Raw genomic sequence first — 57143 nt, 5'->3', positions numbered from 1 at the left:
TCTCCGCCCCCGCCGTCCAGGCCGGGGTGACCTGCGGCGCCGGCATCACCGGCGGCTCCACCCAGATCACCGGCGGCTTCTCCGCCGACGAGGCCCGCGACCTCGCCGCCCTCGTCGAGGGCGGCGCCCTGCCCGTCCCCGTCACCACCGTCGAGCAGAGCACCGTCGGCCCGACCCTCGGCGCCGAGGCCATCCGCGCCAGCGCCCTGGCCGCCGTCATCGGCCTCGCCTGCACCGGCCTCTTCGTCATCGCCGTCTACCGGCTCCTCGGCCTCCTCGCCACGATCGCCCTGCTCCTCTACGGACTGATCTCGTACGCGGCCGTCGTCGCGCTCGGCGCCACCCTCACCCTCCCCGGCCTCGCCGGCTTCGTCCTCGCCGTCGGCATCGCCGTCGACGCCAACGTCCTCGTCTTCGAGCGGGCCAGGGAGGAGTACGCGGCCCTCGCCCGCACCACCGCCGTCCGCGACCCCCGCCGCCCCCTCGCGACCGCCTTCGGCCGGGCGTGGAGCGCCGTCGCCGACTCCAACGTCACCACCCTCCTCGCCGCCGGCCTCCTCTTCGCCTTCGCCACCGGCCCGGTGAAGGGCTTCGGGGTGACCCTCGCCCTCGGCGTCCTCGCCTCGATGGTCACCGCCATGGTCATCACCCGGCTGCTCGCCGACGCGGCCCTCGCCCTGCCCGCCGTACGCCGCAGGCCCGCGCTCACCGGCATGGCTGGCCTCGGCCGCCTCCGCACCCGGCTGAACCGCCGGGCGCCCCGGCTGATGGCCCGCCGGCGCCGCTGGTTTGCCGGCAGCGCCGTCCTGCTCCTCGCCGCCCTCGCCGGGATCGGCGTGCGGGGCGTCGAGTTCGGCGTCGAGTTCACCGGCGGCCGGGACGTCCGGTACGCCGCCACCCGACCGGTCGACGCCGACGCGGCCCGCGCCGCCGTCGCCGAGGCCGGCTTCCCCGACGCCGTCGTCCAGACCACCGGGGACGACGGCCGGGACGTCACCGTCCGGGTCGGGGAGACCGGCGACGCCGCCCACGACCGGATCACCGAGGCGCTCACGACGGCGGCCGGCCCCGTCACGGTCGAGCGCGACGACCTGATCGGCCCCAGCCTGGGCGGCGAGCTGCGCACCCACGCGCTCATCGCGCTCGGCCTCGCCGTCGCCGCCCAGCTCGTCTACCTGTCCGTCCGCTTCCGCTGGACGTACGCGACGGCGGCCGTCGCCGCGATGGTCCAGGACGTCCTGCTCGTCGTCGGCCTCTTCGCCTGGCTCGGCAAGCCGGTCGACAGCGTCTTCCTGGCCGCCCTGCTGACCGTCGTCGGCTACTCGGTCAACGACTCCGTGGTCGTCCTCGACCGGCTGCGCGAACTGCGCCGCAAGGGCGGCCGGATCCCGCTCGCGGACCTCGCCGACCGGGCCGTCGCCCAGACCCTGCCCCGCACCGTCAACACCGGCATGGGCGCCCTGTTCGTCCTCGTCGCCCTGGCCGTCCTCGGCGGCGACACCCTCGCGGACTTCTCCGTAGCCCTCCTCGCCGGCGTCGTCCTCGGCATGGCCTCGACGGTCTTCACCGCCCTCCCGCTGGCGGTCTCCCTGGAGTCGGGCAACCCGCCCCCGGCCCGCCCGGCGGCCCGCCCCGCCCCCGACCGCACGGGAGCGGTCGTCTGACCGGCCCGGCCGGGCGTCACCCCAGGCGCCCGGCCGCCCGCCGGTCCACCGTCGCCAGGGCCGTGTTCCCCGCGGCCACGACGGCGAACACCACCCCCGCCGTGCCGTGCCCGAGGTCCGCGAGCGCGAGCGCCGCGGCCCCGAAGACGAGCGCCTTCACCGCGAGGACCCCCGGCAGGGGCACCCGTATCCGGGCCTTCGGCGCGGCGAACAGCCCCCACAGCACCGCCGCCGCGCCGGGCACCGCCACCGCCAGGAGCAGCCGGAGCGGGGTGGGCTCCACGGCGCCCCACCCCCACCAAGCGAGGAGCCCGAGGGCCACCACCTCCAGCACGAAGGCCAGGAGTTCGTTGATCACGCGCGGCGTGCCCTTCATGGACGGTCCCTCCCTCGGGGGCCCGGCCGTGCGGCCGGGCCGAGAACGGGATCGTAGTGGGCCGAAGGGGCGGTTCGGGTGACCCCGGAAGCCCTGGGTCGTTGCACGCGTAAAACGATCACAAGGCGAAGACACGGAGGTGGTTCCCGTGAGCGTGCAACAGGCCACGGCGGTGAGGACCCTGGTGCTCGGCGACCCGGAGGACGTGCGCGAGGCGGCCGCGGCGCTCGCCGCTGGACGGGCCGTCGCCCACGGCTTCGGCAACGTCTACGCGCTGACCTGCCGTCCCGAACGGGACGCCGTCGAGGACGTGAACCGGCTGAAGGGCCGCCCCGCCGGACAGCCGGCGGACCTCACCACCGTCCCGGAGCGGATCCCGTCCGCCTTCGACTGGACCCGGCTCCCCGACGACGTCCCCCGGCAGCAGATCAGGTCCCTGGCCGAGGAACTCCTCGGACTCGGGCCGATCGGACTGCGCGGCCCCGCCGCCGACCGCGTCCCCGGCGCGCTCACCGCCGACGACGACGGCGTCCGCACCGTCCGGGTCGTCGCACCCGGCACCCGCTGCCCCTCGCACGCCTTCCTCGGCGCGGCCCTCGCCCTCACCGGCGGCGACTTCCTCGCCGTCACCTCGGCCAACCGCTCGCACCACGCCACGGGCCGCGCCCACGAACCCGCGCACTGGCGGGCCGCCGGCCTCGCCGGGGAGTTCGGCGCCGACCCCGGCGTCCGGATCCTCGCCCACGCCGACGAGGAGGCCGCCCGGCGGCGCCACCCCTTCCACCGGGCGACCTCCGTCAGCGTCCTGTCCTTCCACCGCACCGCCGGCCGGACCCGCTCCGGCCTGCCCGCGCTCGTCCTCGAACGGCACGGCTCGCTCTCCGCCGACCACATCCGGGCCGTCGCCGCCAACCACGGCTTCGGCCTCGCCCTCGCCCCGCACGCCACGCGCCCCCTGCCCCCGAGGCCCTACGCCGCCGGGTCCCCCAGGGCGACCTCCGCCCACACGGTCTTCCCGTCCGTCTCGTAGCGCACCCCCCACGCGTCCGCCAGCGTCGCGCAGATGTGCAGACCGCGCCCGCCCTCGTCGCCCGCCCTCGCGTGCCGCAGGTGCGGGGCGGTGGGCGCCCCGTCCCGGACCTCCACGGTGAGCGTCGACTCGCCGCGCAGCAGCCGCAGGGCGACGGGCGGGGCGCCGTGGCGGACCGCGTTGGTGACGAGTTCGCTCACGATCAGCTCGACGGTGAGCGGGTCCACGCCGAGCCCCCACTCCCGCACCCGCTCCTCGGCCGCGTGCCGGACCGGCCCCACCGCCGACAGCTCGCCCGGCACCTCCCACTCGGCGACGTCGCCGGCCGGCAGCCGCAGGGTCCTGGCCACCAGCAGGACGCGCTCGGGCGCGAGGATCCCCGCCAGGTCGTCCGCCATGGCGTGCGGGCCCCGGCCGGGCGAGGCGAGCGCCGCCGCCACCCGCGCCAGCGGCGGGCCCCCGCCGTCGCGCGGGGACGAGGCCAGGCCCAGGACGGTGCCCTCCGGCAGCACGTGGGAGGAGCAGGCGAACGGCGGCCCGTCCCCGCCCAGCAGCGGCCCCTCCTCCACCAGGTCCGCGTCGAGCGACCCGTCCGGCCGGACGGCGACGCACAGCGAGGTGCCCGCGCGGGCCAGGTCCAGCCGCCCGGTCACCGGATCGTGCAGGGCGATGGTGCAGCTCGCCGAGGGCTCGTCGACGCCGTGCCCGCCCGTCTACTCCCGGGCGAGGCGCTGGGTCACGCCGTGCAGCCGGGCGAGGAGCTCGTGCGGGGCGAGGTCGAGCGTCGCCAGGCTGTACACGGCGGTCCGCAGCCGGCCCATCGTCGCCACCGAGCTCAGCCCCGGCCGCTCCACCTGCCCCACCACCAGCGCCACCCGCGCCCCGGACAGCGGGATGACGTCGAACCAGGAGCCCGCGCCCGTCCCGCCCGGCCGGTGCCGCTGGGCGACCTCGACCGCGTGCCGGCTCTCGCCCTCGGGGCGCAGCGGCCAGGACTGGAGGGCCGTCATCACGACGTGCTCGCGGGTGAAGCGGAGCGCGTTCTCCAGGCAGGTCGCCGTGTGCGCCGTCACCCCGTCGGCCGGCGCGAGGTCGTCCTCGGTGTACGGGTCGGCCCAGGGCGGACGGCGGAAGGCCACGGCCCCCAGCAGCTGGCCCCGGACGGCCAGCGGCGCCACCAGCCGCACGTCCCCGTCCACGGACACCAGCTCCGGCCCCTCGGGCAGCCGCGCGCCGAACAGCCCCGGCAGCAGCACCTCCCCGGGCTCCGGCAGCGGCCCGTCCGCGCGGGCGTCCCCCGAACCGCCCACGGCGGCGCACCGCAGCAGCGGCGCCTCGCCCTTCCGGCGCAGCTCCGGCGGCTTGCCCCGCAGCACGGCGTCGGTCAGCGCGACGACGACCGACCCCGCGAAGCCGGGCACCGTCACCTCGACCAGCTCCCGGGCGGTCCGCTCCACGTCCAGCGTCCGCCCGATCCGTTCCCGGGCCTCGTACAGCAGCCCGAGCCGCTGCCGGGTCCTGACCCGCTCGGTGACGTCCATGACGGTGGCGACCAGCCCGATCGACGGCCCCTCCCGTCCGCCGGGCCCCGGGGCGCGCAGCGGGTACACGGAGACCGAGTAGACGTGCGGGCGGCCCGGGTCGCCCGGCGGCCGGCCCGGCACCAGGACCTCCCGCAGCGGCGTGCCGCCGTCCATGACCTCGCGGAGCACGCTCTCCTTCACCTCGATGCCGAAGACCCGGTACGCCTCCGCCGCCGGCCGCCCGACGACGTCCTCCACGGCGACGCCCCGCGCCGCGAGCACCGCGCCGGTGACCCGGACCAGCCGCAGGTCCCGGTCGAGGACGTGCAGGCCGACCTCGGCCTGCCGGAACACGGCGTCGAGGACGGCGCCGTCGAGCAGCGCCTCCGCCACGCCGCGCACGGCTCCCGTCCCCTCGGCGGCGGACGGGGGCGGAACGTCCTCGAACATGTGCACCTGCCAGCGGTCGACACCCGGTCCCGCCCCAGTCTGGCCGCTCGGGGCGGCCCGCGCCCGTCACGACACCGGCGGCGCGGCGGCCCTCCGGTCAGCGGCCCCGGGGGAGGAGGAGCAGCCCGGTGCCCAGGGAGCGTTCGCCGGTGGCGTCGGAGGGGTGGCTGACGACCCCCTCCGAGGTGGCGAGGACGCTGGAGCCGCCGCCGTCGAGGTTGAGGGCCTCCCGGGCGCCCAGGGAGACCATCAGCCGGGCGGCGCCGTCGATGCCCAGGCCCTCGCTGACGCCGGGGCGGCGGCCGTCGGCGACGACCAGGAGCAGCCCGCCCCGGTCGTCGACGCCGATCATGGACCGGGGGTTGGCGCGGACCGTCCAGTCGTAGGTGAAGGTCTGGTCGGGGCCGTCGCGGACCACGCCGTCGGCGACGGCGTTCACCGCCACCCGGCCGTCGCGCACCAGGGCCGGCCCGACCTGGAGGATCGTGGTGCCGGGGCGGAGCGGCACCGGACGGCCCCGGCCGTCCCACACCCGTTCGTCGAAGGCCAGGACCCCGCCGGTCCTGGCCGTCCGCAGCAGCCAGGCGGCGGCGTCGCCGGTGGCCTGGAGCGTGGAGCCGCCGGGCGGGACGGCCGCGCCGCGCGCGGCGCGGACCTCCGTGACCACGCCCCGGGCGTCGAGGACGGCCTCCGCGCCGGGACCGGCCGGGGGAGCGCCCCACTCGGGCGTGAACCGGACCAGCTCGGAGGGGTCGGTGCACCGCAGGTCGTGCTGGGGGCGCTCGGTGGGCAGGTCGCCGCCGACGCCGCCGCAGTTCCAGATCGTGCCGGGGAGCCGGTTGACGCCGTCGACCTCCGCCGTCTCGCCGCCCGCCGTGACGGTCACGCGGGCCGTGAAGGTGTCGACGGAGAGGGAGCGCCCGCCGCGCTCCAGGAGGATCCCGGCCCGCCCCCGGGTGGCGGAGCCGAGGAGCCGGCCGTCCTTCACGTACAGGCCGCCGGGGGCGTCGTCGTAGAACCACTGGGCGTTGATCCCGGCGAGGGCGCCGGCCGCGCCGATCAGCGCGGTCAGCCGCTCGGTGCCGTGGAGCGCCGGGCCGTGGTCCGCCACGAGGCGGCCCCCGAAGGCGTCGGGGTCGACCCGCAGGACGTGGACCCGCTGCGGGGCGTCCTCGTCCGTGCCGTCCTGGGCCGTGTAGCGGGTGCGGACGGTGAAGCCGGCCGCCCGCAGCCGGCCGGCGAGCTCCGCGGCCCCGGCCTCGTCCGCGTACCGCCCGGTCCGCACCGTCCAGCCGAGCACCCCCGGCGGCCGGTCCGCGTAGGCCGGGGCGGTGACCTCCTCGACGCGCGGCTCGAAGCCCCCGGCGCGCAGGGCCTCGGCGACCCGCAGCGCGGTCCCCCGCGGCCCGAGGGCCGTCGGCGCCCCGGCGAGCGGCCCGTCGGCCCGCTCCGGCAGGTTGACCTGGACGGTCCAGACGTCGTCGGCGTCCCGCTGCCCGTACGTGAGGGAGGTGAGCGTCACGCCGGGCGCGGGGGTGCGGGTGACCCGGGTGACGCGGGCGGTGTCGGGCGCGGCCGGCCGGGCCTGCGCGAGGGGCGCGGACGCGGCCGACAGCACCGCCGCGGCCGCCAGGAGGGAGAGGGACCTGTGCTGCCTGGGGGACCTGCGCTGCATGGGGGACCTTCCGTCGGCGGAAAGCACGGACGACGACAGTGGACGTACCGTAGGTGACCGTGCGGTTGCGGAGAGTTTGACGCCGGGGGCGGAGCGGCGGAAGGATCGCCCGGCCGTGCCGGTCCCCCCACCGCTATCCTTCGCGGGTGGAGATCCCCTCATATGACGAGATCCGGGCGCTGCACCGGAAACACGCCCCCAGCGACGCCGCCTTCGACCTCGTGTTCACCCACTGCGAGATCGTCGCGGCCGTCGCCGACCAGCTGATCTCCCGCTCCGGCGGCCGGGGCGTCGACGCCGGCCTGGTCCGCGCCGGCTGCCTGCTCCACGACATCGGCGTCTACCGGCTGTACGACGCCACCGGACGCCTCGACGGCGCCTCCTACGTCACCCACGGCGTCCTCGGCCACGAACTCCTCGCCTCCGAGGGCCTGCCCGAGGCCCTCTGCCGCTTCTGCTCCTGCCACACCGGCGTCGGCCTCACCAAGGAGGACGTCCTCACCCAGGGCCTGCCCGTCCCGCCCGCCGACTACGTGCCCGTCACGCCGGAGGAGCGGATGGTCATGTACGCCGACAAGTTCCACAGCAAGAGCACCCCGCCGCGCTTCGTCTCCCCGGACAGCTTCGAGGTGCGCATCGCCCGCTTCGGCCAGGAGAAGGCCACCACCTTCCGGGCCCTGCGCCGCCTGTACGGCGATCCCGAACTCGACGCCCTGGCCGCCGCGTACGGCCACGCCGTGACCTGACCGCCCCGGGCGGGGGCCCCGCCGGCCCCGCCTCAGCCGGTGACCGCGACGATCGTGGCCACCGTCACGGCGGCCATCGCCGCCTGCATGTTCCGGATCGCCTCCCGGATCCCCTCGGCCGCCCACCGGCCCTCCGCGATCTCCCCCATCCGGGCGGCGACCTCCTTCACCGGCTCCCCGGGGAACGCCGACCGGTGCAGCTTCGCGCCGTGCACCAGCGCGATCAGCCCGGCCGTGCGCTCGTCCGGCTCGCCGCCGTCCAGGACCACGGCCCGCAGCCGCTCCCGCAGCCCGCGCTCCACCGCCCCGTCCGCCTCCGGATAGCGCCGCACGGGGAACATGCCCAGGATCCGGTGGCGCTCCTCGGTGACGACGCCCCGCGCGCACAGCCGCGCGACCGTCGCGCCCGGCGCCTTCCCCTGGTCCTTCGTCAGCCAGTCCGTGACCTTCGGCGCCGTCTTCCGGCTCCCCGCCCAGTCCGCGATCCGCGCCAGCCGCTCGTCGAGCAGTTCCTCGCCCGTGGGGGCGGCGTCCGTGACCGTCAGCCGCCCGCCGGCCACCGACACCCGCCCGGCGAGCGCCAACTCCAGCAGGATCCCGCCCGCGACCGCCCACGAGGCCGCCTGCCGCTCCTCGGCCCGCCCGGACTCGTCGTCCAGGGACAGCAGCATGATCTCCTCGGCGAGCGTGATCGTCATCGGCGTCCTTCCCGGTGGAAGACCGGAACAACTCCGGCCGCTTCTCCCCGTGGAGACGGTCCGACGGCCCGTCCGGTTCCCCGCCGGGGCCCGTACGGCGCCGGCCGGCGGGCCGTTGTCAGTGGCGGCTGGCACGCTGGGGCCATGGACAGGCAGGACGACAGTCCCGGGGACGGGGGAAGGGGCGGCGGCATGGGCGGGGAGCGCGACGAGGAGCTGCTGCGGGGCCGGGTCTACGGCCAGGACCACGACGATCCGCGCCCCGGGCCGCGTCCCGGCCGGGCCTACGCGGAGCTGGTCGGCGGCCCGCTCGACGGCCTGCTGCTCGACGTCACCGACTGGACCGGCGAGGAGATACGCGCGGGCGCGGTCCTGGAGACGGAGCTGAGCCGCTACGGCTCCGGGGGGAAGGCGGTGTACGGTCCCCGGGCCGGCGACCCGGCACGCTTCGACTGGACCGGCGACACCCGCTGACGGCCGGGAGCGGGCGGGGCGGGGCACACGGGCGGACACGGACCGGGGCACGGGCCGGGACATGAGCCCGGACACACGAATGGCGGGAACACCTCCCGCCATGTTCAAGGTATAGCGCAAGGGGGGCCTTGCGGCAAGGCCCCCCGGATGCCGCACAATCACACCTCCAGGTCGCGTCCCCCGCTCCGGAAGACCCGGCCCGACCCCCGTCACCTGCCGAAACGAGATTGCGCGCGTGCCCATGCCTCTGCGGACCACCGGCCCCTTCGAGCTTCCCGACCGTCTCGCCGCCAAGGCCGACCCGGCGCTCATCGCCGACGACGAGAAGCACTTCGCCGCCGTCGCGGAGAGCCTCGACCAGGCCGTCGCCGAAGTCTCCGACCGGCTCGACGCCGTGCTCCGGGAACCCGGCGGCGCGGGCCGCGAGGCGATGGAGCGCGACCTGGAGGTCCACCGCCTCTCCGGCCGGCTGCGCGCCCTGCGCCGCTTCGGCCTCGACCTGTGCCTCGGCCGGATCGTCTCCGCCGACGGCTCCGGGCCCCTCTACATCGGACGGCTCGGCCTCACCGACAGCGACGGCAACCGGCTCCTCGTCGACTGGCGCTCACCCGCCGCCGAACCCTTCTTCGCCGCCACCCACGCCCACCCGATGGACCTGGCCAGCCGCCGCCGCTACCGCTGGAACGGCGGCCGGATCACCGACTACTGGGACGAGGTCTTCACCGAGGACGGCCGGGGCGAGCACGCGGCCCTCGACAACCAGTCGGCCTTCATCGCCAGCCTCGGCACCAACCGCTCCGAGCGGATGCGGGACGTGCTCTCCACCATCCAGGCCGACCAGGACGCCATCGTCCGCGCCGGCTCGCGCGGCGCCCTCGTCGTCGACGGCGGACCCGGCACCGGGAAGACCGTCGTCGCCCTCCACCGGGCCGCCTACCTCCTCTACTCCGACCCCCGGCTCGGCCACCGCCGCGGCGGCGTCCTCTTCGTCGGCCCCCACCAGCCCTACCTCGCCTACGTCTCCGACGTGCTGCCCAGCCTCGGCGAGGAGGGCGTGCGCACCTGCACCGTCCGGGACCTCGTCCCCGAAGGGGCCGCCGTCCGCCCCGAGAAGGACCCCGAGGCGGCCCGCCTCAAGTCCTCCGCCGCCCTGGTCCGGGGCATCGAGAAGGCCGTCCGCTTCTACGAGGAGCCCCCGGCCGGGGAGACCCGCGTCACCACCGACTGGGGCGACCTGACCGTCACCGCCGACGACTGGGCGGAGGTCTTCGACGCCCCCGGCCCCTCCACCCCGCACAACGAGGGCCGCGAGCTGATCTGGGACGAGCTCGTCGCCCTCCTGAAGGAGAAGGCGGGCGGCGAGGTCCCCGACGCCCTCTTCGAGCGGGCCCTGCGGCACGACCGCGAACTGGTCGGCACCCTCGACCGGGCCTGGCCCATGCTGGAGCCCACCGACCTCGTCGGCGACCTGTGGACCGTCCCCGCCTACCTGCGCCTGTGCGCCCCCTGGCTGGACCGGGACGAGGTGCGGGCCCTCCAGCGGGCCGACGCCCAGGCCTGGACCGAGTCCGACCTGCCCTTCCTCGACGCCGCCCGGCAGCGGCTCGGCGACCCCCGGTCCAGCGCCCGCAAGCGCCGCGAGAAGGCGACCCTCGCCGCCCGCAAGGAGCGGATGGCCGGCGTCATCGACAACATCGTGCGCGGCGACGACGACGGCGAGGGCGCCGTCACCATGCTCCTCGGCAAGGACCTCCAGGACAGCCTCGTCGACGAGGGCGGCCTGCCCACCGCCGCCGGAGACCCGCTCGCCGGGCCCTTCGCCCACGTGGTCGTCGACGAGGCGCAGGAACTCACCGACGCCGAATGGCAGATGCTGATCGCCCGCTGCCCCTCGCGCAGCTTCACCATCGTCGGCGACCGCGCCCAGGCCCGCCACGGCTTCACCGAGACCTGGCGCGAACGCCTGGAGCGGATCGGCCTCGACCGCGTCGAGACGGCCTCGCTCAGCATCAACTACCGCACCCCGGAGGAGGTCATGACCGAGGCCGCCCCGGTCATCCGCGCCGCCCTCCCGGACGCCAACGTGCCGACCTCGGTCCGTTCCTCCGGCATCCCCGTCCACCACGGCACCGCCGGCGAACTGGACGCCCTCCTCGACGACTGGCTCGCCGGGAACGCCGACGGCGTCGCCTGCGTCATCGCCGCCGCCGGACACCTCCCCGAGCTCGGCGACCGCCCCCGGGTCAGGGCGCTCACCCCGAGCCTCTCCAAGGGCCTGGAGTTCGACTTCGTCGTCCTCCTCGACCCGCAGGAGTACGGCGAGGGCGTCGAGGGCGCGGTGGACCGCTACGTGGCGATGACCCGCGCCACCCAGCGCCTCGCCGTCCTCACCACCCCCTGACCCGGCGCCGGACGCTCAGGACGGCAGCCCGCCCCGCGCGATCACCTCCGCGTACCAGCGGGCACTGTCCTTGGGCGTCCGGCGCTGGCTCGCGAAGTCCACGTGCACGATCCCGAACCGCTTGCTGTAGCCGAACGCCCACTCGAAGTTGTCCAGGAGCGACCACAGGAAGTAGCCCCGCACGTCCGCGCCGTCCTCGATCGCCCGGCGCACGGCCGCCAGGTGCCCGTGCAGATAGGCGACCCGCTCCGGGTCGCGCACCTGTCCGGACGGGTCCGCGTAGTCCTCGTACGCGGCCCCGTTCTCGGTGATCACCAGCGGGACGCCCGGCAGTTCGTCGCGCATCCGGGTGAGCAGCTCGTGGAGTCCGTCCGCGTCCACCGGCCAGTCCATCGCCGTCCGGGGGCCCGGCGCGGGCAGGAACCGCACGTGCCGCTCCGCGCCCGCCCACGGCGACGGGGACTCCGAGGAGCCCGCCGCCACGACGGTGGGGGAGTAGTAGTTCAGTCCCAGCGAGTCGATCGGCGCCGCGATCGCCGCCAGGTCCCCGTCCCGTACGAAGCCCCAGTCCGTCACCCCGGCCGTGTCCCGCACCAGGTCCTCGGGCAGCCGGCCCCGGAAGACCGGGTCGAGGAAGATCCGGTTCGCCACCGCGTCGATCCGCCGGGCCGCGTCCCGGTCCTCCGCCGACTCCGTCAGCGCCCGCACCACGTGCAGGTTGAGCGTCAGCGACACCTCCGACCCGGCCGGAAGGGACTCCCGCAGGGCGCCCACCGCGAGGCCGTGCGCCAGGTTGAGGTGGTGGGCGGCGCGCAGCGCGTCCGCGTCGTCGGTCCGGCCCGGGGCGTGCACCCCGTTCCCGTACCCGAGGAAGGCCGAGCACCACGGCTCGTTCAGCGTCGTCCAGGTCGCGACCCGGTCGCCGAGCGCGCCCGCCGTGATCCCCGCGTACTCGGCGAACCGCTCGGCGGTCTCCCGGCGCGGCCAGCCGCCCGCGTCCTCCAGCTCCTGCGGCAGGTCCCAGTGGTACAGCGTCGCCACCGGCCGGATGCCCGCGTCCCGCAGCTCGTCGCAGAGCCGCCGGTAGAAGTCCAGGCCCTTCTGGAGGGCCGGTCCGCGTCCGGTCGGCTGGACGCGGGGCCACGCCACCGAGAAACGGTAGTCCGTCACCCCCAGCTCCCGCATCAGGGCGACGTCCTCGCGCATCCGGTGGTAGTGGTCGGCGGCGATGTCGCCGGTGTCGCCGTTGCGGACCTTGCCCGGCGTCCGGCTGAAGGTGTCCCAGATGGACGGCGTCCTGCCGTCCTCCGTGGCCGCGCCCTCGATCTGGTACGCGGCGGTGGCGGTGCCCCAGCGGAAGCCCTCCGGGAAGCGGAGCGTCGCGGTGGACTCGGGGCGTGCGTCGACAGCGGTCATGAGGAGGCGACTCCAGGAAGAGGGGAGGGAGGGGAGGAAGGAGGGGAAGGGGAGCGGGGGTCAGCCCTTGACCGCGCCCTGCATGATGCCGCCGACGATCTGACGGCCCAGCAGGCCGAAGACCAGCAGCACGGGCAGCGTGCCCAGCAGGGTGCCCGCCATGATCACCGACTGGTCGTGGACGTAGCCGCCGCCGAGCTGGCGGAGCGCCACCTGGACGGTCGGTTCCTGGGAGGAGAGTGCCACGATCGGCCAGAAGAAGTCGTTCCACGCGGCCATGAAGGTGAGCAGACCGAGGACGGCCATACCCGGACGGGCGATCGGCACGACGATCGACCAGAAGATCCGGGCCGTGGAGGCACCGTCCACCCGGGCCGCCTCGATCAGCTCGTCGGGCAGCGACTGCACCAGGTACTGGCGCATGAAGAACACGCCGAAGGCGGAGACGAGGCCCGGCAGGATCACCGACTGGAGCTGGTTCACCCACTGGAGTTCCGCGATCAGCATGAAGAGCGGGATGACGCCGAGCTGCGGCGGGATCATCATCGTGCCGACCGTGACGGCGAGCAGCGCGCCCCGGCCCCGGAAGCGCAGCTTGGCGAAGGCGAAGCCGGCGAGGGTGCAGCACAGCACGGTGCCGACGGTGATCGAGCCGGACACGATCAGGGAGTTGAGCAGGGCCTTGCCGATGTCGGCCTCGGCGAGGACCGCCTCGAAGTTGCGGATCAGGTGCGGGCCCGGCACCAGCGACGGCGGCACCCGGGCCAGGTCGGCGTTGGTGCGGCTGGCCGCGACGATCGTCCAGTAGAAGGGGAAGGCCGAGACGAGCACCGCCAGGATCAGCACCGCGTACGCGAGGGGCCCGGCCTTCAGGGTCCGCCCCGCCCCCGACCGGCGGGTCCGGCGCGTCCGGCCGGGCGGTCTCGGGCCGGGGGAGGCGGTCGGGACGGGCGGGTCGGCGAGCGCGGTCATCGGCCGGCCTCCTTGCGGGAACGGCGGCGCGCGACCAGGGCGTTCGCCCCGACCATCACCAGGATCAGCAGGAACATCACCCAGGCGATGGCGGCGGCGCGGCCCAGGTGGAAGAAGCCCCAGCCCTGCTCGTACATGTAGAGCCCGAGGGTCTGGTACTGGTGCGAGATGCCGCCCGACATGGAGCCCTCGAAGAGCAGCGGCTCGCCGAAGAGCTGGGTGGCGCCGATCGTGGAGACCACGACGGTGAAGAGGATCGTCGGCCGCAGCCCCGGCAGCGTCACGTGGAAGAACTGCCGCCACCGGGAGGCCCCGTCCATCTCGGCCGCCTCGTACAGCTCGGACGGGATGGACTGCATGCCGGCGAGGTAGATCAGCGCGTTGTAGCCGGTCCACCGCCAGACCACGATCGTGGAGACCGCGATCTGGGAGCTGAGCGTCCCCGACTGCCAGTCGACCGGCCCGGCGCCGACCAGCCCGAGGACGTAGTTGAAGAGTCCGAAGTCGCGGCCGAAGAGCTGGGCGAAGACGAGGGTCGCGGCGGCGACCGAGGTGGCGTACGGCAGCAGCATCGCCGTCCGCAGGAAGGTCCGGCCGCGCAGCCGGTGGTTGAGCAGGTGCGCCAGCGCCAGGGCCATCACCAGCTGCGGCACGGTGGACAGGACGCCGATGGTGAAGGTGTTGCGCAGCGCGGTCCAGAAGAACTCGTCGCCGAAGAGGGCGGTGTAGTTGCCGAGCCCGCGCCACTCCATGGTGCCGGGGTCCTGGAGCTCGACCCGGTGGAGCGAGACGTACGCCGTGTAGACCAGCGGGAAGAGCCCGAAGGCGGCGAAGAGGGTGAAGAACGGGGCGACGTACGTGTACGGCGACACCGCGCGCCACAGGCGCCGGAGGCCCGGCGGTCGTGGGGCGGTGACGGCTTTCGCCGGTGCGGTGAGGGTCACGGTGCGGCCCTTCGGGAGGGGGTCACGGGAAGTTCGCGGGGTTGGGGCGGGGGCGGCGCGGCCGGGGGCCGGGGCGGGGGGAGCCGCCCCGGCCGGAGCGGCCGGCCGGGTGCCGGGGGAGGGGCCGGGAGAAGGGGCCGGGGAGACGTCGGGGCCGGGGGTCAGCCGAGGGTGTTGGCGACGCCCTTCTTCGCGTTCTCCCACGCCTTCTCGGGGGCGAGGCCCTTGCGCTCGACCTCGCTCAGCGCGTTGGTGATCTGCTGGTTGATGTTCTGGTCGTGCACGCCGAGGACCTGCACGGGGGCCGCCTTGGCCGCGTCGCCGAAGATCTTCCCGATCGGGGCGCCGGAGAAGTACGGGTCCGTGGTGCCCGCGACCTCGGCGATGGCGCCGGTCGAGGAGGGGAAGTTGCCCTGCTTCGCGAAGATCTTGGCCTGCTGCTCGGGGGCGGTGAGCCACTTGATCAGCTCGTACGCCTCCTTCTTGTTCTTCGCGGCCTTGGGCACGGCGAGGTAGGAGCCGCCCCAGTTGCCGGCGCCGCCGGGCAGCGCGGCGACGTCCCACTTGCCCTTGCCGGTCTCGCCCGCCTGGCCCTTGATGTAGCCGAGCATCCAGGCGGGGCAGGGGAGGGTGGCGAAGGAACCGGCGGCGAAGGCCTGGTTCCACTGCGGGGACCACTGGTCGAGCTTGGCGCTCAGGCCGGCGCCGCTCGCCTCGACGGAGGCTTCCCAGGCGGTCTTCAGGGCGGGGTTGGTCTCCCAGATCAGGGCGCCGGAGGCGTCGTAGTACCGCTCCTCCTCCTGCCCGATCATGATGGAGAAGAGGCTGCCGACGCTGTCCAGCCAGGCGCTCTTGCCGGGGGCCTTCGCCTTGTACTGCTTGCCGAGCTCCAGGTAGCCGTCCCAGGTGGACCACTTCTCGGCGAGCTCGTCGCGGTCGGTGGGCAGTCCGGCCTGCTTCAGGAGGTCGGTGCGGTAGCACATGGCCTCGGGGCCGACGTCGGTGCCCAGACCGAGGACCTCGCCGTTCTTCCCGGTGGCGGCGGCCCACTTGGCCTCGGCGAACTGGTTCTTGAGCCCGTCGGCGCCGTACTTCCGCAGGTCCTCGAAGCGGTCGGCCTGCTGCTGGGTGACGGAGGCGATCCGGCCGACCTCGACGCCCTGCACGTCGGCGAGGCCGCCGCCGCCGGCGAGCCGGGTCTGGAGCGACTTCCAGTAGTCGGCCTCGTCCTCGGTGTCCGTCTGCTTGATGGTGACGCCCGGGTGGAGCTTCTCGTACTCGGCGTAGAGCCCGGCCTCCTTGTAGCCGAAGGAGCCGAAGAGGTCGACGGTGAGCGTGACCTTGCCGCCGGGCTTGTCGGCGGCGCTGTCGGAGGCGCCGGATCCGCAGGCGGCGAGCAGGGAACCGGCGAGCGCGACCGCTCCGAGGCGGAGTGCGGCCTGGGTGGCGGCTCGGGTGAGGGGCATGGACGGGCTCCCTTGGCGTCGGGGCGGGTCGGGGGAGTGGGACGGGCGGCGCCGGGGCTTCCCGGGGTCGCCCCGAGAACGCTTGAGAGCGCTCTCAAGAACGGTCTGGAGCGTGCCCCGACTCTCCCGCTCCCGTCAAGACTCGAAGGCGTAACGGCTCGGAATCGAAGCGTTCCTGCGGAATCCCCGTCCCAACTCCGCTTCGTGTCCCTTCTCTTGACGCCCAGGTTTCGGGAGTTTTACGTTGCGCACTGCTGAGAGCGCTCTCAAGAGCCGTCGTGCCGACGGACGAACCCCCACGAACCCCCCTCCTTCGAGCCAACGAGGTGCTGTACGTGTCAGCTCCCCGCTCCCGACCGGCCGCGTCGCTGGTCCTCACCGCCGCCCTGGCCGCCGCCGGTCTCGTACCGGCCGCCGCCGGTCCCGCCTCCGCCGCCACCGTCCCCGTGGGCGCGGGCGGTTACTCCGACACCCGCCCCGCCGGGACCTCCGGGCCCACCACCAACACCGGCACCCCCGTCACCCCCAAGGTGACCGCCGCCGCCAAGGACCGGCCCGTCCCCACCAACGACTGGTGGTCCTCGCTCGCCTTCCAGCGCTACGGCGACAACCCGTACTCCACCCCCATGTACGGCCATCCGCTCACCTACCAGGCCGTCGCCGGCGGCCTGGAGATCGGCTACCCCACCACGCCCGCGATCGTCGGCGACGGACGGCAGTACGAGTTCCCCCACAAGGCCGACCTCACCCTCGGCCTCACCGGGCTCAACTCGCCCGACGCCAGGGCCGACGACTGGTCCGACTGGACCGTCACCCCCCTCTGGTCCGACGGCGCCCGCACCCTGCGCACCACCATCGGCCACGGCCTGCCCTACGTGTACGCCAGGGGCACCGGCGGCGACGCCCGGATCACGACCGCGTCCCCGCCCACCGTCTTCGCCGACCAGGGCAACGTCCTCGGCATCACCGTCGGCGGCCACCACTACGCCCTCTTCTCGCCCGGCGGCACCGACTGGAACGTCTCCGGCACGACGGTCACCGCCGGACTCGGCGGCAAGGACTACTTCTCCGTCGCCGTCCTGCCCTCCACCGACGCGCTGGCCACCTTCCGGAAGTACGCCTTCAGCTTCGTCACCGGCTCCCGCGTCACCTGGTCGTCCCCGGGCGGCAGGTCCGACGCCACGTACACCCTCACCACCGAGGCGAAGGAGGGCACCGAGACCGGCACCCTCCAGGCGCTCTACCGCCACCAGTGGCTCCGCACCACGGACGCCCTCACCCCGTACACGTACGTCTCGCCGCGCGGCACCATGAAGGTCCGCGAGGGCCGCTCCTTCGCCACCAGTCGCCCGCAGGCCGCCGTCCTGCCCGGCCTGCCCGCCTCCGGCGCCGTCGACCAGGCCCGGCTGCGCGGCTATCTGAACGAGGTGGTGAACGCCGCCGACCCGTTCTCCGGCGCCACCGACACGTACTGGACCGGCAAGGCGCTCGGCAAGCTCGCCCAGCTGGTGCCGCTCGCCGAACAGGCCGGCGACACCGCCCTGCGCGACCGGCTCCTCGGCCTGCTCAAGGGCCGGCTCCAGGAGTGGTTCACGGCGGGCGGCGCGAGCGAGTTCTCGTACGACCGCACCTGGAAGACCCTGACCGGCTACCCGGCCTCGTACGGCAGCGACACCGAGCTCAACGACCACCACTTCCACTACGGCTACTACGTGTACGCCGCCGCGATCGTCGCCCAGTACGACCAGGCGTGGGCCGCCGACTCCGCCTGGGGCGGCATGGTGAAGACCCTCGTCCGCGACGTCGCCAACCCCAGCCGCACCGACACCGCCTTCCCCTTCCTGCGCGGCTTCGACGTGTACGCCGGACACAGCTGGGCCTCCGGCCACTCCGGCTTCGCGGCCGGCAACAACCAGGAGTCCTCCTCCGAGTCCACCAACCTGAGCGCCGCCCTCGTCCTGTGGGGCTCCGCCACCGGCGACACCTCCCTGCGCGACCTCGGCAGCCACCTCCTCGCCACCGAGTCCGACGCCATCGGCCAGTACTGGTTCGACGCCGACCAGCAGGTCTTCCCCGGCTCCTTCACCCACGACACCGTCGGCATGGTGTGGGGGAGCGGCGGCGCCTACTCCACCTGGTGGACGGCGAACCCCGAGGAGATCCACGGCATCAACACCCTCCCGGTGACCGCGGGCAACGCCCTGCACATGGGCGGCTATCCGGGCGCGATCCGGCGCAACCTCGCCGAGATGGAACGGGAGAACGGCGGCCCGGCCGTCGAATGGCGCGACATCCTCTGGGAGTTCGAGTCGCTCGCCGAACCGGCCCGCGCCAAGGGCCGCTTCGACGCCGTCGGCGGCGCCTACACGCCGGAGGCGGGCGAGTCCCGCGCCCACACCTACCACTGGCTGACCGTCCTGGACGCCCTCGGCGCCCCCGACGCGAGCGTCACCGGCTCCGTCCCGACCTCCGCCGTCTTCCTCAAGGGCACCGAACGCACCTACGCCGCCCACAACCACGGCTCCGCGCCGATCACCGTCACCTTCTCCGACGGCAAGTCCCTGACCGTGCCCGCCCGTTCCACCGCCACCGGCAAGGGCACCACCGGCACGATCCCCTGCGGACAGCCCGGCGGGCCCGCCTGCCCCGAGCCGGGCACCGGCGACACCTTCCGGCTCAAGAGCGGCGGCCAGCTGACCACCGCCACCGACACCACCGCCGGCGCCGACACGATCGCCTCCGCCGGCGGCGCCAACCACGACGGCACCCCGTACCAGCCGCTCGTCTACGAGGCGCGGAACGTGACCGGCACCCTCACCCCGGGAGCCGCCACCGCCTTCCGCCTCGCCGTGGACGCGGGCACCGCCGTCGGTCTCGGCCAGCAGGTCCGGATCGGCTACGACCTGACCGGCGACGGCACCTTCGAACGCACCGAGACCTACCAGTACTTCGCCACCGACCCGGTGCCCGGCTGGGAGCGCTACGACCAGACCCGCGGCCTGAAGTCCGCCACCGGCACCCTCGGCGACCTGCGCGGCGGCACCGTCCGCCTGGAGGTGTGGAGCGCCATCGGCAACGCCCCTTCGACCGTCAGGACCGGCACCGCGGACTCGGTCCTGGTCATCCCCTTCGACTGAGCGGGCGCTAAGCCGACGCCCGTCGCACCAGCGTCGTCGGCGTGATCAGCGGGTCCGGGGCGGGCGCCCCGGACCCGTGCTCGTTCAGCAGCCGCATGAGCAGCCGGACCATCAGCCGGCCCATCCCCTCGATGTCCTGGCGGACCGTCGTCAGCGGCGGGTCCGTGTGCTCGGCGATCGACGCGACGTCGTCGAAACCGACCACGGCCACGTCCTCCGGCACCCGCAGCCCCCGCTCCCGCAGCACCCGCAGCGCACCCGACGCCATCAGGTCGTTGGCGGCGAACACCCCGTCCACGTCCGGGCGCCGCTCCAGCAGCTCCGCCATCGCCCGCGCGCCGCTCTCCGCCGTGAAGTCGCCCTGGCACAGCAGGTCCGGGTCCGGCGCTCCGAGCGCGTCGCGCCAGCCGTCGGCGCGGTCCGCCGCCGAGGTCTGGTCGCGCGGTCCGGCGAGGTGCGCCACGGTCCGGCAGCCCCGGTCGACCAGGAGCCGGACGGCCTCGCGCGCCCCGCCCCGGTTGTCGCAGTCCACGTACGGCATGTCCGGGCCGATCCCGTCCGTCGGCCGCCCGCCGAGCACCGTCGGGATCTTCGCCCGGCGCAGCACCGCCGCCAGCTCGTCCTCGTCGTGGAGGGAGAAGGCGAGCGCCCCGTCCACGTGACCGCCGCCGAGATAGCGGGCGATCCGGTCGTGGTCGCCCTGGTCCTCCACCCAGAGCAGCACCAACTGCGAGTCGTGGGCGGTCAGTTCACGGCTGATGCCGCGCACCTGCTCCTGGAAGAAGGGGTCGGAGAAGATGCGGAACTCCGGCTCCGCGATGACCACGGCCACGGCGTCGTTGCGCCGGGTGACCAGGGTGCGGGCCGCGAGGTTCGGCACGTACCCGAGCTCCTCGACCGCCTGCCGGACCCGGTCGACCAGCGGCGCGCGCACCCCCGCGCCGCCGTTGACGACCCGGGAGGCGGTCGCCCGTGACACGCCCGCGAGGGCCGCGACGGCCTCCAGGGTCGGGCGGGCCCCCGTCGTCTGCTCGGCCACGTGGGCCCCCTTCATCTGCTCCGGTCCGGGGGAGCGGGCGGCTGCCCGGCCGGACCGCGTGAGGTTGCGGGGGTCAGGATATCCGTACGGGTGGACGGCCTGAGAGCGCTCTCGGGAGCCGTTCCCGTTCAGTCCGGCGCGGGGGCGAAGGAGAGGATCCGGGGCTGCCGCAGGGCGTCGTCGCCGCTGACGTGCGACGGCGCCAGGACGATCCGCCCGCCGGTGCGGAGGACGGTCCCGCCCTTCGCGCTGTACTCGGCCCCGGCCGCCGCCGCCGGGTGACGCAGCAGCACCTTCTCCCCGCCGGCTCCCGACCGGCCGAGGACGAAGGTGCGGCCCGGGAGGCCGGGGGTGGCCGACTCGTACACGACCGTGCCCGCCGCGGAGTCGGAGCCGACCGGGGTCAGCGTCCTGCCGTCGTTCCCCCGGACGCCCCAGAGGAGCTTTCCGGTCGCGAGGTCGTAGGCGCCGACCCGGTCCGTGCCGCCGACGTGGACGAGTCCGTGGCCGACGACGATGCCGGGGCAGGGCTGGAGGCCGGCGTCGATCCCGGCGTCCGAGCAGTGCGCGAAGCCCTTGGGGCGCGGGTCCAGGGTGCGGCGGAGCTCGCCGCGGGGTCCGAGGGCGACGATCCGCCAGTCGTCGGTGAGCCGGTCGTTGTCGACCGAGGTGTAGACCACGGGGTCGACGGAGACCACCCGCTCCACCCGCCGCCCGGCCCCCGTCCGGTGCCGCCAGCGCACGGCGCCGGTCCGCGGGTCGAGCTCGCGGAGCTGGGAGTACGACGCCCGGCGGTCGACGCCGATCGCACAGGAGGAGCTGAGGAGGAGCCGGGCGCCGCCCGCCACCTTGTCCGGGCGGCAGCCGCCCGGGTCCTCCTTCGGGATCTCGAAGAGCCGGGTGCCGTCCGACACGCGGAACGCGGTCGCCCGCAGGTTCCTGGCCACCGCGAGGGTGTCGCCGCTGATCGCGGTGTGCACGATGAAGGCGGGCTCGTCCCGGGGGTCCGTCCCCAGCAGCTCCCGCTTCCAGCCCGGCTTCCCGGTCCGCAGGTCGACCATCTGGAAGCGGTCGCAGCGGGTGCCGCGCTGCGCCGTGCCGGTGCTGAGGACGAGGACGATCCGGCCGTCCGGTGCCGGGTTCGCCGGCGCCTCGCAGACCGGGGTGGGCAGGGTCAGGTTCCACACCTCGGCGCCGTCCGAGAGGCGGTAGGCGGTGACCTCGCGGTAGAGCGCCTGGACGACGGTGTCGCCGACGATCCAGGGGCGCTGGACCGGGACGCTGCGCCGGGGCAGGTCGGTGCGGTCGTCGGCGATCCACGCGGCGGCCTCGCCGGGACGCCGGGCGTCGGCGAGCTCCCGGGCGCCGGGGACGCGGACCGGCTCGGGCGTGCGGGGGCCGGGCCGGACGGACGGGATGGGCGCCGTCGTCGCGGGGGAGGCCCCGCGCGCGTCCGCCGCGGGCGCGCGCCCCGCCCGGTACTCGTGCCACCCCGCCCCGGCCACCCCCGCGACCAGCAGCGCGAGCCCCGCGGCGAGCGCGGTCAGCCCGAGGTCGCGCCGCGAACGGCGGCGCGGCGCGGGCGCCCGCCCCGGCTGGGGCCAGGGCGGCGGCGTGTACGACATGGGTCCCCCTGAGGATCGCCGGCCGGCGGAGAGCTTTTCTAGAACCTAGTTCTGTTTTGCTCGTAGCATAGCGGCGGCGCCCGGACGGCGGGGCGCTCGGGTGGATCACCGCACGGCGGGCCCGGGTGACCCGTGGGCGTCCGGCGGATCCCGCGCCCCCGGGGGTGCGGAGCGGGACGGGTGTCCGCGCGCGGCGCAGGTCCGACCCGGCGCGGTTCCGCCCGTCGCCCCCGGGCCGCGCCGTTCACCCGTGGCGGTGGTCGCGGCCCGGACCGGCTCCCCGGCGCCGCCCGCCTGCGGCAGCGTGGCCGCCATGAACGCCCGCCGCATCGCCCTCCCGCTGCTCGCCGCCCTCCTGGCCGGCGGCTGCACGGCCCTTCCGCAGCCTCCGGCGCCGTCCCGCCCGGCGGCTCCGGAGACCGCGCCGCCCGCCTTCGCGCCCGCCGACCGGCGACCGCCCTCGGCACTGCCGGAGCGGCCGGTGGAGGCCGAGCCCCGGGAGGAGCTGGCGGACACGGAGGAGGGGGAAGGGGGAGGCGCACGGGAGCCGGGGCCCGCTTCCGTCCCCGTGCGGCCCCGGGCCGACGCGGCTTCGTCACCGCAGCCGGGCGGGCGCGGGACCCCGGGGAGCGGCGGCGCCACCGTCCGTGCGCCGAAGTCCCGGGCGGAGAACCGGGAGGCGGGGTCCCGCGCTCCGGAGGCCCGCGCGCCGCGGCCCCGTACGACGCCACGGACGTCCTCCCCGTCCCGCACCCGCGCCGCCGCTCCCGCCCGCGTGCCCGCGCCGCGGCCGGCGGACGGGCAGGTGCCCGAGATGCGGAGCCTGTGCCGCGAGGCGGCGAGGATCGAGGCGCCCATGGGGGCGGCGGAGCTGTGCCGGGACGTGTACGGCCGCTGACGGGCCCTCAAGTGGCCCGCTCCGACGACCCGTCAATGGACCAGGAAGCACGGGCCACCTCTCCGTACCGTCGTGCCCATGGCGAACACTTCTCCGGCGGACCCCCTCGCCGTACCGATCTCGGCGTCCGGACCCGCCGTACCGATCTCGGCGCCCGCACCTGCCGTACCGAGGGAACCGATCGCACCGACAGAGCCGATGGGGTCGACCGCGCCCGCCGGCCCCGCCGCGCCCCGCGTCCTCCTCCTCGCCCAGCTGAGCAACTCCGTCGGCGACGGAGCCTTCTACGTGACCTCGGCCCTCTACTTCACCGGCGTCGTCGGGCTCTCCGCCGCGCAGGTCGGGGCCGGGCTCGCGGTCGCCTGGGCCGTGGGCTCGCTCGCCGGGGTCCCGCTGGGGACGCTCGCCGACCGGCGCGGACCGCGCGGGACCTCCGTGCTCCTCGCGCTCGCGACGGCCGCGGCGGTCGCCTCCTTCCTCCTCATCGCCTCCTTCCCGGCCTTCCTCGCCGCCGCCACCCTCTACGCCTCCGCGCAGAGCGGCCTGGCCGCCGCCCGGCAGGCCCTCCTCGCCGGGACGGTCGCTCCCGCCGCCCGCACCGCCGTCCTCGCCCGCCTCCAGGCCGCCTCGAACGCCGGGCTCGCCGTCGGCGCGGCCCTCGGCGGCCTCGCCCTGCACGCGGGCACGCGCCGCGCCTACCTCGCGGTCCTCGCCCTCGACGCGGCCGGCTTCCTGCTCTGCGCGCTGCTGCTCGGCCGGCTCCCCGCCCCGGCCCCCGCCCCCGGGGCCGGCGCCGGACGCGCCCCCGGCGGCACCGTGCTGCGCGACCGCCCCTACGTGCTGCTCACCCTCCTCCACGCGCTGCTGCTGCGGATGCCTGTCCTGAGCCTCGCCCTGCCGCTGTGGATCGTGCAGCGGACGGCGGCGCCCGGCTGGACCGTCTCGGCGCTCTTCGTCCTCAACACCGCGGCCGTGACCCTCTTCCAGGTCCGCGCCGCCCGCTCGGTCACCGACCTGGACACGGCGGCCCGCGCCGTCCGGGGCGCGGGCGCGGTGATGCTCGCCGCCTGCGCGGTCTTCGCGGTGACCGCCCTGCCCGGCCTCGGCGCCGGTGCGGCCGTCGCGGTCCTGGTCCTCGGCGCCCTGCTCCTCGTCGTCGCCGAGATGCGGCACTCCGCCGGCTCCTGGCAGCTCGGCCTCGGCCTCGCGCCCGCCGGCCGGGTCGGCCAGTACCAGGGCTTCTACGGGGCGGGCGTCCCCGTGGCCCGCACCCTCGGCCCGCTCGTCGTCACGACCCTCCTCGTCGGCGGGGGCCCGGCCGGCTGGCTGCTGCTGGGCGGCGCCTTCCTCCTGACGGCCCTCGCCACCGGGCCGGCCGTCCGCTGGGCGGCCCGCACCCGGACCTGACCCCGGCCGCACGGGCCCAGGGGGTCAGGCGGGGGCGGGGCGGTCCCGCTCCGTGAGGAGGGCGAAGCCCGCGCGGTCCACCGAGACGCTCGCGGCGGCCAGGACCACCACCCCGGTGCCGGACGCCCGGTCCAGGCCCAGCCAGGAGCGGAAGCCGCCGGTGCCGCCGTTGTGCAGGGTGATCTCCAGGTCCCGGACCCGCAGGGTGATCCAGGCCGCGCCGATCCGCGTGCCGGCAGTGAAGGGGGCGACGGGGTCGAGCGCGGCCGTGCCCGGCGCCGTACCGTCGAGGAGCGCGGCGGTGAGGCGCGCCATGCCGCCGACGTCGGCCCGGATCCCGCCGGCCGGCCCCAGGGCCTCGCCCGTCCACGGCTCGCGCGGCCTGCCCCGCCGGGTCGTCCCCGCCAGCGCGCCCGGCAGCAGCCCGCCGGGCCCCGCGGGCAGGTAGAACCGCTCCAGGCCGAGCGGCCCGGAGATCCGCCCGGCGACCAGCTCCCCGTACGTCGTCCCGGCGGCGCCCGCCAGCGCGTGGCCCAGCAGCTCGAAGCCCAGGTTGGAGTAGCGGGGCCGGGGCGGGCCCGGCCGCACCGCGCGGGCCTGGCCGAGCAGGGCGGCGAGGTCCTCCCCGTACGGGTTGGCGCCGTGGCGCCACAGCGCGAACGTCCGCCGCCAGACCCCCGTCGACGGGGGCAGCCTCGGCAGCCCCGACCGGTGCGTGGCCAGCGACCCCAGCGTCACCCCCGCCACCGGGACGTCCCCCAGCGGCAGCAGCTCCCCGAGCGCCGTCCCCGCCGTCACCTCCCCGCGCTCCAGCGCGTCCGCGTACAGCAGCCCGGTCACGCCCTTGGACACGGACCCGATCTCGTAGTCGGCGCCGAGCCCCGCCCCGACCGAGGCCGTCGCCGTCCCCGCCGGCCCGACCACCGCCCCGGCGACCGGGAACCGTCCTCCCGTCAGCGCCCGTAGCTGCCCCGCCAGCCATCCGTCGCCCTGTTCCCCGAGTTCCCCGCCCATGCGGACCACCCTAGGGCCCGCCCGGACGGCCGTCCCCGTCCCCGCCCGTCCTTCCTGTGAGCCGTGTCACTGATTCCGGTTCTTCTCTTTCCGTTATCCCCCTCCCCGGCACAGGCTCTCCCAGGCGCAGGGAACTCCTGGAACGAGCGAGAGAAGGACGAACGGCGTGCAGAGGACGACGGTGAACAGCGGGACGAACCGGACGACGGAGCTGATACGGGCGGCGCAGTACGGGGACCCCTGGGCGTGCGACGAGCTCCTCGGCGCCCACCGGCCGCTCGTCCACGCCCTGGTGTCCCGCGCCCTCGACTCCGGCCCCGTCACCGCCGACGCCGTCACGCAGGACACCCTGCGCCGCGTCCACGGCTCGCTCCACACCCTGTCCGCGCCGGAGGGCTTCCGGCCCTGGCTCCTCGCGCTGGCCGTGGACACCGCCCTCGCCCACACCGCCGCCGCGGGATCCGACGCCGGCGGCTGGCTGGACGTGCGGGACGCCCTCCTGGCGGCCCTCGGATCGCTGGAGGACGAGGGCCAGGTCCTCCGGTACGAGACGGCCGCCGCGCTCCAGTGGACGCCGGAGTCGACGGCGGCGGCCGTGGAGACCGCCCGCGCCCGGTGCGCGGCGGCCCGCTCGGTGACCGCCGCACTGGCCCGGCGGCCCCGCTGCCCCGCCCTGCACGAGCTGACCGCCGGATGGGACGGCCGCCCCGGCCCCGGCCCGCTGGACCACCTGGCCCCCCACGTCGTCCGGTGCGCGACCTGCACGGCCCCGGCCCCGGCTCCCGCCCCCGCGTCCGGATGGCCCACCGTGCCCGCCCCGCGGTCCGCGCCGAGGGCGTACGGCACGCCCGAGGCGTACGGCGCGCCCGGACCCGGCGGCGTACCGGAGGCGGACGAGCCGACCCGGGCGTACGAGCTCGGGACCCCCGCCCCGTCCCTGGCGGCCTCTCCGGCCCCGGCTCCCGGCGGCCGGGCCGGCACGCGGGCGGCCCGCCGGGTGCGGCGCCGGGCCGACGAGCGGAACCGCCGCCGGGCCGCCGTCGCGGCCGGGATCGCGGTCGTCGCCGTGACGGGCGGGGCGTTCTCCCTGTACGGCGGCCGCGGCGGCCAGGAGGAGCTCCTGGAGGCGAACCGGGCGGCGGCCCCCGGCCCCGACCTCCCGCTCACCCACGACCCGGACTCCCTCACCACCACCCCCGCGACCACCGCCCCGGCCCCCTCCACCACCGCGCCCTCCGCACGCCCCTCCTCCGCGAAGCCCACCGCCGCCGGGAAGAAGACGGCGACCCCGCGCCCCACCACGGCGACCCCCAGCCCCCACCGCACCGTCGACACCCCGGCCACCACACCGCCGAAGCGGACCGCCGCCCCGGCGCCCGCCCCCACGACCGCCGCCCCGAAGCCCGCACCGACGACCGCCGAACCGACCGCCGGCACCGGCGGGGGCACGGGCGCCGGCACGCAGCACGACACCGGGCAGGGCACGACGGCCGACCAGGTGGTCGCCCTCGTCAACGCCGAGCGCGCCAAGGCCGGCTGCGGCCCGGTCACCGCGAACGCCACCCTCGCGCGCGCCGCCCAGGGCCACTCCGACGACATGGCGGCCCGCGACTTCTTCGACCACACCAACCCCGACGGCGACGGCCCGGGGGAGCGGGTCACCGCCGCCGGATACCCGTGGTCCACGTACGGCGAGAACATCGCGATGGGCCAGACCACCGCCGAGCAGGTCATGGAGGGGTGGATGAACAGCCCGGGCCACCGCGCGAACATCCTCAACTGCTCCTTCAAGGAGATCGGCGTCGGCGTCCACACCGACGGCGGCCCCTACTGGACCCAGGTCTTCGGCGCCCGCTGACCCTCCGTCCGCCGACCGCCCGCCCGGTCAGCCCCGGGCCTCCGCGACCAGGGCCGACAGCTCCACCCGGGAGCGGAGCTGGAGGCGGGCGTAGACCCCGCGCAGGTGGTGGTCGACCGTCCGGGGGCTGAGCGACAGGCGCGCCGCGACCTCCCGGTTCGTGGCGCCGTCCGCGACCAGCCGTGCGATCCGCTGCTGCTGCGGGGTGAGCGAGGCGAGGGCGGCGGGCTCCGGCGCCCGGCCGCCGGCCGCGCCCGTCGCGCGGAGCTCCGCCCGGGCCTGCCGGGCCCACCCCTCGGCGGCGGCCCGCTCGAAGGCGACCAGCGCGTCCCGCAGAGGGCCCCGCGCCTCGCCGGGCCGCCGCAGGCGCCGCAGCCGGACGCCGTACGCGAAGAGCGTCCGGGCCCGCTCGAAGTCGTTGCCGCTCTCCTCGTGGCACCGCAGCGCCTCGCCGAACCAGCGGCGCGCCTCCTCGCCGCGGGGCGCCAGCAGGGCGCGGCAGCGGGCCAGCTGGGCCGGGGCCGGCCGGTCGAGCCCGTACGCCGCCCACCGCGCGTACTCCTCCGTCGCCGCCCGCGCCTCCGCCTCCTGCCCCGAGGCCACCGCCGCCTCCACGAAGCAGGGCACGGCCAGCATCCGGAGCGCGAAGTGCCCGCCGCGCGGGCCGGGGCCGACGAGCGGCGCGAGGCGTGCGGCGGCCCGCTCGGCCAGTCCGGCACCGGAGTCCGCCCGCGCCAGCGCCCACTCGGCGAGCGTCACCGCCTGGGCGAGGCCGTGCGGCCGCCCGATCGCCAGCGCCCGCTCCGCGTGCCCGGCGGCGGCCGGCCCGTCGCCCGTCACCGAGGCCACCAGGGCCAGGACCGCGTGCTGGTGGGCGGCGGAGTTGTGCTGGCCGGTGGCCCGCGCCGCGCGCAGCCCCTCCCGGGCGGCGTGCCCCGCCCGGGAGTACCGCCCGGCCCGCAGCTCCGCGTACGCCAGGTGTTCGAGGATCCGGGGCAGCAGGGAGGCCCGCCGCTCGGCCCGCGCCCGCGCCAGCGCCCGGCCGTGCAGCCGGGCCGCCGCGGCGACGTCCCCGAGCACCAGCGCGGCTGCCCCCGCCCGCAGCAGCAGCCGGGGCTCCTCGCGGCCCGCGCCCCCCGCGACCACCCGGGCCAGGGGGGTGCGGGCCCGGTCCGGGCGGATCGTGAGCGCCGCGCGCAGCCCCTCGGCGAAGGCCCGCTCGGTGCCCCGGGCCGCCGGTGCCAGGTCGAGCGCGGCGAGGCAGGCGCCGACGTCCCCCGCCGCCCACGCGGCCTCCATCGCGAGGAACCGCGCGTCCGCCGCCTCGGCCGGGCACCGCTCCCCGAGCGCCTTCGCCGCCTGCGCGAACGACTCGTGGGCGTCCATGACCGGCCCGCCCGCGAGCGCCGCGAACCCCCGCGCCAGCAGCTCCCGCCCCCGCGCCGCCCCCGACCGGGCCCGCACGGCCGGCGGAGGCCCGAGCCGGTCCGCCCGGTGCCGCTCGTGCCGGGCGTCGGGGAGGGAAGGCAGGGAGGGGAGCGCGGGGAGGGAGGGGCCGCGGAGCGCCGGACCGGTGGGTTCGGCGGGGTGCCCGCCCGGCTCCGCGGTCCCCGCGGGGACCGCGCACCCGCCCGGCTTCGCCCCCTCCTCGCGTACGGCTCCGAGCAGTCCCGCCGCGCGGCGCAGGAACGGGTCGGGGAAGGCGAGTTCGTCGCCCCGGCGCCGGAGCAGCCCGGCCGCCACCAGCCCGTCCAGCGCCTCCACCGGCACCCGCAGGGCGCGGGCGAGGGCCAGTGCCGTGCCCACCTCGGTCCGGTACGCCTCCTCCCGGACATCGTCCGGCGGGTCCGCCGCACACGGACCGTCCGGCTCGTACGGGCCGTCCGGCGTGCCGCAGGCCCGTGCCACCACGCCCAGCAGCCGGCGGCCGTCCGCCGGGAGGGCGCCGAGCAGGCCGCCGTACACCGCCGCGAGGGTGTCGTCGCCCACCAGCCGCACCGGCGCGGGCGCCGTTCCGGCGAGCACGGCGGGCGGGAGCCGGCGGACGGCCTCGGCGAGGACGCCCGGGTGCCCGGCCGCCTCGTCGAGGAGCCGTTCGGCGACGGCCCCGCCGACGCGCCGGCCGTCCGGGCCTGCCAGCAGGGCGCGGGCGGCCGGCCGGGCGAGGCGCTCCAGGCGCACCAGCGGCGCCCGCTCGGGGACGGGCAGCGGCCGGCCCGGCGCCGCCGCCACGAGCCAGCGGACCCGGGCCGCCGCCCCGCGCGGATCCGGCGCCCGCCAGTGCGCGGCCAGCGCGGCGCGCGAGTGGGCGTCCCACAGCGGGAGGTCGTCGAGGCAGAGCAGCACCGGGCCCCGCCCGGGAAGGACGGCGGCGAGCGCCGCCGCGACCCCGCCGGGACCCCGGGCGAGCCGGCCCGCCCGCCGGGCCGCCGCGCCGGACGGGGCCAGGGCGGCGAGGAGCGCCCGCGTCCCGCTCCACGGCACCCGCCGGCCCGGCGCGCCGACCAGGTGCGCCGGGCCGGGGAAGTCCCGGGCGGCCCGGGCCAGCAGTCCGGACCGGCCCTCGCCGGGGCCGCCGGCCACGCACACCACCCGCTCGCCCCCGTCCGGCCCGGCCGCGTGCAACAGCCCTGCGAGGAGGGCGAGTTCGCGGTCCCTGCCGTACGGTGCGGGCGGTCCGGTGCCGGAGGTCACGCCCGCCACGCTAACGAGCCCCGCCGGGGACGGGAACGGAGCCGTACGGGGGTCTGGGCCGGCGCCCAGACCCCCGTACGCCGGACTGGGCCCGCGCACAGGGCGTCAGGAGCCCAGCGGGCAGCTGCCCCGGTACTCGTCGATCGTCAGACCGGGCCGCGGCAGCGGGCAGAGGAACTGCTCGTACCGGACGTCGTCGTCGACGAACCGCTTCAGCCACGAGAGGCTGTACTTCGCGATGGTCGTGTTCGACGTGTTGGGCGTGAAGTGGGTGGCGCCGTTCAGCTCCAGGTACGCCTTGTCCAGGCCGGCCGGAAGGCTCTCGTAGAAGGGCTCCGAGTGGGTGGCGACGGGCGCGATCGTGTCGCCGTCCGCGCCGATGACCAGCGTCGGCGTGCTGATCTCGGGCCAGGTCTTGTCCGTGTTCCAGCCGGTGAGCGGCACCGCCGCCTTCAGCGACGGCCGGCTCTTCGCCGCCTCCAGCGTGCCGCCGCCGCCCATCGAGTGGCCCATCACCGCGAGCCGCGAGGCGTCCACCCGGCCGCGGACCGGGCTCTTCTGCGTGAGGTGGTCGAGCGCGGCGAGCAGCTGGCGGCCCCGGCTGTCCGGCTGGTCCAGCGTGGTCAGCGTGTCGATGACGAAGACGACGAAGCCCTGCGAGGCCAGCCGCGGCCCCAGCCAGGCCACCGAGGACTGCGTGGCGGTGAAGCCGGGGGAGACCGCCACCGCCCCGAAGGTCCCGTCGGCGGTGCTCGTCGGGTAGTAGATGGTGCCGCCGCCGAAACCGGTGGCGGCGAGGGAGGAGACGGAGGTCTCCGCGACCGCGTACGGACCGCGCAGGGCCTCCACGCTCGCCTGGGTCGGCGCGGGGCCCCGCTCGTACGGGTTGCCGGCCGCGGCTCCCGCGCCCGGGGCGAGGAGCAGCGCGAGGCCGGCGGCGACGGCGGAGGCCGCGGCAAGGTATCGCTTCACGACGAAGTCGTCCTCTCGTGTCGTGGTACGGCCGTCCCGTGGGGAGGGCGCGGCCGGTTGCCGTGGGGTGGCCCCGCCACTGTGGGCGCGGCGCGCGGCGGCGTCATCGGCACAATCACCGGTCCCGCGCATCCGGGCGGGCCCGCCGGACGGAAGGAGGGGACGGTGGGTCCCGTCGTCCGGGCGATGCCGGTCCCCGGGGCCGCGCGGGCCTTCCGGACGACGCCCGTCGTCCGGAAGGCCCGCGTCGTCCCGGCGACCCTCCTCGTCCGGACGGTGCTCCTCGTCCGGACGGCGGGGACCCGCCCCGTCCCGTCCAGCAGGACGCCGTGCGTCCCGTCCGGAAGCGAACCGCCGCCGTGAACGATCCCGCCCCCGCCCGCGCCGCCGTGAAGGGTCCCGCCCCCGCCCGGCGGCGGGGCCGCACCGCCGTCGTGCTCCTCACCGCCGACCTCCGGGTCCACGACCATCCGCCGCTGCGCGCGGCCTGCGGGGCCGCCGACGAGGTCGTGCCCGTCTTCGTCCGGGACCCGGCCGTGGACCGGGCCGGGTTCACCGCGCCCAACCGGCTCGCGTTCCTCGCCGACTGCCTCGCCGACCTGGACCGCTCCCTGCGGGAGCGCGGCGGCCGACTGGTCGTGCGCACCGGGGACACGGTCGCCGAGACGTGCCGGATCGCCCGGGAAGCGGACGCGGACGAGGTGCACACGGCGGCGGGCTGCACCGGCTTCGCCCGCGCCCGGGAGACCCGGCTGCGGCGCGCCCTGGAGGAGGACGGCCGCCGGCTCTACGTCCACGACGGCGTCGACTCCGTCGTGCCGCCCGGCGACGTCGTCCCCCAGGGCTCGGACCACTTCGCGGTCTTCACCCCGTACTTCCGGCGCTGGTCCGAGCGGCCGGTGCGCGCCCCGCTGCCCGCCCCGCGCACCGTCCGCGTCCCCGAGGACCTGCGCTCCGACCCGCTGCCCTCGCGCGCCGACGTGCCCGGGGTGTCGGCGGGGCTCGCGGCCGGGGGCGAGACCGAGGCGCGCCGGCGGCTGCGGAGCTGGACGTCCCGCCACCTCGGCGCGTACGAGGACCGCCACGACGTCCTGGACGACCGGGCGGGCGACGGCACCTCCCGCCTCTCGCCGTACCTCCACTTCGGCGCGCTGTCCCCGGTGGAGCTGGTCCACCGGGTCCGCGCGGGCCGCGCGGGGGAGGAGGCCGGGCCCGGCGCGGCGGCCTTCGTGCGCCAGGTGTGCTGGCGCGACTTCCACCGGCAGGTGCTCGCCGCCCGCCCGGACGCGGTCCGCGAGGACTACCGGCCCCGCCACGACCGGTGGCGGCGCGGCGATGAGGCGGAGGCCGACCTGCGGGCCTGGCGCGAGGGCCGGACCGGCTATCCCCTCGTGGACGCGGGGATGCGGCAGCTCGCCCACGAGGGGTGGATGCACAACCGGGCCCGGCTCGTCACGGCCTCCTTCCTCACCAAGACGCTCTACGTCGACTGGCGCGAGGGGGCCCGGCACTTCCTGGCGCTCCTGGCAGACGGGGACGTCGCCGAGAACCAGCTGAACTGGCAGTGGGTGGCCGGCACCGGCACGGACACCCGCCCCAACCGGGTCCTCAACCCCGTCCGCCAGGCCCTGCGCCACGACCCCGACGGGACGTACGTGCGTCGCTGGGTCCCGGAACTGGCCGGGCTCGCCGGGCCCGCCGTCCACGAACCGTGGCGGCTGAAGGGCCCGGACCGCGCCGCGTACGACTACCCCGACCCCCTGGTCGGCCTCGACGACGGCCTCGCCCGCTTCCGGCAGGCCCGTGGCACGGACTGACGGCCCCGGAAGGACCCGCCCCGGGGACGGGACGCCTCCGCCCGGGGCCCGTCCGCCCCAGGCCCCTCCGCCGTCCCGTGCACCCGGGGCCCGTCCGCCGTCCCGTCCGGCTCCCGTGACAGACTGCGGACCCCACCGACGTCCGGCCGCAGGAGGAGCGATGCCCGCAGAAACCCGGACCTCCGCGTCCCCCGCGCCGGTGCTGAGGTCCGGGACGCGGGCCCCGGCCGGCATCGTCCTGCTGCTGCACGGCGGGCGGGAGGACGGGCTGGAGGCCCCGCCGCTGCTCAACCTGCCCGCGCTGCGGATGCGGCCCTTCGCCCGGGCCGTGCGGCGGGCGGCGCGCGGGCGCCGGGTCCTCGTCGCCGAGGCCCGCTACCGGCACCGCGGCTGGAACGGCGAGCGCGCCGACGCCGCCCGGGACGCCGGGGCCGCGCTCGCCGCGCTGCGGGCCCGCTTCGGGGAGCTGCCGGTCGTCCTCGTGGGCCACTCCATGGGCGGCCGGGCGGCGCTCGCCGCCGCCGGGGACCCCGCCGTCCGGGGCGTGGTGGCCCTCGCGCCCTGGTGCCCGCCGGGCGAGCCCGTCGCCCACCTTGCGGGCCGCCGGCTCCACCTGCTCCACGACGAGACGGACCGGGTCACCGCCGCGCGCGACTCCTGGGCCTTCGTCCGCCGGGCCCGGGAGGCCGGCGCCGACGCGACCGGCATCCCCATGCCGGCCGGCGGGCACGCCATGCTGCGCGGGGCCCGCCTGTGGCACCGGCGCGCCGCCGGACTGGCCCTGGACGTCCTGGCGGCGCCCCCGGCCTGACGGCCCGCCGCCCGCCCGGGAAGTGCCCTCCGCACCGGCCCGCCCCCGACTCCGGGCGGACGCCCCCGATTCGCGGGAACGGACATCTCGGGCAAGGATCGGGGCGGAGAGGAGACAGCGATGTCCGAACTCATCGTCATCGGATACGAGGGCCCCGCCGAGGCCGAGGAGGCCCTCGGCACGGTGCAGGAACTCCAGCGCGACCAGGTCGTGGGACTCAACGGCCTCGCGATCGTCTCCGTGGACGCGGAGGGACGCACCCACGTCGACACCTCGAACAGGGTCGTCGGGGTCACCGCCGCGACCGGCGCCCTGTGGGGCACCATCTTCGGCATCCTCTTCCTCGCCCCGGCGGTCGGCGCCCTCACCGGCGCCGCGCTCGGCGGCCTCGTGGGACGCCTCAGCAAGTCGGGCGTCGACGAGCGGTTCCGCCAGCAGGTCGGGGACCTCCTCAGGCCGGGTGCGGCGGCCCTCGTGATCATGGCCTCGAAGCTCACCGAGGACAAGTTCACGGCGGCGATGCAGCGCCACGGCGGCACCGTCCTGAAGACCTCCCTCAGCGACGAGGACGAGAGGGAACTGGCGGAGCAGCTCGCCGGCCCCGCGTGACCGGCCCACCCGCCCGCTCCCCCCTCCTTCCTCCCCTTCCCCTTGTCTTCCCTTCCCCTCCGTCCGGCCCGCTCGCTCCGTCCCGGCCGCCCGCTCCCCGATACGACAGGAAGGCCCCCTCCATGGACCCCGTGCTCAGCAGTGAGGTGCTCGCGAAGCTGCGCCGGCCCCGGCCCTATCCGGCCGTCTCGCTGGTGATGCCGACGCACCGCCGCGAACCGGACAACGCCCAGGACCCGGTGCGCCTGCGCAACCTGCTCGCCGAGGCCGAGAAGGCGCTCACCAGCGACCCGGACGTGCCGCGCGAGCGGCGGCTCGACGTCCTCGACCAGCTGAACCGCGCCGCCGCCGAGGTCGACCTCGCGCACGCGGAGGACGGCCTGGTCATCTACGCGGCGCAGGGCGAGCACCAGGTGTGGTCGCTGCCCAGGACCGTGCCCGAGCGGGTGGTCCTCTCGGACACCTTCCTCACCCGGAACCTCGTCGCCGCCCACGCCGCCGAGCAGCCCTACTGGGCCGTCGCCGTCGCCGCCGACCGGGTCTCCCTGTGGAGCGGCGACCCGGAGCGGACCGTCGAGGCCGCCCGGGACGGATTCCCGCTGACCCGCAGCCTGGAGCCCCAGGACGTCGAGCGGGAGCAGCGGGTCGGCGACGTCCCCAGCACCTTCAGGGACGAGGACACCCGGCAGTTCCTGCGCGAGGCCCACGAGAAGCTGCGGGCCGTCCTCGCCGCCGCGCCCCGCCCCGTGTACCTCCTCGGCACGTCCGAGGCTCTCGGTCTGGTGGAGGAGCTGGGCTCCCTCGGCCCCGACACCGTCACCGTCCAGCACGGCGGCCTCGCCGACGGGCCCGCCACCGCCGTCCACGCCGCCGTCGAGCCCGCCCGCGCGGCCCGCGCCGCCGCCACCGTGACCGTGCTCACCGCCGAGCTCGACGCGGCCCGCGGCCGGCGCGAGTACGCCGGCGGCATCGACGAGGTGTGGCGGGCGGCCAAGGAGGGCCGGGCCCGGCTCGTCGCCGTCGAGGACGACTACCGCACGGTCGTACGGGAGGAGGGCGGCCACCTGGAACCGGCCGGGGACGGCGAGGAGGGCGCCCGGGACGACATGGTGGACGAGATCGTCGAGCAGGCCCTGGAGACGGGCGCCGAGGTGCGCTTCGTCCCCGCCGGCACCCTCGACGGCCAGGGGCGCATCGCCGCCGCGCTGCGCTACTGACGGCGGCGGGACACCGGGCCGGGACGCTCCCCGAGGGCGTCCCGGCCCGCCCGCGTGCCCACCCCCGGGGATCAGGGCTCGTCGTCCGCCCGGAAGGCCAGCAGCGCCGTGTCGTCGCGGTGGTCCGACAGGCCCTGGAGGGTCCGGAGCAGGTCGGGGAGCGCCTGGCGGCGGCAGCGGGCGGCCTCGTTCGCCAGCCGGCGCTGCCCCTCGTCGATGGCCGCCGAGGGCGTCTCGATGAGACCGTCGGTGTAGAGCAGCAGGGTGTCGCCGGGCCCCAGGACGTGGGTGTGGGTCGTACGGAGGAAGTCCGAGGCCACGCAGAGGGGCGGGTCCGCCGCCCCGGGCAGGAAGTGGACGTCGCCGTCCACCGGCACCACCAGGGGCGGCGGATGGCCCGCGCTGGACCAGGTCAGCAGCCAGGTGGCGTCCGGGCGGCGGTTCAGGCTCGTGTGCAGCGCGGTGGCCAGCGGGGCCGTGCCCAGGCCCGCGGAGACGTGGTCGAGGCGGCCCAGGACCGCGTCCGGCCGGGCCCCGGGACCGCCCGCGTACGCCAGGGCCCGCAGCATGCTGCGCATCTGCCCCATCGCCGTGGCCGCCTTCAGGTCGTGGCCGGCCACGTCCCCGATGTCGAGGACGAGCGTGCCGTCCGGCAGCGTGAAGGCGTCGTACCAGTCGCCGCCGATCTCCTCGGCGGAGCTCGCCGGCTGGTAGCGCGCGGCCAGCGTCCCGCCGGGCACCGTCGGCGGCTCGGTCAGGTGGGCGCGCTGGAGGCCGAGGGCGGTGTGCCGGGCCCGCTGGAGGTCGAAGACCTTGCGGATCGGGCGCTGCGCGTGGTGCAGCACCTCCCGCAGCAGCTCCGTCTCGGCCGGGCCGGGGACCGGGGTGTCGCCGTTGCTGCTGGTGGCGGCGTAGCCGAGCACCAGGTCGTCGACGATCAGCGGGATCAGGGTGAGGCTGGTCGACCCCGAGGCGGTCAGCCAGCGTTCGCTGACCGTCGGGATCAGCCCCGGGGGCACGGGCGCGCCGGGGTCCAGCCGGAAGGTGACGGGCACCCGCCGGGCCAGGACCTCGCGGACGGTCCGCGTCACCGTCACCCGCTGGCCGCGCAGGGCGGGCGGGGCGGGCAGTCCCCGCCGGGTGGCCGACGCGATCCGGCGCGCGGTGACCTCCGCGCGGTCCGGCAGCGGCCACTCGTCGTGCGAGAGCAGCAGGATCAGGCAGGCGTCGGCGAGCTCCGGCACCACCACCTTCACCACCTCGGCGAACGCCTCGTGCAGGGTCTCCCCGGACACCGCGGCGACCTGCGCGAGCAGCCGCTCCCGCAGCTGCGTCCCCCAGGAGTCCTCGACGTCGGCGCTCGCCGACACCCACTCGGCGACGACGCCGTCCCGCAGGACCGGCACGGAACGGCTGGTCATGTGCCGGTACGAGCCGTCCGCCGCCCGCACCCGGAACGTCGCCTCGAAGGCCCCCGGAGGGCCGCCGGCCTCCTCGCCGCCCGCGGCCCGGCGCCACGCCGCGCCCAGCTCCTCCCGGTCGCGCGGGTGGATGTGCGCGTACCAGCCCTTGTCGGCGCGCGGATGCCAGGGACTGCCGGTCAGCTGCTCCCAGCCGGGGACGAGTTCCTCCATGGAGCCGTCGGGTCCCAGCACCCACACCATCTGCGAGATGGCCGAGACCAGCGCCTCGTAGCGCTGGAGCGTCTGCGTCTCGGCCGTGGTGTCCATGGCCAGGACGAGGATCCCTGGGCCCTCGACGGTGGTGACCGGGCTGCACGAGTACACGAAGTGCCGGGCCTGACCGGGGGCCCCGGGGTCGGGCCGCCGCTCGCCGACGACCTGCCGGGCCCGTCCCGTGGCCCGTACGGAGTCGATCACCTCCAGGAAGGGGTGCCCCTCCGTGTCCGCGAACGCGACGCGGGCCGGGAGGCCGGCCCGGCGGGGGCCGAACAGCCGGGTGAACGCGGAGTTGGTGTAGAGCAGCCGGCCCTCCGGCCCGGCCAGCAGGGCGACGGCGGCGACGGTCCCGTCGAACATCCGGGGGTCGACGGGCGCCCCGCCGGCCCCGGGCGGGGCCGCTCCGGTCCCGTCCGCTCCGGATCCGCCCACCCCCGTGCCGTCCGCTCCGGTCCCGTCCGCCCCCGGCTCCCCGGACGTGCCCGGCCCGCCTCCCGGCACGTGCGTCCCGTGCCCGGCCGGCCCGTCCGCGCCCGTACCGCCCTTCACCCGTTCATCATCGCGGTGCGAGCGGTGCCCGGCCCGTCGTCGTGCGGCCGTACGGCGGTGTCCGGCACGGTTGACGCGCGTCGACCCCTCGGGCCAGGCTTCCTCCCGACAGGCAAAGAGTGACGGATACATGACATGAAACGGTGCGGCGCGATCCCGCCGTGCCGTCCGTACCCGCCGAGGTGGAGGCCCGCCCGATGCTCCTGCACACCCGCGCTCCCGTTTCCCCCGTGTCCCGGCTCCTGCTCGCCCTCGTCCTGCTGGTCGCGGGGCTCGCCGGAGTCGTGGCCGGCGCCGGTCCCGCCCGCGCGGACGGCTGCTACACCTGGTCGCGCACGCTCTCGCAGGGCGCGACCGGGGCCGACGTGACCCAGCTCCAGATCCGCGTCGCCGGCTACCCCGGCTACGGCGCCGTCCTCGACATCGACGGCTCCTACGGCCCGGCGACCGCCGCCGCCGTCAAGCGCTTCCAGACCGCCTACGGCCTCGCCGCCGACGGCGTCGCGGGACCGGCCACCTTCAGCAAGATCTACGCCCTCCAGGACGACGACTGCACCCCGGTCCACTTCACCTACGCCGAGCTGAACAACTGCAACACCACCTGGGCGGGCGGCGCCGTCAGCGCGGCCACCGCCAAGTCCAACGCGCTGCGCACGATGTGGAAGCTGGAGGCGCTCCGGCACGCCCTCGGCGACCAGTCCATCCGGGTGACCAGCGGCTTCCGCAGCACCGCCTGCAACGCGGCGGTCGGCGGCGCCTCCACCAGCCGGCACCTGTACGGCGACGCGGCCGACCTCGGCGCCGGCCCGCACACCCTCTGCCGCCTGGCCCAGCAGGCGCGCAACCACGGCTTCAACGGGATCCTCGGCCCGGGGTACCCCGACCACTCCGACCACGCCCACGTCGACCACCGGCCCAGCCGCTTCTGGTCCGCCTCCTCCTGCGGGATCTGACCGGACCCCGGGGGCCCGGCCGCGCGGCCGGGCCCCCGGGGGGGGGGTCAGTAGGTGACGCCGACGTGCGCCAGGGCCTGCTTCAGGAGGACGCCGTGGCCGCCGGGCATCTCGCTCTGGACGGCGAGCGAGGCCGCCTCGTGCGGGGTGAACCAGACGAGGTCGAGGGCGTCCTGGCGCGGCCGGCAGTCGCCGCTCACCGGCACGATGTAGGCGAGCGACACCGCGTGCTGGCGCGGGTCGTGGTACGGGGTGATGCCGGCGGTCGGGAAGTACTCGGCGACCGTGAACGGCTGGAGGGACGCGGGCACCCGCGGCAGCGCCACCGGGCCGAGGTCCTTCTCCAGGTGCCGCAGCAGGGCGTCCCGGATCCGCTCGTGGTGCATCACGCGCCCGGACACGAGGGTGCGGCTGATCGTTCCGTCGGCGCCGATCCGGAGCAGCAGTCCGATGCTCGTGACCTCACCGCTGTCGTCCACCCGCACGGGGACCGCGTCGACGTACAGGATCGGCATCCGGGCCCGGGCCGTGTCCAGTTCGTCCGAGGTCATCCAGCCGGGCGTGGTCTCAGTCATGTCAGACATCGCCTGATCATACTTTCTGCCGGGGTCCCGGCGCTGTGATTCCCGCATCCGCCGGTCGGGTGGGTCCGCGGGTGCCGCGGGCCGCCCGCGCCGCCGACGGCGGGTCAAGGGGAGGAAAAATCACGGAAATTGGTCTAGTCCAAGATCCCTCCGGGTGGGCAGCGGAAACGGCCGACGCCCTCGCCGAAAGGTCTAGTCCAGCCTCGGTCCGGGCTGTTGACCCCCTTCCGCGCCGCCCACTATCTCCATACCCAGCACTCGCCCCGCTCCCACCGGGGCGGTCGCCTCCGAACCCCTCACACCCCTCGGGACCGACTGACATGAGAAGCATGCGACCCCTGCGCGCGATCCTCGCGGCCGTCACCACCGCCGTGGCCGCGGCCGGGCTGACCACCCTCGGAGCGGGCTCCGCCCAGGCGGCCACCCCGCTGCCCAACCGGGTCTTCGCCCCCTACTTCGAGGCGTGGACCGGCGAGAGCCCCGCCGCCCTCTCCGCCCAGTCGGGTGCCAAGCACCTGACGATGGCGTTCCTCCAGACCGCCACCAAGGGCTCGTGCACGCCGTACTGGAACGGCGACACGGGCATGCCGATCTCCGCCGCCGTCTTCGGCGCCGACATCAAGACCATCCAGGGCCGCGGCGGGGACGTGATCCCCTCCTTCGGCGGCTACACCGCCGACACCACCGGCACCGAGATCGCCGACAGCTGCACCGACGTCAACCAGATCGCCGACGCGTACGAGAAGGTCCTCACGACCTACGACGTCACCCGCCTCGACATGGACATCGAGGTCGACTCGCTCGACAACGCCGCCGGCATCGACCGCCGCAACAAGGCCATCAAGGTCCTCCAGGACCGCGCCGCCGCCTCCGGCCGCAAGCTGGAGATCTCCTACACCCTGCCGACCACCCCGAACGGCCTCGCGGCGAGCGGTCTCGCCGTCCTCAAGAACGCCGTCACCAACGGCGCCCGCGTCGACGTCGTCAACATGATGACCTTCGACTACTACGACAACGCCGTCCACGACATGGCCAAGGACACCCAGACCGCCGGCCAGGGCCTCTACAACCAGCTCGCCAAGCTCTACCCGACGAAGACCCCCGCCCAGCTGTGGGGCATGGTCGGCATCACCGAGATGATCGGCGTCGACGACTTCGGCCCCGCCGAGACCTTCACCCTGGCCAACGCCCGCACCGTCTACGACTGGGCCGTCTCCAAGGGCATCAACACCCTCTCCTTCTGGGCGCTCCAGCGCGACAACGGCGGCTGCCCCGGCGGCGCCGCCGCCGACAACTGCTCCGGCATCGCCCAGAACACCTGGGACTTCAGCCGGATCTTCGCCCCCTTCACCAGCGGCGCCACCGCCCCGACCGACGACTTCTCCGTCGCCGCCGCTCCCGCGAGCGGCACCGTGACGGCCGGCTCCGCCGCCACCGCCACGGTCTCCACCGCCGTCACCGCCGGCTCCGCCCAGACGGTCTCCCTCTCCGCGAGCGGCCTCCCGGCCGGCGTCACCGCGAGCTTCGCCCCGGCCTCCGTCACCGCCGGCGGCTCCTCGACGCTGACCCTCTCCACCACCGCGGCCGCCGTGTCGGGGACGTACCAGATCGCCGTCACCGCGTCCGGCCCCTCCGCCGTCCACACCGCGACCTACACCCTGACGATCACCGGCGGCACCACCCAGTGCACCGCCGCCCCGTGGTCCAGGACCGCCACCTACACCGGCGGCCAGCAGGTCTCGCACCAGGGCCACACCTGGAAGGCCAAGTGGTGGACGCTGGGCGAGGAGCCCGGCACCACCGGCCAGTGGGGCGTCTGGCAGGACCTCGGCGCCTGCTGACCACCGCACCCCTCCGGCGCCGCCCCCGTCCCCCCGGACGGGGGCGGCGCCCGTCCCTCACTTCACCGAACCGGCCATCACCCCCTGCACGAAGTGCTTCTGGAAGGCGAAGAACACCACCAGCGGCACCACCAGGGAGAGGAACGCCCCCGGCGCGAGGACCCCGATGTTGCTGCCGAACTGCCGCATCTGCGACTGGAGCGCCACCGTCAGCGGCTGGGACTCGCCGTCGGCGAACAGCAGCGCCACCAGCATGTCGTTCCACACCCACAGGAACTGGAAGATCCCCAGGCTCGCCAGGGCCGGCCGCCCCAGCGGCAGCACGAGCCGCCGGAAGATCCGCCACTCGCCGCCGCCGTCCAGCCGGGCCGCCTCCAGCATCTCCCGGGGGATCTCCGCGAAGAAGTTCCGCAGCAGGAACACCCCGAACGGCAGCCCGTACGCCACGTGGAAGAGGACGACCCCCGCCACCGTCCCGAACAGCCCCACCGCGCCGAAGAGCTTCGCCACCGGCAGCAGTCCGATCTGGACCGGCACCACCAGCAGCCCGACGACCACCAGGAACAGCCCGTCCCGGCCGGGGAAGTCCAGCCAGGCGAAGGCGTATCCGGCGAGCGCCGCCACCCCCACCACCAGGACGGTGGCGGGGACCGCGATCAGGACCGTGTTCCAGAACGCCTGGACGAGTCCCGAATCCGCCAGCAGCGCCCGGTAGTTGTCGAAGGAGAGCTGGGCCGGGTCGGCGAACGAGGTCCACCAGCCGCCCGCCGCGTTGTCCCGTTCGGAACGCAGCGAGGAGAGCAGCAGCCCGGCCAGCGGGGTGATCCAGACGAGGGCGACCAGCACGAGGAGCGCCTGTACGGCCGAACTCCCCAGCAGACGCGTGACCTTCGTGTCCCTCACCGGGAACCCCCCTTCCGGAAGCGCCGGATGTTGAAGACCATCGCCGGGACGACGAGCAGGAGCAGCAGCACGCTCAGCGCGCTGCCGAGCCCCTGGTCGTTGCCGCCGCCGAAGGAGACCAGCCACATGCGGGTGGCGAGCACGTTCGCCTCCTCCTGGACCGGTCCCGGGGCGATGACGTAGACGAGGTCGAAGACCTTCATGACGTTGATGACCAGGGTCACGAAGACGACCGTGAGGACCGGGGCGAGCAGCGGCACGGTGATCCGGCGGAAGATCTGGCGCTCGTTCGCGCCGTCCACCCGGGCCGCCTCCAGGACGTCGCGGGGGAGGGCGGCGAGCCCCGCCCCGATCAGCACCATGGAGAAGCCGGTCCACACCCACAGATAGGCGCCGATGACCGCCGGGGTGACGAGCGAGGGGCCGAGCCAGTCGACCCCGCCGTACCCGGCGGCGAAGTTCCCCGCCGGCACGCGCAGCCGGTACGACCCCTCCGCGAGCCCGTCGAGGCGGAAGGAGCCGTCGGCGGCCGTGCGGGTCTCGGCGACCGCCCGCCCGTCCCGGACCGCCTCGACGGTCATCCCGGGCAGCCCCTTCTCCCGGGCGTCCACGGCCCCCGGCCGGCCCCCGGCGCCCGGCGTGAAGTCCAGGTAGACGGTGCCGGACAGGGCACCCGGCGCGGATTCGGGGACCCGCGCCCGCTCCGCGTCCCCCGGCACGGCCCCCGGGGCGACGCCCACGAAGGGCAGGGCGACGGCGGAGCCCGGCCGGACCTCGCCGGTCGCGTACCCGCCGGCCGGGGTGCCGGTCAGCCCCTTCCCCTCCCGCGCGCGGGCGGTCGGATAGGGCGAGGGCTCGGCGAAGGCGTCGTGGACGCCGACCACCACCGCGTTGAGGACGCCCCGGTCGGGATCCTGCTCGTACGCCAGCCGGAAGACGATCCCCGCCGCGAGGAACGACACGGCCATCGGCAGGAACAGCACGAGCTTGAACGCCGTCGCCCACCGCACCCGCTCGGTGAGGACGGCCAGGACCAGGCCGAGCCCGGTCAGCAGGACGGGGGCGACGACCACCCAGACCGCGCTGTTGCGCAGCGCCTTGAGGGTGGCGGGGTCCCGGACCATCTCCGTGTAGTTGTCCGCGCCGACGAACCGGTCCCCGGTCGCGTCGAAGAGGCTGCGCAGGACGGAGAAGACCACCGGATACGCGACGAGCGCGCCGAGGAGCAGCAGGGCGGGCAGGGCGAAGAGGGCCCCGAGGAGCCGCCGCCGGCGCAGGGCGCGCCGCCGCGGGTCCGCCGCGCCGCGCCCCGCCGCCCGCCGGCCCGAGCCGGGACCCCGGCCGGTGCCGGGTCCCCGGGCCGCATCGGAATCCCGGGCCGCTCCCGGCCGCCCGGTCGTGTCAGGACGCCGGTCCATGGCGGGCCGGCCTCAGTTCCCGTACGCCTTGGCCGCCGCGGCCTCCAGGGCGGCCGCGGTCCGCCTCGGGTCCGAGGGGTCGCGCAGGAAGTCCTGGAGCAGCTTCCACTCTCCGGCGCCCTTGGTGCCGCCGAAGGCCGCGGGGGCCTGGTCGGACATGTCGAAGCGGACGGAGTCGCCCGCCGCGACGAGCGAGGCGGCGGTGGCGCGGGCGGTGTCGTCCGCGTACGCCTCCGGCCTCACGTCCTTGTTGGGGGAGAGGAAGCCGCCCGCCCCGGCCCACACCTCGGCGGCCTCCGGGGTGGCCAGGAACTCCAGGAACCGCATCCCGGCCTCCGCGTTCTCCGCGTCCTTCAGGACGACGGCCGCGTCCCCGCCGCTGACCACCGGCGCCTTCCCGCCGCCGACCGCCGGGAACGGGAAGAACTTCGCGTCCTCGCCGGGCTTCTTGCCGTACTCGTCCTTGGCGACGCCGCCGACGAAGTCGCCCTCGTAGACCATGCCGGCCTTCGGCTCGGGTCCGAAGACCTTCTCCACGGAGCCGGGGAAGTCGGTCCGCAGCGCTTCGGCGGCGCCGCCCGCGACCAGCCGCTCGTCCTCGAACACCTCGGCGAGGGTGGTGAGCGCGGTGACGACGCTCGGGTCGGTCCACTTCAGCTCGTGGCGGGCGAGCAGGTCGTACTTCTCCGGCCCGGCCTGCGACAGGTAGACGTTCTCGAACCAGTCGGTGAGGGTCCAGCCGTCCTCGCCGGCGACGGCGAAGGCGGGCCGTCCGGAGTCGGCGAGCGTGCGCCCGGCGGCGAGGAGCTCGTCCCAGCTCTTCGGCTCCGTGACGCCCGCCTGCTCCAGGGCGTCGGGGGCGTACCAGACGGTCGACTTGTGGGCGGCCTTGAAGTACAGGCCGTAGAAGGTGCCGCCGACCGTGCCGTAGTTCTTCCAGACCGGCGCGAGGTTCCCGCCGGCGGTGGTGGCGGCCTTCTCGGAGAGCGGCTTCAGCCAGCCCGCCTTCGCGAACTGCGCGAGGACGCCGACCTGCGGGACGAGCACCACGTCGGGGGCGTTGCCGCCCTCGATCTTGCTGCCGACGAACGTGGAGACGTTGTCCCCGGAGGGGACGAAGACGGTCTTGGCCCCGGTCTTCGCGGAGAACGCGTCGAGGACCTTCTTGAAGTTCTTCTGCTCGCTTCCGGTCCACACGCCGGCGACCGTGACGGTGGTGCCGGCGAGTTCGCCGCCGGACTTCGCGCCGCCCCCGCCGTCCCCGCAGGCGGTGGCGGTGAGCGCGAGGGCGAGCGTCGCGGAGAGTGCTCCGGCGGCGCGGAGGGTGGTGAGGGAGGGTCGTCGCACGGGTCGTCCTTCCTTCGGTCTAATGCATTTATGTTAAGTAGCGAAGACGAAAGCGTGTCAACGGTGGCGACCCAACATGCTTGATTACGCCAGGACTTGGGAAGGCAGGAGGACGCGAGGAAAACCCCTCTACCTAACCTGTAGGTAGAGGGGCCGGAGGAAGGAGGGGCGGAGGTGACGTCAGGGACCGGACGCGATCGGCCCGTCGTGCGGGATCGCCGCCAGCTCCCGCGTCAGCCGCCGCACGCCCTCCTCGGGCGAGGCCCGCAGCGCCAGCACGTCCTGCGCCACCGCCTGCACCGCCAGGCTCACCTGGTCGTACCGCGCGCTCTTCGGCCGCGGCACCGCCGCCAGCACGCTCTCCCGGAGGATCGGCAGGTACGGATGGGCCGCCACCAGTGCGGGATCCGTGTACAGCGAGGCCCGCACCGGCGGCAGCGAGCCCCGCGTCAGCACCTGCCGCTGCACCCGCTCGCCCGTCAGGTACGCGAGGAAGTCCGCGGCCGTCGCCGGGTGCCGCGACCGGGCCGACACCGCCAGGTTCGAACCGCCCAGCACGCTCCGGCCCGGCCCGTCGGGACCCGGCAGCGGCGCCACGCCGAAGCGGCCCGCCACCTTCGACCCGGGCCGCCCCGCGTCCGCGTACACGTACGGCCAGTTCCGCAGGAACAGCAGCCGGCCCTCCGCGAAGGCCGCCCGCGACTCCTCCTCCTTGAACCGCAGCGCCTCCGCCGGGATCCACCCCTCCCGCACCCCGCCCGCGAGGAAGGCCAGCGCCTCCCGCGCCGCGTCCGAGTCCACCCCCACCCGCGCGTCCCCCTCGCGCAGCACCGTCCCGCCCGCCGACCCGATCGCCTCCGTGACGTTCACCGTCAGCCCCTCGTACGGCAGGAACTGCCCCGCGTAACCGCCGAGTCCGTGCCGCGGCGCCAGCGTCCTGGCCAGCCGCGCCAGCTCCGCCCAGGTCCGCGGCGGCCGCTCGCCCGCCGCGTCCAGCACGTCCTGGCGGTAGTACAGCAGCCCGGCGTTCGTCACGTACGGCACCGCGTACAGCCGCCCCCGGAACGTCGCCGTGTCCACCACCGGCGGCAGGAACGCCCCCAGGCCGAACCGTCCCCGCTCCAGGGGGGCGATCAGCCCCGCCGCCGCGAACTCCGACGTCCACGCCACGTCGATGTTCAGCACGTCGAACCGGCGGCTCCCGGACCGCAGTTCGCTCAGCATCTGGGCCCGCGTCTCGTCCGCCGACTCCGGCAGCTCCACCAGCGTCACCGGCTCCGCGGGCCGCTCCGCGTTCCACTCCGCCACCAGCGGCCCCAGGTAGTCCGTGAGGTCGCCCGCCGTCACGAAGGTCAGCGCCCCCCGCCCCCCGTCCGCCCCCGCACCGGCCGGACCCCCGCCCCCGGCCCACCCCGCGAGCAGCACCGCCGCCACCAGCAGGCCCCTGCGCACGGCCCGTACCCGTCCCATAGGTTCCCTCCCGTACGCGGTCCCCGGCGCGAGGCCCCATCGTGGCAGACGCGCGGCGACCCGCGGGTGATACTGGACCGGCGGACCCGGCGCCCGCCGGTCCCCCGGCCCCCGGCCCGCCACCACCGGGCCGGGAACGGCGAACGACACAGAAGGGGGAGCGCGTGCGGCAGCAGCTGCTGGCACTCCTCACCCGGGGCCCCGCCCACGGCTACGAGCTCAAGCAGGGCCTTGAACAACTCCTCGGCTCCGCCTACCCTCAGCCCAACGTCGGCCAGGTCTACGTGACCCTCGGCCGGCTGGAGAAGAGCGGACTCATCGAGGGCGAGGACGTCGAACAGGCGGGCCGCCCCAACAAGCGGATCTACCGCCTGACGGACGCCGGACGGGAGGCCGTCGCCGCGTGGTTCGAGGACACCTCCGAGGAACCCCGGGTGCGCGACGGGTTCTTCATGAAACTCGCCCTCGCCCCCCTCTCGGGCCTCGCCGACCCGATCACCCTCATCAACCGGCAGCGCCGGCAGCACCTCAACACCATGCGCAGCCTCTCCCGCCTCGCCGCCGGGGAGGACCGCGACAACAAGATCGCCCACCTCCTCATCGAGGGCGCCATGCTGCACCTCCAGGCGGACCTCGACTGGCTGGAGCGCTGTCAGGAGGAACTCGAATGACGACCGGGCCCGGCGCCCCGCCGGAGGCGATCGTGCGCGCCGAGGGCCTGACCAAGACCCACCACGGCGACCGCGCCCCCGTCCACGCCGTCCGCGGCGTCGACCTCACCGTCCGCCGGGGCGAGTTCGTCGCCGTCACCGGCCCCTCGGGGGCCGGCAAGTCCACCCTCCTCCACCTCGTCGGCGGACTCGAACGCCCCGACGCCGGCCGCCTCTGGATCGACGGCGAACGCGTCGACGGCCATGGCGAGGCCCGCTGGGCGGTGCTGCGCCGCCGCAGCGTCGGCATCGTCTTCCAGTTCTTCAACCTCGTCTCCCACCTCACCGTCGCCGACAACGTCGAACTCCCCGCCCTCCTCGCCGGCGCCACCCCCCGCGCCGCCCGCGCGAGCCGCGCCGAACTCCTCGCCGAACTCGGCCTCCACGGACGGGAGAACGCCCTCCCCGGCGCCCTCTCCGGCGGCGAACAGCAGCGCGTCGCCCTCGCCCGCGCCCTCGTCAACCAGCCCGCGCTGCTCCTCGCCGACGAGCCCGCCGGCAGCCTCGACAGCAAGGGCACCCGCGACGTCCTGCGCCTCCTCGCCCGCTTCCACGCCCGGGGCCAGACCATCCTGATGGTCACCCACGACGCCCGGATGGCGTCCGCCGCCGACCGCGTCATCAGCTTCTTCGACGGCCGCGTCGCCGACGACGCCGTCCTCGGCGACCCCGCCCCCGCCCGCCCGGGGGTGAGCGGCGTGCTCGACCTGAAGGACTGACCCGGAACCGGCTGCCCCGGAACCGACCGGCCCGGAACCGACCGGCCCGGAACCGACCGGCCCGGAACCGACCGCCCCGGGCCCGGCGGCCGAGACGACGAGGAGGCGACACCATGCGGGCGACCTGGCGATGGGTCCGCTCCGACCTCCGCACGCACCGGGGCGAGGCCCTCTTCGCGGTGCTCGCCACCGCCGGGGTCATCGCCTCCCTGCTGCTCTCCGCCGCCCTGCTCGGCTACGCGGCCGACCCCTGGCAGCGCGTCTTCAACCAGTCCCGGGGCGGCCACGTCTGGCTCCACGGGCGCGGCGGACCCGACGGCTTCGACCCGGCCGCCCTCGCCCCGCTCGCCTCCCTCGACGAGGTCGCCGCGGTCTCCGGCCCCTTCCGGACGGCCGCCGCCACCCTGGAGACCTCCGGGACCCGCGCCGACGTCGTCCTGCGCGCCACCGGCACCCGCCCGCCCGACACCGCCCGCCCCCTCCTCACCGAGGGCCACTGGCTCACCGCCGGGGACCGGCCGGACCAGATCGTCCTGGAACGCGCCCTCGCCCGGACCCTGTGGGCCGGACCCGGCGAGACCGTCACCGTCACCCTGGCGGGCCGGGACGGACCCACCACCCGCACCCTGTACGTCACGGGCGTCGCCGAGACCGCCGAACCCCGCTACCGGGCGGGCGGGGGCGGCGGCGTCGGCTGGATCCTCCCCGGCACCCTCGACCGGCTCGCCCCCGCCGTCACCGGACAGAGCGTCGGCCTGCGCCTGAAGGACCCCGACGACACCGGATACGCCGTCCAGCGCGCCGTCACCCTCCTCGGTGCCGAACGCGTCGACCGGGTCACCACCTGGCAGCAGGCCAAGGCCGACGCGGGCGGCGACGACCGGCTCCTCGGCCAGATCTTCGCCGCCTTCGGCCTGGCGTCCCTCCTCGCCGCGTCCGTCGCCGTCGCCGGCGCGGTCCGGGCCCGGATCCGGGGGCAGGCCGGCGACATCGCCGTCCTCAAGGCCGTCGGCTTCACCCCCGGCCAGGTGATCCGCGGCTTCCTCCTCCAGCACCTCGGCTTCGCCGTCGCGGGCGCCGCGCTCGCCACCGCGGCCACCCTGACCTGCGGGCGGTGGATCCCCGGCAGCGTCGGCGAGGCCGTCGCCCTCTGGCCGGGGATGCCCGGGCACCGGGCAGCCGTCGCCGGCGTGCCCGCCGCGGCCGTCCTCCTCATCGCCGCCGCCACCGCGCTCGCCGCCTGGCGGGCCGGCCGGGTGCCCCCGGTCCCGGCCGCCCGCTCCGCGCACCCCGCCGCCCGCCCGCTCTCCGCGCTCGGCCGCCGCGCCCTCGGACTCCGCCTCTCCCCGGTCCTCGTCCTCGGATGGCGCTCCGCCTTCACCGCCCCCGGCCGCGCCCGGGCCCTCGGCGCCACGGCCCGGCTCGCCCTCCCGATCGCCCTGATGACCGTGGCCCTCGTCGCCTGGTCCACCCTGGGGCAGTTCCGCACCGACCCCGCGCGCATGGGCCGGGCCGCCGCCCTCACCGTGCGCACCGAACAGCCGCCCGCGGCCCCCACCGCGCCCCCCGCCGACCCGGAGGCGGTGCTGGAGGCGGTGCCCGGCGTCGCCGACGCCGTCCCCGGCGCCGAGTTCCTCGCCCTCGTCCCCGGCCAGACCGGCACCATCACCCTGCGGGGCCTCGGCACCACCGGCGCCCCCTACCCCCACACGATCGCCGAGGGCCGCGCCCCCGAAGGGCCCGACGAGGCCGTCGCGGGCCAGGGACTCCTGGACCTCCTCGGCGTACGGGTGGGGGAGTGGGTCCGGATGACCGTCGAGGGCCGCCCGCAGATCCTGCACCTCGTGGGCCGCAGCATCGAGCCCGACCACGGCGGCCGGGTCGTCTCCACCACCCTCGACACCCTCCGCGACGGCGTCCCGGGGCTGCGCCCCGCCTTCCACGCCCTCGTGCTGCGCCCCGGCGCCGACCCCCGGCGGGTCGCCGCCGCCGTCGCCGCGGCGGGCCGGGAGAAGGCCGAGGTCCGGGGCGCCGCCGACCCGGCCGACGCGCCGGACGCGCCCCGGGGCGTCCTCGCCGCCCTGGTCGCGGTCCTCGCCCTCATCGCCCTCGTCGAACTCCTCACCCTGATCGGCACGGGGGTACGCGACCGGGTGCGGGACCTGCTCGCGCTGCGGGCCATCGGCCTGACCCCCCGCCAGATCGGCGCGGCCGTCGTCACCGCCGCCGCGCTCACCGCCCTGGCCGCCGCCGTCCTCGGCACCGCGGCGGGCGCGGCCCTCGGCCACCGGCTGGTCGACGCCGAGGCCGCCGCGACCGGCCTCGGCGCGGGCGTGGCCCGCCTCCCCGGCGCGGCCGTCCTCGGCGGCCTGGTCCTCGCCGTCACCGTGACCGGCGCGCTCGCCGCCCTCGCCCCGGCCGTCCGCACCGCCCGCCGGCGACTCGTCGACTCGGCGGGCGAGACCCTCTAGACCGGGTCTTCCGGTCCGGACCGGAAGCGGGAGGGGATCAGGGGCGCAGGACGATCCGGATCGGGTCGCCGGTCTTGTCCTCCAGGCGGCGGACCGCCTCGGCGGCCCGTTCCAGGGGGAGTTCGCCGCTGATCGAGCCGGAGAAGTCGAGCCGTCCGCCCTGGAGGAGGGAGAGCAGCTGCGGCAGCGCGACCGGCATGTCGGAGCCGTAGTGGCCGAGGATCCGCTGCTGGAGGTAGCTGAACCGGGTGCCGTCGGCGACGGTCAGCGGCTGGTCGGTGAGGCCCACCAGGACCAGCCGGCCCTGGGGTGCGAGGACCGACAGGGCCTGCGCGCGGACGGCCGGCACCCCGGCGAAGTCGAACGCGGCGGCGAGGCCCGCGCCGCCGGTCGCCGCGCCGATCCGCTCTCCCAGTCGCGGGTCGGCGGGGTCGAGCGCCAGGTCGGCGCCCCGGGCGAGGGCCCGCTCGCGGGCCGTCGGGTTGGGGTCGACCACGACGATCGGGCAGGCGCCGACGGTCCGCAGCAGCTGGACGGCGTGGACGCCGAGGCCGCCCGCGCCCCAGACGCCGACCGACTCGGCGGGCCGCACGGCCCCCGTGACGGTGATGGCGCCCCAGGGCGTGGAGACCGCGTCCGGGATGATCGCGCCCTGGTCGAAGGGGATCGCGTCCGGCAGTTCGACGAGGGCGTCCTCGGCGGAGAGCGCGTACTCGGCCCAGCCGCCGTCGTAGTCCACGCCCCGGGTGTACGTGACGCCGTCGCGGACCTCGCCCGCGTACAGCACGACCCGCTGCCCCGGGGTCCAGCGGGTGACGCCGGGCCCGGTCTCCGCGACGGTGCCGGAGACCTCGTGGCCCAGGGTGACCGTGTCGCCGGGCAGCAGCAGCGGGGTGAGGGTGCCGTCGATCAGGTGGACGTCCGACAGGCAGACGCCGGCGGCCTCCACCTTCACCAGCACCTGACCGGGCCCCGGGGCGGGCTTGGCGACCTCCTCGATCCGCAGGGTGCGGCTGGGGACGTGCAGCCGGGCGGCGAGCATCTGCTCCATGACGTGACCTCCTCGACACGGGGGCGACCCGGGGGCGGGGGCCCCTTAACGCAAGTCGCCTTGCGATGAAACGTACGTCCGGTCCTGGGGTAAAGCAAGTGGTCCTGCGTTAGCCTGGGTCCATGGTCCCCTCCGATCCGCCCGCGCCGCCCCTGCGCCGCCGCGGCGCGCGCCTGCGCTCCGCCGTCCTCGCCGCCACCGTGGACGTCCTGACGGAGCACGGCCTCGCCGGCACCACCGTCGGCGCCGTCGCCCGCGCCGCCGGCGTCCACGAGACCTCCGTCTACCGGGGCTGGGGGACCCGCGAGAACCTCATCCTGGAAGCCCTGTCCGAACAGGCCGACGCGGCCCTGCCCGTCCCCGACACCGGCCGCGTGCGCGACGACCTCGCCGGCTACTTCGGCACCCTGGCCCGGCTCCTCGCCACCCCCCAGGGCGAGGCCCTCCTCCGGCTGAGCGCCGAACGCGACGACACCCTCCCCGACCGCCGCCTGCCCTACTGGACCGACCGCCTCGACCGCGCCACCGTCATGGTCCGCCGGGCCGTCGACCGCGGCGAACTCCCCCCGGACACCGACCCCGTCCTCCTCGTCGAGGCCCTCGCGGGCCCCCTCTTCACCCGCGCCCTCATCAGCGGCGCCCCCCTCGACGAGACCCTCGCCACCCGCCTGGTCGACCTGGTCCTCGACGGCGCCTCGGCCCCGAAACCGGGTGCGTGACCGGCAACTCCGCTGCTCTACTGCTCCGGTGACCGAGACGCAGACCACCCCGCCGCCGCCCGCCGTACGTGACTCGCTGCACGGCCTCGCCTTCGGTGACGCCTTCGGCGACCGCTGGTTCCGCGTCCTGCGCAGGGACGGCGAGGAGCCCCTGGCCGCGCGCACCCTCCCGGAGGAGCGGCCCTGGCTGTGGACCGACGACACCGCCCAGGCCCTCGTCCTCGTCCGGGAACTCGTGCGAGGCGGCGGCGCCGTCGACCAGGACCGCCTCGCCCGCGCACTCGCCGACGCCTACGCCGGCGACACCCACCGGGGCTACGGGGCCTCCATGCACGACGTCCTCCGCCGGATCGGCGCCGGCGAGCCCTGGCGGGACGTCGTCGCCGGGCAGTTCGGCGGCCAGGGCTCCTGGGGCAACGGCGCGGCCATGCGCGTCGCCCCGCTCGGCGCCTGGCACGCCGCCGACCTCGACGCGGCCGCCGCGCACGCCGCCGACCAGGCCGTCGTCTCCCACCACCACCCGGAGGCGGTCGCCGGGGCGGTGGCCGTCGCCCTCGCCGCCGCCCTGGCGACCCGCAGCCGGGGCGGCCCCGCGCCCGCCCGCCCCGACCTCCTCCGGACCGTCGCCGACCGGCTCCCGGACGGCGACGTGCGGTCCGGCCTGCGGATCGCCGCCCGCCTGCCCGGCCGGACCTCCGTCCGGCACGCCGCGGAGGTCCTGGGCTCCGGCTACCGCATGTCGGGCCCCGACACCGTCCCGTACGCCCTCTGGTGCGCCGCCGGACACCTGGACGACCTGGAGGACGGCCTCTGGGCCACCGTCGCGGGCCGCGGCGACATCGACACCACCTGCGCCATCGCCGGCGGCGTCATCGCCGCCCGCACGGGCGTCGCCGCCCTCCCCCCGGCCTGGCACGAGGCCCGCGAACCCCTCCCAGACGCCCTCCGGTAGCACGGGCCCCGGAGACGCGCCGGACGCGCCGAACCTCCCGCGGGCTGTGAGGATGGGTCCGTCCGCCCGGCTCCCGGAGCATCAGGAGGCGCCATGTCCGGCCGGTTCGAGGCGACCGTCGAGATCGACCGACCCGTCGACGAGGTGTTCGCGTACCTCGCCGACGGGCGCAACGATCCCCAGTTCAGCCCCCGCGTGCTCCGCATCGACCGTGTCCCGGAGGGGCCGACCGCCGTCGGCACCGTCTTCCGCAGCACCGTCAAGGACGCCGGGATGAAGACCGCCCGCACCTTCCGCATCACCGCCTTCGAGCCGCCCCGGACGCTGCGCTGGGCCGAGGAGTCCCGGAACCTCGTCACGGCCGCCCGGGGCGGCTACGACCTGGAGCCGCTGCCGAACGGCGGCACGCGCGTCCGCATCCACAACGTCCTGGAGGGCCACGGCCTCGGCAAGCTCCTCGTCGGCCTCGCCCTCGCCGCCGCCCGCAAGGACGCCCCCGCCTTCGGACGGCGCATCAGGACGGCCGCGGAGGCGGCGATCCCGCGGGCCTGACCGACGCCTGCGGCCGCCCGGACGGCGGCCACCGCCGCGCCGCCGTCCGGCCTTCACTCGGCCAGCGGTTGACCATGGTCGATAGTATTGTCCGCAATGTCATATCTTGCGTGACCATCGGAGGCCGTCATGAAGGACTTCAAGTACGAGCGGAAGCGCTCGCTCTCCCGGACGGAGGCCGCCGACCAGCTCGCGGCCCTCGCCGCCGCCCTCCGCGCCGGCGGCGAGGCCGAACTCGACTGGGGCGGGGGCGTGCTGAACCTCCGCATCCCCGACGACCTCCGCGGCGAGGTCGAACTCTCCGTCGAGGACGGCGAGGTCGAGGTGGAGGTCGAGCTCAAGTGGCCGGTCGCGGGCACGGCCCGGAAGTCCGGCGCGAAGGGGGAAGTGAAGTCCGGCGCGAAGGACGGCGGGAAGAAGGCCGCCGGGAAGAAGACCGCAGGGGAGAAGGCCGGGAAGAAGGCCGGGGTCAAGGAGGCCGTGGCGAAGAAGGCCGTGGTCAAGAAGGCCATGGACAAGAAGGCCGTGGTCAAGAAGGCCGTGGTCAAGAAGGCTTCGGCCGAGAAGGCGGCGGCGAAGAAGGCCGCGCCCGCCAAGAAGGCCGCGCCCGCCAAGAAGGCCGCTCCCGCGAAGAAGTCCGAGCCGAAGAAGCCGGCCGCGAAGAAGGCCCCCGCGAAGAAGTCGGCGCCTGCCAAGAAGTCGGCGCCCGCGAAGAGGCCGACCGCGAAGAAGGCCCCCGCCGAGCGGTCCTGAGGACCGTGGCGGGGGCCGGGGCGGCAGGGGCGGTCAGCAGCTGACGGTGCCCCTGCGCAGGGCGTGGCCGCCGGTGTTGGAGTCGTCGGACCAGTAGACCGGCTTGGTGCCGGCCGCGCACTCGTCGGCGCCGGCGAGCGAGAAGCCCTCGTTGTTGAGGTCGGCCATGCCGGTGGGACGGGCGTACACGGCGTTCACGGCGAAGGCTCCGGAGGCGTCGACCTTCAGCGTCCGGTGCTGGCCGCCGCAGGTGTCGTCGCAGACGGCCCACAGCCGGGACGCCTGGGCCTCCCACTGGACCTCCATGACGCCCGCCATGCCGGTGGAGACGGTGGCGACGCGGGTGAAGGCCCCGGAGTCCTGGAGGACGTACCCGTGGAGCGCCCCGGTCCCCTCCACGCCGACGAAGAAGACCCCGCCGCCGTGGGCCCCGTAGCCCGCCGGGTCGTACGGGGCGCCGGTCGAGGCGTCCTTGAAGCCGGCGCCGGTGAGCGCGGTGTCGGGGACCCAGGTGACCGCCTCGAAGCCGGCGTTGGAGCCGGTCGGCGGCAGGTCGGCGGTGAGGTTCCACTCGCGGGTGGCGGTGAGGGCGGAGCCCGTACCGGAGACGTCGTACCGCAGGACGGAGAGGCGGCTCGTGCCGGACGCGTCGCCGTTCCGCTCGCTCGCGACGAACACGCCGCCCGCGGAGCCCGCGCCGGTGACCGTCACGCCCTCGCCGTCGGGGGCGCCGGAACCGCCGGGGAAGCGCAGGGTCTTGCCGGAGGCCCAGCCGTTCGCGGTGTCCGGGGTCCAGCCGCCGGAGCCGTCCCGGACCAGCCGCCACAGCTTGCCGCTGTTCTGCGCGGCCCACAGGACGTTCCCCTCCTGGTGGAGGCCGCTCAGGTCGCCGCCGAACACGTTCGGGGCGTCCGCGGTGGCCACCGGGGAACCGCCGGGCCAGGCCGCCGGCCCCGTGCCGCCGCCGGTTCCCCCGCAGCTGTTGGCGGCGCCGAGGGTGACGGCGGCCGCCTTGAACGCCCCGGTGCCGTCGGGGCAGCGGGACCAGGAGGGCGCGGAGTGGCCGGTCCAGGTGTGGCTGTCCACGAGGGTGCTGCCGTCGGGCAGGTACAGCCGGGCCTTGTCGCTGGAGCCGAGCCCGAACTTGCCGTGCACGTCGAAGGCGCGGAAGCCGCCCGGGGCCAGCGTGGTGCCGGCGGCGATCGTGTACTTCGAGCCGTTGTCGTCGTCCTTGAGGATCCAGCCGGAGACGTCGACGGCCGAGGTGCCCTTGTTGTACAGCTCGATCGAGTCCTCGACGGAGCCGGTGGTGACGACCTCGTTGATGCGGACGTCGTCGGCGGGCGCGGCCTGGGCCGGTGCGGCGGTCACCACGCCGAGGACGAGCGCCGGTACGGCGGCGAGGGCGAGGGTCAGATCACGGCGCCGGCGGCGTGCGCGCGAAACGGTCACGGAAGTCCGTCCTGGGGTTCGAGGAGGCAGGGCGGCACGACGGTCCCGGTCCCGTCCGAACACCGGCCCTCCGCCTCGGATTCCCTTCGTGAACAGCAGCCGAAGCCTCTCCTCACCCGAACGGCCCCCGTGCGGCTCCGCTTCCGAGCGCTCCGGGCGCGACCTCTCCCTCCAGAATGAATGTGTATACCAAAAAAGCTTCCCTTTGAACCCCTCACTTCCGGGATTAACGGCGAGGTGCTGCGGATTCCGTCGTTCTTCCGAGGTCGTGGCGGTACCCCTTGTTCCGCATCTTAAAGTTGGTATACAAAACGGGGACTCGTGGTCGCCCTCGCTCCAAGGAGTCCCCATGTGTGTCGACGCCACCCGGCCGCTCCCGGCCGGCCTGACCCGCCGCGGCATCCTCGCCGGTGCCGCCGTCCTCGCCGGCACCGCGGCCGCGACCGGCACCGCCACCGCTGCCACCGCGCCCGGGGGAGGGCGGGGCTCGGGGGAGCGCGGGGCGGCCGGAACCCGTACGCGGACCGGTGACCTGGTCGTGCGGGGCGGCACGCTGCTCGACCCCGCGACCGGCCGCGTCACCGAGGACGCGGTGGTCGTCATCGAGGCCGGCACCGTCACCGCCACGGGCCGCACCGGTTCCGTCCGGCTCCCGGAGGGCGTGGAGGTCCTGGAGGCGCACGGCCGCTGGATCCTCCCGGGCCTGACGGACGCGCACATCCACCTCAGCACCGCCGCCGAGGCCCGCGCCGCGCTCCGCCACGGCGTGACGAGCGCGCGCAGCGGCTCGACCTCCTTCTACCAGGACGTCGCCGTCCGTGAACTCGCCCGGCACAGCCCCGACCTCGCGCCGAGGCTCCGCGCCGCCGGCGTCTTCGTCACCCCGGACCCCGGCGACACGCTCCTGGCCGACCCCGACCTCACCCCGCTCGTCCGGTCGCGGGACGGCGTGCGCTCGGCGGAGGCCCTGCGCCGCATGGTCGACGTCAACGCCGCCCGGGGCGCGGACGTCATCAAGACCAGGGTCAACGAGCGCGCGGGCCTGCCCGAGCAGGACCCGCTCGTCCAGGTCTACTCGCACGACCAGCTCGCCGAGATCGTCGCGGCCGCCCGCCGCCACGGCAAGGGCGTGCTCTGCCACAGCTACAGCGAGCGGGGCTGCCACGACGCCGTCACCGCGGGCGTCCGCTCCCTGGAGCACGGCGTGTTCGTCGGCGAGCGCACCCTGCGCGAGATGCGGCGCCGCGACACGTACTTCACCCCCACCCTCACGGCCATCGCCGGCCTCGCCGAGGACCCGGACCCGGTCCTCGCCGAACGCGGCCGGACCTTCCTGCCCGTCCTGAAGCGGGCCGTGCGGGCCGCGTACGAGCTCGGCGTCCCGCTCGCCGCCGGCACCGACTCCTCCGGCGGCACGGTCGACCCCGTCGGCCGCGAGGTGGAACTCATGCACGCCGCCGGCCTCCCGGCCCTCGACGCCCTCCGCACCGCGACCACCGGCGCGGCCCGCCTCCTCGGCCTCGACCGCACCACGGGCCGCCTCGCCCGGGGCTACGCGGGCGACGTGATCCTCCTCGCCGGCGATCCGCTCGCGGACCTGTCGCTCCTGAAGACGCCGGTCCGGGTGGTCCGCGCGGGCATCCCCGTCTGACCCCTTCCCCGCCTCCCTTCCCCCTTCTTTCCCTCCTCTCTTTCCTTCCCCCCTTTCTCCTGAAGGAGTTCCCCCATGCAGCAGTCCCCGGCTTCCCCCGGTGCGCTGTCACGCCGTTCCGTGCTGGCCGGAGCCGCGGCCGCCGCGGGCACGGCCGCCGCCGCGACCGTCACCGCGGCCCCCGCCTCCGCCGCCGCCCCGGCGGCGCCCGGAGCCACGGGCAAGGCGGGCCGCGGCTCCCGGACGGTCGTCTTCCGTGACGTCCGCCCGTTCGGCGCGGCGGCCACGGACCTGGTGGTCGTCGACGGCAGGATCACGGACGGCCCGGCGCCCCGAGGGACGAGGACCGTCGACGGCGGCGGTCGCATCGCGCTCCCGTCGCTCGTGGACGCCCACATCCACCCCGACAAGACGACCTGGGGCGGCGCGTGGGTGT

Annotated in this window: 46 protein-coding genes and 1 pseudogene (2 of these 47 running past the window's edge); 25 read left to right on the top strand and 22 right to left on the bottom strand. The window is 76.1% G+C overall.

Translation table 11 applies throughout. The features are described from left to right. Window positions 1-1664 carry the 3' portion of a protein translocase subunit SecD gene (gene secD / locus IE326_RS22755; protein ID WP_190042817.1) on the top strand. 634 nt of this gene lie to the left of the window's left edge, so the window shows 1664 of its 2298 coding nt (coding positions 635-2298); the start codon falls outside the window, past its left edge; the stop codon is at window positions 1662-1664. Between the two features lie 16 nt (window positions 1665-1680). Here secD and IE326_RS22750 read toward each other — a convergent pair whose 3' ends face one another. Further along, window positions 1681-2040, bottom strand: a complete 360-nt coding sequence (locus IE326_RS22750; protein WP_190042816.1) for a YrdB family protein — start codon at window positions 2038-2040, stop codon at window positions 1681-1683. Between the two features lie 148 nt (window positions 2041-2188). Between IE326_RS22750 and IE326_RS22745 the strand changes: the two genes are divergently transcribed. Continuing rightward, window positions 2189-3070 carry an L-threonylcarbamoyladenylate synthase gene (locus IE326_RS22745; protein ID WP_190042815.1) on the top strand — a complete coding sequence of 294 codons (882 nt, stop codon included), beginning with the start codon at window positions 2189-2191 and terminating at the stop codon, window positions 3068-3070. On the opposite strand, the gene IE326_RS40925 is transcribed toward IE326_RS22745, so the two are convergent. The 3 genes and pseudogenes from IE326_RS40925 to IE326_RS22730 all read right to left on the bottom strand — a co-directional run bounded on the left by IE326_RS40925 (window position 3010) and on the right by IE326_RS22730 (window position 6718). Then, the gene (locus IE326_RS40925; RefSeq protein ID WP_229915682.1) at window positions 3010-3468 is read right to left on the bottom strand and encodes an ATP-binding protein; all 459 of its coding nucleotides are present in this window, start codon (window positions 3466-3468) and stop codon (window positions 3010-3012) included. The two genes, IE326_RS22745 and IE326_RS40925, sit on opposite strands and share 61 nt — an antisense overlap. Before the next feature lie 90 nt (window positions 3469-3558). Further along, window positions 3559-5043, bottom strand: a pseudogene (locus IE326_RS22735) (SpoIIE family protein phosphatase); the annotation flags it as partial. Between the two features lie 97 nt (window positions 5044-5140). After that, window positions 5141-6718, bottom strand: coding sequence for a phosphodiester glycosidase family protein (locus IE326_RS22730; RefSeq protein ID WP_190042812.1), 1578 nt, complete (start codon window positions 6716-6718; stop codon window positions 5141-5143). A 146-nt stretch (window positions 6719-6864) separates the two neighbouring features. On the opposite strand from IE326_RS22730, the gene IE326_RS22725 reads away from it, so the two are divergent. Then, the gene (locus tag IE326_RS22725) at window positions 6865-7464 is read left to right on the top strand and encodes an HD domain-containing protein (protein WP_190042811.1); all 600 of its coding nucleotides are present in this window, start codon (window positions 6865-6867) and stop codon (window positions 7462-7464) included. A 32-nt stretch (window positions 7465-7496) separates the two neighbouring features. On the opposite strand, the gene IE326_RS22720 is transcribed toward IE326_RS22725, so the two are convergent. After that, window positions 7497-8162 carry a GOLPH3/VPS74 family protein gene (locus tag IE326_RS22720; RefSeq protein WP_150226587.1) on the bottom strand — a complete coding sequence of 222 codons (666 nt, stop codon included), beginning with the start codon at window positions 8160-8162 and terminating at the stop codon, window positions 7497-7499. A gap of 192 nt (window positions 8163-8354) precedes the next feature. Here IE326_RS22720 and IE326_RS22715 point away from each other — a divergent pair, with 192 nt between their 5' ends. Beyond that, the gene (locus tag IE326_RS22715; protein ID WP_150232383.1) at window positions 8355-8636 is read left to right on the top strand and encodes a hypothetical protein; all 282 of its coding nucleotides are present in this window, start codon (window positions 8355-8357) and stop codon (window positions 8634-8636) included. Between the two features lie 241 nt (window positions 8637-8877). Beyond that, window positions 8878-11037 (top strand): RNA polymerase recycling motor ATPase HelR, encoded by a 2160-nt coding sequence (gene helR, locus IE326_RS22710; protein WP_190043474.1) that lies wholly within the window; start codon window positions 8878-8880, stop codon window positions 11035-11037. A 15-nt stretch (window positions 11038-11052) separates the two neighbouring features. Here helR and IE326_RS22705 read toward each other — a convergent pair whose 3' ends face one another. From IE326_RS22705 to IE326_RS22690, 4 genes are all read right to left on the bottom strand, one after another. Beyond that, complete coding sequence (locus IE326_RS22705; RefSeq protein ID WP_150226586.1) at window positions 11053-12453, bottom strand: GH1 family beta-glucosidase; 1401 nt, start codon at window positions 12451-12453, stop codon at window positions 11053-11055. Window positions 12454-12513: 60 nt separating this feature from the next. Beyond that, window positions 12514-13425, bottom strand: a complete 912-nt coding sequence (locus IE326_RS22700; RefSeq protein ID WP_150226585.1) for a carbohydrate ABC transporter permease — start codon at window positions 13423-13425, stop codon at window positions 12514-12516. Continuing rightward, window positions 13422-14369 carry a carbohydrate ABC transporter permease gene (locus IE326_RS22695; protein ID WP_190042810.1) on the bottom strand — a complete coding sequence of 316 codons (948 nt, stop codon included), beginning with the start codon at window positions 14367-14369 and terminating at the stop codon, window positions 13422-13424. Before IE326_RS22695 ends, IE326_RS22700 begins: the two co-directional genes overlap by 4 nt. Before the next feature lie 161 nt (window positions 14370-14530). Next, window positions 14531-15835 (bottom strand): ABC transporter substrate-binding protein, encoded by a 1305-nt coding sequence (locus tag IE326_RS22690; RefSeq protein ID WP_190042809.1) that lies wholly within the window; start codon window positions 15833-15835, stop codon window positions 14531-14533. A 335-nt stretch (window positions 15836-16170) separates the two neighbouring features. On the opposite strand from IE326_RS22690, the gene IE326_RS22685 reads away from it, so the two are divergent. Next, window positions 16171-18972: a glycosyl hydrolase gene (locus IE326_RS22685; protein WP_190042808.1), complete on the top strand. Its 2802-nt coding sequence runs from the start codon at window positions 16171-16173 to the stop codon at window positions 18970-18972. A 7-nt stretch (window positions 18973-18979) separates the two neighbouring features. Here the strand turns inward: IE326_RS22685 and IE326_RS22680 are convergent, their stop codons facing one another. Continuing rightward, window positions 18980-20011, bottom strand: coding sequence for a LacI family DNA-binding transcriptional regulator (locus IE326_RS22680; RefSeq protein WP_150226581.1), 1032 nt, complete (start codon window positions 20009-20011; stop codon window positions 18980-18982). A 128-nt stretch (window positions 20012-20139) separates the two neighbouring features. Then, window positions 20140-21636, bottom strand: coding sequence for an outer membrane protein assembly factor BamB family protein (locus IE326_RS22675; RefSeq protein ID WP_190042807.1), 1497 nt, complete (start codon window positions 21634-21636; stop codon window positions 20140-20142). Window positions 21637-21886: 250 nt separating this feature from the next. Here IE326_RS22675 and IE326_RS22670 point away from each other — a divergent pair, with 250 nt between their 5' ends. Further along, a complete protein-coding gene (locus IE326_RS22670; protein WP_190042806.1) occupies window positions 21887-22534 on the top strand; it encodes a hypothetical protein in 648 nt (215 codons plus the stop codon). A 198-nt stretch (window positions 22535-22732) separates the two neighbouring features. Next, window positions 22733-23941: an MFS transporter gene (locus IE326_RS22665; RefSeq protein WP_190043473.1), complete on the top strand. Its 1209-nt coding sequence runs from the start codon at window positions 22733-22735 to the stop codon at window positions 23939-23941. A 24-nt stretch (window positions 23942-23965) separates the two neighbouring features. On the opposite strand, the gene IE326_RS22660 is transcribed toward IE326_RS22665, so the two are convergent. Next, window positions 23966-24955, bottom strand: a complete 990-nt coding sequence (locus tag IE326_RS22660) for a serine hydrolase domain-containing protein (RefSeq protein WP_190042805.1) — start codon at window positions 24953-24955, stop codon at window positions 23966-23968. Between the two features lie 166 nt (window positions 24956-25121). On the opposite strand from IE326_RS22660, the gene IE326_RS22655 reads away from it, so the two are divergent. After that, entirely contained in the window at window positions 25122-26813 is a 1692-nt protein-coding gene (locus tag IE326_RS22655) for a CAP domain-containing protein (RefSeq protein WP_190042804.1), read from the top strand. 27 nt (window positions 26814-26840) lie between these two features. On the opposite strand, the gene IE326_RS41555 is transcribed toward IE326_RS22655, so the two are convergent. Together IE326_RS41555 and bdeA are read right to left on the bottom strand one after the other, a co-directional pair. Then, window positions 26841-29507, bottom strand: coding sequence for a helix-turn-helix transcriptional regulator (locus IE326_RS41555; RefSeq protein ID WP_190042803.1), 2667 nt, complete (start codon window positions 29505-29507; stop codon window positions 26841-26843). A 105-nt stretch (window positions 29508-29612) separates the two neighbouring features. After that, the gene (gene bdeA / locus IE326_RS22645; protein ID WP_150226575.1) at window positions 29613-30479 is read right to left on the bottom strand and encodes a bis(hydroxyethyl) terephthalate hydrolase; all 867 of its coding nucleotides are present in this window, start codon (window positions 30477-30479) and stop codon (window positions 29613-29615) included. A gap of 165 nt (window positions 30480-30644) precedes the next feature. On the opposite strand from bdeA, the gene IE326_RS22640 reads away from it, so the two are divergent. From IE326_RS22640 to IE326_RS22620, 5 genes are all read left to right on the top strand, one after another. Further along, window positions 30645-30842 carry a hypothetical protein gene (locus IE326_RS22640; protein WP_190042801.1) on the top strand — a complete coding sequence of 66 codons (198 nt, stop codon included), beginning with the start codon at window positions 30645-30647 and terminating at the stop codon, window positions 30840-30842. Between the two features lie 26 nt (window positions 30843-30868). After that, window positions 30869-32296: a cryptochrome/photolyase family protein gene (locus IE326_RS22635; RefSeq protein ID WP_190043472.1), complete on the top strand. Its 1428-nt coding sequence runs from the start codon at window positions 30869-30871 to the stop codon at window positions 32294-32296. Window positions 32297-32456: 160 nt separating this feature from the next. After that, entirely contained in the window at window positions 32457-33107 is a 651-nt protein-coding gene (locus IE326_RS22630) for an alpha/beta fold hydrolase (RefSeq protein ID WP_190042800.1), read from the top strand. Window positions 33108-33227: 120 nt separating this feature from the next. Further along, on the top strand, window positions 33228-33716 hold the full coding sequence (locus IE326_RS22625; RefSeq protein WP_150226571.1) for a DUF1269 domain-containing protein: 489 nt from the start codon (window positions 33228-33230) through the stop codon (window positions 33714-33716). A gap of 122 nt (window positions 33717-33838) precedes the next feature. Continuing rightward, the gene (locus IE326_RS22620; protein ID WP_150226570.1) at window positions 33839-34933 is read left to right on the top strand and encodes a baeRF3 domain-containing protein; all 1095 of its coding nucleotides are present in this window, start codon (window positions 33839-33841) and stop codon (window positions 34931-34933) included. Between the two features lie 71 nt (window positions 34934-35004). Here the strand turns inward: IE326_RS22620 and IE326_RS22615 are convergent, their stop codons facing one another. Beyond that, complete coding sequence (locus IE326_RS22615) at window positions 35005-37044, bottom strand: SpoIIE family protein phosphatase (protein ID WP_190042799.1); 2040 nt, start codon at window positions 37042-37044, stop codon at window positions 35005-35007. A gap of 314 nt (window positions 37045-37358) precedes the next feature. Between IE326_RS22615 and IE326_RS22610 the strand changes: the two genes are divergently transcribed. Then, window positions 37359-38114, top strand: a complete 756-nt coding sequence (locus IE326_RS22610; RefSeq protein WP_150232378.1) for a D-Ala-D-Ala carboxypeptidase family metallohydrolase — start codon at window positions 37359-37361, stop codon at window positions 38112-38114. A gap of 47 nt (window positions 38115-38161) precedes the next feature. On the opposite strand, the gene IE326_RS22605 is transcribed toward IE326_RS22610, so the two are convergent. Continuing rightward, window positions 38162-38698 carry an NUDIX hydrolase family protein gene (locus tag IE326_RS22605; RefSeq protein ID WP_150226568.1) on the bottom strand — a complete coding sequence of 179 codons (537 nt, stop codon included), beginning with the start codon at window positions 38696-38698 and terminating at the stop codon, window positions 38162-38164. 320 nt (window positions 38699-39018) lie between these two features. Between IE326_RS22605 and IE326_RS22600 the strand changes: the two genes are divergently transcribed. After that, window positions 39019-40539, top strand: a complete 1521-nt coding sequence (locus tag IE326_RS22600; protein WP_190042798.1) for a glycosyl hydrolase family 18 protein — start codon at window positions 39019-39021, stop codon at window positions 40537-40539. Window positions 40540-40596: 57 nt separating this feature from the next. On the opposite strand, the gene IE326_RS22595 is transcribed toward IE326_RS22600, so the two are convergent. From IE326_RS22595 to IE326_RS22580, 4 genes are all read right to left on the bottom strand, one after another. Beyond that, window positions 40597-41442, bottom strand: a complete 846-nt coding sequence (locus IE326_RS22595) for a carbohydrate ABC transporter permease (RefSeq protein ID WP_190042797.1) — start codon at window positions 41440-41442, stop codon at window positions 40597-40599. Then, window positions 41439-42860 (bottom strand): ABC transporter permease subunit, encoded by a 1422-nt coding sequence (locus IE326_RS22590; RefSeq protein ID WP_190042796.1) that lies wholly within the window; start codon window positions 42858-42860, stop codon window positions 41439-41441. Before IE326_RS22590 ends, IE326_RS22595 begins: the two co-directional genes overlap by 4 nt. A 12-nt stretch (window positions 42861-42872) precedes the next feature. Next, window positions 42873-44207, bottom strand: coding sequence for an ABC transporter substrate-binding protein (locus IE326_RS22585; RefSeq protein ID WP_190042795.1), 1335 nt, complete (start codon window positions 44205-44207; stop codon window positions 42873-42875). Between the two features lie 180 nt (window positions 44208-44387). Beyond that, window positions 44388-45677 (bottom strand): ABC transporter substrate-binding protein, encoded by a 1290-nt coding sequence (locus IE326_RS22580; RefSeq protein WP_190042794.1) that lies wholly within the window; start codon window positions 45675-45677, stop codon window positions 44388-44390. A gap of 164 nt (window positions 45678-45841) precedes the next feature. On the opposite strand from IE326_RS22580, the gene IE326_RS22575 reads away from it, so the two are divergent. The 3 genes from IE326_RS22575 to IE326_RS22565 all read left to right on the top strand — a co-directional run bounded on the left by IE326_RS22575 (window position 45842) and on the right by IE326_RS22565 (window position 49577). After that, window positions 45842-46348: a PadR family transcriptional regulator gene (locus tag IE326_RS22575; RefSeq protein WP_190042793.1), complete on the top strand. Its 507-nt coding sequence runs from the start codon at window positions 45842-45844 to the stop codon at window positions 46346-46348. Next, complete coding sequence (locus IE326_RS22570; protein WP_190042792.1) at window positions 46345-47106, top strand: ABC transporter ATP-binding protein; 762 nt, start codon at window positions 46345-46347, stop codon at window positions 47104-47106. Before IE326_RS22575 ends, IE326_RS22570 begins: the two co-directional genes overlap by 4 nt. A 113-nt stretch (window positions 47107-47219) precedes the next feature. After that, on the top strand, window positions 47220-49577 hold the full coding sequence (locus IE326_RS22565) for an FtsX-like permease family protein (RefSeq protein ID WP_190042791.1): 2358 nt from the start codon (window positions 47220-47222) through the stop codon (window positions 49575-49577). A 37-nt stretch (window positions 49578-49614) separates the two neighbouring features. Here the strand turns inward: IE326_RS22565 and IE326_RS22560 are convergent, their stop codons facing one another. Beyond that, window positions 49615-50628, bottom strand: coding sequence for a zinc-binding dehydrogenase (locus IE326_RS22560; RefSeq protein ID WP_190042790.1), 1014 nt, complete (start codon window positions 50626-50628; stop codon window positions 49615-49617). Between the two features lie 122 nt (window positions 50629-50750). On the opposite strand from IE326_RS22560, the gene IE326_RS22555 reads away from it, so the two are divergent. From IE326_RS22555 to IE326_RS40915, 4 genes are all read left to right on the top strand, one after another. Next, a complete protein-coding gene (locus IE326_RS22555) occupies window positions 50751-51347 on the top strand; it encodes a TetR/AcrR family transcriptional regulator (protein WP_150226560.1) in 597 nt (198 codons plus the stop codon). A 28-nt stretch (window positions 51348-51375) separates the two neighbouring features. After that, entirely contained in the window at window positions 51376-52299 is a 924-nt protein-coding gene (locus IE326_RS22550) for an ADP-ribosylglycohydrolase family protein (RefSeq protein WP_190042789.1), read from the top strand. A gap of 93 nt (window positions 52300-52392) precedes the next feature. After that, on the top strand, window positions 52393-52851 hold the full coding sequence (locus IE326_RS22545; RefSeq protein WP_150226558.1) for an SRPBCC family protein: 459 nt from the start codon (window positions 52393-52395) through the stop codon (window positions 52849-52851). Window positions 52852-52980: 129 nt separating this feature from the next. Next, the gene (locus IE326_RS40915; RefSeq protein ID WP_229915574.1) at window positions 52981-53604 is read left to right on the top strand and encodes an amphi-Trp domain-containing protein; all 624 of its coding nucleotides are present in this window, start codon (window positions 52981-52983) and stop codon (window positions 53602-53604) included. Window positions 53605-53637: 33 nt separating this feature from the next. On the opposite strand, the gene IE326_RS22535 is transcribed toward IE326_RS40915, so the two are convergent. Further along, entirely contained in the window at window positions 53638-55056 is a 1419-nt protein-coding gene (locus tag IE326_RS22535; RefSeq protein ID WP_229915573.1) for a lamin tail domain-containing protein, read from the bottom strand. 349 nt (window positions 55057-55405) lie between these two features. Between IE326_RS22535 and IE326_RS22530 the strand changes: the two genes are divergently transcribed. Together IE326_RS22530 and IE326_RS22525 are read left to right on the top strand one after the other, a co-directional pair. Further along, window positions 55406-56707 (top strand): amidohydrolase family protein, encoded by a 1302-nt coding sequence (locus tag IE326_RS22530; protein WP_190042788.1) that lies wholly within the window; start codon window positions 55406-55408, stop codon window positions 56705-56707. Window positions 56708-56782: 75 nt separating this feature from the next. Beyond that, a protein-coding gene (locus IE326_RS22525) for an amidohydrolase (RefSeq protein ID WP_190042787.1) crosses the window boundary here: on the top strand, window positions 56783-57143 show its 5' portion. 980 nt of this gene lie beyond the right edge of the window; 361 of the gene's 1341 nt are visible here — the first part of the coding sequence; it begins with the start codon at window positions 56783-56785; the stop codon falls past the right edge of the window.

Origin of the sequence: Streptomyces filamentosus (genome assembly GCF_014654895.1) — a bacterium.
Lineage (GTDB): Bacteria > Actinomycetota > Actinomycetes > Streptomycetales > Streptomycetaceae > Streptomyces > Streptomyces filamentosus.
The sequence above is the reverse complement of the archived record's forward strand: the minus strand, read 5'-3'. Positions and strand labels throughout refer to the sequence as shown.

What these genes read in the sequence shown, in the direction of transcription:
- IE326_RS40925 (WP_229915682.1), bottom strand. Translation starts at nt 3,468, where the DNA reads ATGGCGGACGACCTGGCGGGGATCCTCGCGCCCGAGCGCGTCCTGCTG.
- helR (WP_190043474.1), top strand. Translation starts at nt 8,878, where the DNA reads ATGCCTCTGCGGACCACCGGCCCCTTCGAGCTTCCCGACCGTCTCGCC.
- IE326_RS22530 (WP_190042788.1), top strand. Translation starts at nt 55,406, where the DNA reads ATGTGTGTCGACGCCACCCGGCCGCTCCCGGCCGGCCTGACCCGCCGC.
- IE326_RS22720 (WP_150226587.1), bottom strand. Translation starts at nt 8,162, where the DNA reads ATGACGATCACGCTCGCCGAGGAGATCATGCTGCTGTCCCTGGACGAC.
- IE326_RS22700 (WP_150226585.1), bottom strand. Translation starts at nt 13,425, where the DNA reads ATGACCGCGCTCGCCGACCCGCCCGTCCCGACCGCCTCCCCCGGCCCG.
- IE326_RS22715 (WP_150232383.1), top strand. Translation starts at nt 8,355, where the DNA reads ATGGGCGGGGAGCGCGACGAGGAGCTGCTGCGGGGCCGGGTCTACGGC.
- IE326_RS22675 (WP_190042807.1), bottom strand. Translation starts at nt 21,636, where the DNA reads ATGTCGTACACGCCGCCGCCCTGGCCCCAGCCGGGGCGGGCGCCCGCG.
- IE326_RS22625 (WP_150226571.1), top strand. Translation starts at nt 33,228, where the DNA reads ATGTCCGAACTCATCGTCATCGGATACGAGGGCCCCGCCGAGGCCGAG.
- IE326_RS22570 (WP_190042792.1), top strand. Translation starts at nt 46,345, where the DNA reads ATGACGACCGGGCCCGGCGCCCCGCCGGAGGCGATCGTGCGCGCCGAG.
- IE326_RS22750 (WP_190042816.1), bottom strand. Translation starts at nt 2,040, where the DNA reads ATGAAGGGCACGCCGCGCGTGATCAACGAACTCCTGGCCTTCGTGCTG.
- IE326_RS22730 (WP_190042812.1), bottom strand. Translation starts at nt 6,718, where the DNA reads ATGCAGCGCAGGTCCCCCAGGCAGCACAGGTCCCTCTCCCTCCTGGCG.
- IE326_RS22605 (WP_150226568.1), bottom strand. Translation starts at nt 38,698, where the DNA reads ATGTCTGACATGACTGAGACCACGCCCGGCTGGATGACCTCGGACGAA.
- IE326_RS22555 (WP_150226560.1), top strand. Translation starts at nt 50,751, where the DNA reads ATGGTCCCCTCCGATCCGCCCGCGCCGCCCCTGCGCCGCCGCGGCGCG.
- IE326_RS40915 (WP_229915574.1), top strand. Translation starts at nt 52,981, where the DNA reads ATGAAGGACTTCAAGTACGAGCGGAAGCGCTCGCTCTCCCGGACGGAG.
- IE326_RS22560 (WP_190042790.1), bottom strand. Translation starts at nt 50,628, where the DNA reads ATGGAGCAGATGCTCGCCGCCCGGCTGCACGTCCCCAGCCGCACCCTG.
- IE326_RS22705 (WP_150226586.1), bottom strand. Translation starts at nt 12,453, where the DNA reads ATGACCGCTGTCGACGCACGCCCCGAGTCCACCGCGACGCTCCGCTTC.
- IE326_RS22580 (WP_190042794.1), bottom strand. Translation starts at nt 45,677, where the DNA reads ATGGGACGGGTACGGGCCGTGCGCAGGGGCCTGCTGGTGGCGGCGGTG.
- IE326_RS22665 (WP_190043473.1), top strand. Translation starts at nt 22,733, where the DNA reads ATGGGGTCGACCGCGCCCGCCGGCCCCGCCGCGCCCCGCGTCCTCCTC.
- IE326_RS22545 (WP_150226558.1), top strand. Translation starts at nt 52,393, where the DNA reads ATGTCCGGCCGGTTCGAGGCGACCGTCGAGATCGACCGACCCGTCGAC.
- IE326_RS22590 (WP_190042796.1), bottom strand. Translation starts at nt 42,860, where the DNA reads ATGGACCGGCGTCCTGACACGACCGGGCGGCCGGGAGCGGCCCGGGAT.
- IE326_RS22620 (WP_150226570.1), top strand. Translation starts at nt 33,839, where the DNA reads ATGGACCCCGTGCTCAGCAGTGAGGTGCTCGCGAAGCTGCGCCGGCCC.
- IE326_RS22565 (WP_190042791.1), top strand. Translation starts at nt 47,220, where the DNA reads ATGCGGGCGACCTGGCGATGGGTCCGCTCCGACCTCCGCACGCACCGG.
- IE326_RS22690 (WP_190042809.1), bottom strand. Translation starts at nt 15,835, where the DNA reads ATGCCCCTCACCCGAGCCGCCACCCAGGCCGCACTCCGCCTCGGAGCG.
- IE326_RS22610 (WP_150232378.1), top strand. Translation starts at nt 37,359, where the DNA reads ATGCTCCTGCACACCCGCGCTCCCGTTTCCCCCGTGTCCCGGCTCCTG.
- IE326_RS22630 (WP_190042800.1), top strand. Translation starts at nt 32,457, where the DNA reads ATGCCCGCAGAAACCCGGACCTCCGCGTCCCCCGCGCCGGTGCTGAGG.
- IE326_RS22600 (WP_190042798.1), top strand. Translation starts at nt 39,019, where the DNA reads ATGAGAAGCATGCGACCCCTGCGCGCGATCCTCGCGGCCGTCACCACC.
- IE326_RS22660 (WP_190042805.1), bottom strand. Translation starts at nt 24,955, where the DNA reads ATGGGCGGGGAACTCGGGGAACAGGGCGACGGATGGCTGGCGGGGCAG.